This is a genomic window from Stenotrophomonas sp. NPDC077420 (assembly GCF_044543385.1).
GTDB lineage: Bacteria > Pseudomonadota > Gammaproteobacteria > Xanthomonadales > Xanthomonadaceae > Stenotrophomonas.
This window is the reverse complement of the sequence record NZ_JBITVZ010000018.1, coordinates 1-54,941: the sequence shown is the minus strand read 5'-3', so window position 1 is coordinate 54,941 and position 54,941 is coordinate 1. Positions and strand designations below refer to the sequence as shown.

The window sequence follows — 54,941 nt, the reverse complement described above, 5'->3', positions numbered from 1 at the left end:
CGGTACGGACCGACCGTTGGTCGATCCCCCTCCCACCAATCGCCCCACCGCACGGTACGCACCGACCGTTGGCCGGTACGCCTCCCCCCGACCGCCCACCGCACGGTAGGTACCGACCGTTGGTCGGTACGCTCTCCGCCGACCACCGCACCCCCGGTACGTACCCACCGTCGGTCGGTACGCCCTCCGCCGACCACCGCACCCCCGGTACGTACCCACCGTCGGTCGGTACGCTCTCCACCGACCACCGCACCCCCGGTTGGTACCGACCGTTGGTCGGTACGCTCTCCACCGACCAACGCCCCCCGGTACGTACCCACCGTCGGTCGGTACGCCCTCCGCCGACCACCGCACCCACGGTAGGTACCGACCGTTGGTCGGTACGCTCTCCGCCGACCACCGCACCCCCGGTAGGTACCGACCGTTGGTCGGTACGCTCTCCGCCGACCACCGCACCCCCGGTAGGTACCGACCGTTGGTCGGTACGCTGTTTCACCAGTTCGGATCTTCCGCCGGCGCTGCGGGCTTCGGTGCTGCCGCTCGCGCCGGCTTCGGCTTCGCGCTGCCCGCGTTCGAGGCGCTGGCCTGCGCCACGGCCGGCTTCGCCGCACCCGCCTGCGCGCGCAGCTCGATCGAACCCGGCTTGAAGTTCGCGCCCCCTACATCCGCGCCCCCTTCGATGGTGCCGTAGGACGTCTGCGCGGCCACCCGGTCCACCCGGATCGTGCAGCACGGGGTTTCGTTGCGGCCCAGCGAACGGCCGGTCTGCGGGTCCTTCAACTCCTCACCCAGCATCACCGCCTGCCAGCGCTGGCCCACCTTGAGCGACTCGCCGCCCTGGCTCAGCACCACCTGGTCGCCGGTCATCGCCACCACCGACACCGGGAAGATCTCGGTGATGATCGCCGTGCCGATCTGTCCCGACAGCGACTCCATCATCGCCGCGGCCATGCCCTTGCCATCCACCACGCGCGGCAGGGTGCTCGGGCCGGTCGAGGCCAGCTGGTGATCGAAGCTGTCGGACATCACCACCTCGCCGGTGGTCGCGTTGATCAGGCGCAGGGTGATGCGCCCGCCGCCCGAGTACGAGCTCACCTGGCGGTTGGACATGCGCAGGTTGCGCACGCTGCGCGGGTACTCGAAACGCTCGATGGTCGGAATCAGGATCAGGTCGGTGGCCAGCTGCTGGCCCAACCGCGCCGTATCCTGCAGCCGCACGTTGCCGCTGTTGATGTGGTCGATCTCGGCCTGCATCTCCTCGCCGAACTCACGGTCCAGCACGATGAAGCGCTTGGTCTGGGTCAGCGTGTCGTTCAGGCGCGCGCGGATCGCCGCGGCCACTTCCTCGCTGGCTACGCGACCATCGCCCACCGCGTAGCTGCCGCTGCGCACGTGCGGTTCGGCCACCACGATCTTCGGCCGGCCCTGCTCGTCCGGTGCACGGTACTGGGCGATATCGGCGCGCACGCGCACCTTCCAGTAGCTGCGCATGGTGCGGCGGCTGACATCGGATTCGAACGACTGCGCGCCGCGCTCGGCCTCCACGCTGGCCTGTTCGGTGTAGCGTTCCTTGATGCTGGCCGAGGCGGAACTCCCGCCACCGGCCGCCTCTGCCTGCGCCTGCGCCGAGCCACTGGCCGAGGCAGACGCCGAATACCAGTAGCCGGCGTCGCTGGCGCGCACGCGGGCAATCACTTCTTCATCCAGCTGGCTGACCTCTTCCTGCGAGAGGATCTCGTAGCCCAGCACCGCCCCTTGGGAAGCGGCCATCACCTGCTGGGAAAACGCGTCGGCGCGGATATCGCCGACGTGTTCCCCGTCCACGTCCACATGCAGGCCCGCACGCAGGCCCTGCATCTGGCTGGCCACGCGCACGCCATTGACCTGTGCCACCGCCGACTGCAGCGCGGCCAGCACCGCCAGCTCCGGCGTACTGCCGATGCCTTCGGCCTCGCGCGCCACCTTGGTGGTGCCGCCGAAATCCGGCGTACCGCGCAACGGCTTCCCGGCCGGCGCCTCCACCTTCGATCCGGCCTTCGCCGCAGGTGCCTCCACCGCTGCCTCCTGCTTGCCGCAGGCGGCAAGCAGGGCAGCGGTGAGGGCCAGGCTCAACAGTCGGTATGGGGTCTGCATGCGTGGCGCTCCTTTCTCTTACAGGCTGTCGAGCATCGACTCGGCGTTGCCCGGCACCTTGATCTTGGCGGCGCGGGCGAAGGTCAGCGCGGCCTTCGACGAGGAGTACAGGCCCTTCAGGTAGCCCGGCGATTCCTTGGCCACCCACGCACCGGCGGCCAGCTTGCGGCCCACGGTGACCAGCTGGGTGCCGCTGAGGTTCTTCATGCCGTTGGCGAAGTTGCTGGCTTCACCGCTCAGCTTCTGGCCTTCCGCCGCGGAGGCGACCAGGGCCACCAGGCCGGTGGTGTAGTGCTGCTTGGACTCGGCGCTCAGCTCCGGCTGCGCGGCCACGCGCTCATCGATCGCAGCCTGGGCCGCTTCGCTGACCGACACCGACTTCTTCATCTGGTCCACGTTGACCGAACCGGACGACAGCGCCATGCGCTCGGCTTCCAGCAGCTTGACCTGCTCGGCCAGGCCGAAGGCCTTGGCAAAGGAGGTCTGAGCGTCGATCGAGTGCGACTGCGAGGCCACGAAACGACGCACCAGCGCTTCCTGCGCGGCTTCGTCCGGGGCACCGGCCGACGCGGCGGCGGTGCTGTTGCCACCGCCAGCCAGGTCCTTCAGCTTGCCGAACTGTGCATGCGCCGGGGCGGCGAAGGTGGTGGCGATGGCCAGGGCGATGAGGGTCTTGCGGATCATGGTGTGTTCCTTGTTAAAAAAAATGCAGTTCGGTACGTACCGGCCGTGGGTCGGTACGCCTTAACGAACCGCCTTGACGTTGAGTTCGTTGATCATCTGCTGCGCACCCTTTTCAGAGGCGATCTGCAGCGCATTGGTGCGGGCCACGGTCTCGTTCGGGCCGGTACCGGAGAACTGCACCGGGCCCACCGACGACACCGTCTTCGGGAAGCGGCCGCTCACGTCCAGCACCTTGCCGGTGACGGTGACGAACACGCGGGTGTTGCCGCTGACCGGATCGCGGTCACGCATGCCCACGTCCAGGGTGCCCACCGCCAGGTACGGAATGTTGGCGGCCTTGATGCCGTTGGCGGTGTCGCGCAGGGTAGCCGGCGACAGGTCGTTGCCGGTGCTGAAGTCCTTGCGGATGCGTTCGATGCTCAGCAGGCCACGGCTTTCGCCTTCCACGTACTCCGCTTCCACCACTTCGTAGCCGGCCGCGCTGAACGCACCGGTCATGGCAGTGTTGATCTCGTTGGCGTTGGCCACCTTCCAGGCGATGGTGTCGCTGCGCTGGGTGGTGCTGCCACCGGAGGTGACCGACACCGACGCGTTCTGGTTGATGCTGCCGCTGGTGCTCACCGAATTGCCACGGAAGCTGTCGCCTTCGCGGGTCTTCTCGTCATAGCTCTGGCTGGCGTCGACGCGGCGGTATTCCTTGTCCTGGAACGACTGCACGGTGTCCTGCGAGCGCGCCATGAACAGGAAGGTCAGCAGCGAACGCTCGTTGCCGCGCGCACCGGCGGTGGCCGAACCGGCGTCCAGCTTGGTCTGCAGCAGGGTGGTGTTGATCTCGGCGCGCACGCTGACCGTGTAGGTCTTGGCCTTCTTGTCTTCGGTGTCCGACAGCGGCACCGCCGACAGCACATAGCGGTCGATCTCGCCGATGAACTCGGCGCGGCGGTCTTCGAACAGGCGCAGCTTGGCCGCACCGGATTCGGCGATGTACGCCTCCAGTGCATTGACCTTGGCCTTGTTCAGGGCCTGGGCGCGGGTGTCGGCACTCAGGCGCAGGCCATAGCTGGCCGAACCGGTACCACGGGAACTGGCGGTCTGCGCCGACACCGGCGCGGCAACCATCAGGGCAATGAGAATCAGCAGTACGGCACGAATCAACGGCATGAGGTGATCAACTCCTGGAGGGCTTGGGTCTGTTGCTGCAGCGGCTTGCCGCCGGGCTTCTGTTCGGCCAGCCACGCTTTCGAATCCGCGCGCCGGGCGGCGGCACCGGCAAAGGCGTCAAAGCCGGCCAGCACGGTTTCGTAGCTGGCCGACCACTGGTCCACGTGCCACTGCGTGGCCGGCACCACCTTGGTGGCGCCCTTGCGCAGCGGCTGGTCGAAGAACACCTTGCCCGAGAACGGCTCCACCACCGTGGCCTGGAAGAACGCGCCGAACAGCATCGTCTTCATCGCCGGGGTTTCGTTGATCACGCCGTTCTTCAGCGCGTCCAGGCGCAGCTTCACCACGTAGTCCGGCTCGGGAATGGTCAGCTGGTACACCTTGCCGTCGGCAAAGCGGGCCGCCATCGCCCCGCCGATCGCCTGGCCACTGGCCGGCGGCAGCAGACCGATGCCGGTGGTGGACGACAGCGTCTTGGACAGTTCATGCGCCAACGTGGCGCGCAGCATCCCGGCATCCACCGCGTCGGGCAGCTTGGCCAGTACCGCGTCGGACAGGGTCACCTCGCCTACCTGCAGGCGGCGCGTCGATGCCGCCGGCAGCCGCGCATTGGCCAGGGTGTCGGCCAGCACCTGCGGCAGGCCGGTGGCGGCCCTGCCGTACAGCAGGTCGGCCACGATCGCGTCGACGTCGTCCTCGTCCGGCAGGAACTCCATCACGTCGATGCGCTGCAGGGTGATCGGATAGGACGCCACCACCTGGCGTTCGCGGAAGTCGAAGAACAGCGCCTGCAGCGCCACTTCCACCAGCACCTTGTACTGCCCGCCGATCGGCTCGATGGAGACCAGTTCACGGTCCAGCGCGGTCGCCAGCACGGTGGCGCTGGTGGTGCCATCGAGCATCGCCAGCGGCTGGTCGATCAGTTCCAGGTGCGCCGGGCGCTGTGCCTGCAACCGCGCCCACAGCGCCTGGTTGAGCGGGGCCAGGCCACGCGCCTTGAGCACGGCGGCCGCACGCGGGGTGCTGGCGTCAACCTTGCTCTGCTCCGCGGTGTAGGCGAATCCGGCCCAGTAGGCCTGCTGCGACTTGTCGGCGGCGTGGGCGGCACCGGCGAATGCAGCAGTGCCCACGAACACGAATCCACACACCCACAGCCACGCGCTACGCGCGCGCGTACGCTTCATCCCTGAAAACATCGTCCCGCAATCCTTCTCGACTGGACCGGGCAAGGCGCCTGGTCACTTTTGTGAGGCGCCACCATAGACCCTGTTCAGAAAACGGGCAAGCGGGAAATGGGGTCAGTCCGGTGCAAGCGCGTCTGCACGCGCCTGAAGCAGGGCGCGTTCGCGCGCATTCGGGGTGAGCTGCGCCGCGCGCGCAAAGGCGTGGGCCGCTTCGGCGGTCCGGCCCAGCTGCGACAAAAGGTCGCCCTGCACCGCCGCCAGCGGCGCGTACGCCTGCAGCCGCGGATCGGCCGCCAACTGTTCCACCAATGGCCAGGCGGCCGCCGCGCCCTCGGCGCGCGACACCGCCACCGCGCGGTTGAGTTCCACCACCGGCGAAGGCTGCACCTGCGCAAGGCGGGCATACAAGGCGGCCATGCGGGTCCAGTCGGTGTCTTCCGCGCGCCGCGCGCGTGCATGGCAGTCGGCGATCGCTGCCTGCAGCACATAACCGTCGTCGGCCCCGCCCAGTGCCAGCGCCTGCTGCAGCGCGGCCTGTCCGCGCGCCACCTGCAGGTGGTCCCACCGCGTGCGGTCCTGCTCGGGCAGCAGGATCGGGTTGCCGTGCGCGTCCACCCGCGCCGCCGCGCGCGACGCCTGCAGTTCCATCAGCGCCAGCAGCCCATGCACCTGCGGCCAGGCCGGAAGGCGCTGCTGCAGCACGCGGCCCAGGCGCAGCGCTTCCTCGCACAGCGCCGGGCGCATCCAGTCATCGCCGCTGCTGGCCGCATAGCCTTCGTTGAAGATCAGGTACACCACCGCCAGCACCGAACCCAGCCGCTCCGGCAACGCCGCCTGGCGCGGCACTTCGAATGGCACCTGTCTGGCGGCCAGGGTGCGCTTGGCGCGCACGATCCGCTGGGCGATGGTCGGTTCCGGCTGCAGGAACGCGCGCGCGATCTCCTCGGTGGTCAGGCCGCCCAGCAGGCGCAGGGTCAGCGCCACCCGGGCATCGGCCGACAGCACCGGATGGCAGGCCACGAACATCAGCCGCAGCAGGTCATCGCCGATATCGTCGCCCAATGCGTCGCTGTCGTCGGGCAACGGCAACGGCTGCGGCTCCAGTTCGCTGCCCCACTGCGCATGCTGCCCGGCCACGCGCTGGTGCTGGCGCAGCACGTCGATGGCGCGATTGCGTGCGGTGGTCATCAACCACGCTCCCGGATTGTCCGGAACGCCCTGCGATGGCCAGCGCTCCAGCGCGGCCAGCCAGGTGTCCTGGGCCAGTTCTTCGGCACGCCCGATGTCGCCGCCGAGCATCCGCGCCAGGCGTGCGATCAGGACCGGCGACTCCATGCGCCAGAGGGTATCCAGTCGTTGTGTCAGGCCAGCGTCCATGCCGCGAATCAGACCATCCCCCTCCGCGCCGCACAAGGTGCGGCGCGGCAGCGGCCGTCAGCCGGGCTCGCCATCCATGTGCGCCACTTCCCACAGGTGGCCGTCCGGGTCCTCGAAGCTGCGCTGGTACATGAAACCGTAATCGCGCGCCTCCGTCGGTTCCTTGCCGCCTGCCGCCAGCACCTTTTCCAGCGTCTCGTCCACCGCGGCGCGGCTGGGCGAAGACAGCGCCAGGATCACCTGCGCCTGCTTGCGCGCATCGCTGATCGGGCGGTTGATGAAGGTGGCGAAGAACGGCTCCGGCAGCAGCATCAGCATGATGGTGTCGCTGATGTTGAAGGACGCGGCCTTCTCATCGGTGTAGGTGGCGTTGGGCGCGAAGCCCAGGGCGGTGAAGAAGGCCTTGCTCTTGTCGAGGTCGCGGACCGGAAGGTTGACGAAGATCATCTGGGGCATGTCGGACATGATGGGTTTCCTGTTCTCAGTAGGGCTTCATGCAGTTGACCATCCACGGCTTGCCGTAGCGGTCCTCGAGCATGCCCCAGCGCTTGGCCCAGAACGTTTCGCCGATCGGGAAGGTCACCTTGCCACCTTCGGACAGCGCCTTGAACACGCGCTCGGCTTCCTCCACCGTGTCCACCTCGATGTTGATGGTGGTGGTGCCCTGGCCCTCGGCGGGCGGACCGTCGGCGGCCATCAGGATCGCGCTGCCCACTTCAAGCTGGCTGTGCGCGACCAGGTTGGGGTCGGCCGGTCCGGGGGCGTCGCCGCAGCCGTCCATCTTGTCGTCCTGCGGCATGTCGCTGTACTTCATTTCCGACGTGACCTTGCCCCCCAGTACCTGGGCGTAGAACGCCATGGCGTCGTGGGTCTGGCCGTTGAAGCCGAGGAAGGGAATCAGTTTCATGGGAATCTCCAGTATGAAAGTGGGGGGTCAATCGGCTTGGCCGATACGCTCGCGCAGACGCTGTTCCTGCGCACGTAATTCCGGGGTGAAGGCTTCACCGAAATCGGCTTCGGTGTAGAACGGGCGGATCTCCACCACGTCGCCCGGCAGGAACGGGGCACGCTTGAGCCATTCGGTGGCTTCGTCCAGCGAGCGCACCTGCCACAGCCAGAACCCGGCCACCAGCTCGCGGGTTTCGGCGAACGGGCCGTCGATCACCTGCGGCGCCGTACCGGTATAGGCCAGGCGGCGGCCGTGGCGGCTGGGGCGCAGGCCATCGCCGACCAGCATGATCCCGGCCTTGACCAGCGCTTCGTTGAAGGCGCCCATCGCCGTGAACTGTTCCTCGGTGGGCAGCACCCCGGCCTCGGTGGCCTCGGTCGCCTTCACGATCACCATGACTTTCATCGCGTTGTCCTCGTTGCCGGCCCGGTTGGGCCCTTCACTGCTTACGACGCCCCAGTGAACCGGAAATCGACACGCCCGCCAAAAATTATTTCGTTTCCGCCAACAGGCGTCGCACCCAGCCCTGAACAGGCCAGTGGCGCTGCGCTGCAACAGCGGTGTCGCGCCGCCTGGGGCATCATGTCCGCTCCCCCGCCCCCTGGGCCACGACCATGCAATTCCTGCTGCTGATCTACATCGACCCCGCCCTGCTCCAGGACGTGCCGGCCGACGAGTACGACCGCATCATGCGCGGCTGCATCCAGCACGCCGACACCCTGGAAGCCAACGGCACCCTGGTACTGGCGCAGCGGCTGGAGCCGATCGAGCAGGCGCGCACGCTGCGCACCCGGGCCTCGCAGGCGCGCGTCACCGATGGCCCGTTTGCCGAAACCCGCGAACTGCTGGCCGGCTTCAACCTGATCAACGCGCGCGACCACGACGAAGCGATGCGCATCGCCGAACAGTTCCCGTGGTCGCGGTACGGCAGCATCGAAGTGCGGCCGGTGGCCGACATGGAGGCCGAGCGGGTGCGCGTAGGCGCCTGAGCAGCGTTCCGGGTCAGGGTTGCAGCGACACCTTCAGGTCGCGTACGCCTACCGCTTCGTTCCCGCTGTAATCGCGGGCGCTGGCACGAATGATGTAATCGCCCGCGGGCAACGCGTCGGGCCGCCAGCGTCCGGTTTCCACCAGGCCATCGCGCACGGTATTGATTACCAGGTAACGGAAGCGCGTGACCGCACTGCCGTGCACGGTGATGCCACTATCGGGCGCATACGCCACCACCGTGGCGCTGTTCTCGCGCGGCATGCGGTTGAACACGATGTTGAAACGCGGCTGTTCGTAGCCGGCCAGCGGCGTGCCGGCCGCATCCAGGATCTGGTACCCCACCTGGTAGGCCCCCAACCGGCGGCGCGGCAGGTTGCGGTCCACCTGGTCCCAGGCCTCCACCACGACCTGCACGCCCGGGCCTTGGCGCGGCACCGGCACGCGGCCGTCCGGACCGGCCTTGATCGGCTGGTCCAGGTCATCCAGCACTGCCACTTCGGTAATGCGCGGTGCGAACGCATCGGCGTAGTCCACGAAGCCCAGCGCCACCGCGTTGCGCTGGAAGCCGCTGGCACCCACGCTGAGGTGCACGTGGGCCATGCGATTGATGCTGCCCAGCGGCTCGCCGGCCTTGAAGCGCGTGCCCCGGCGCACCCGCACCCGTTCCAGCTTGCCGTCCAGGTCGCGCAGCTGCGGCCAGCGCGCGTCGAACGCACGGTCGCGCGCATCGCGGCCCACCTTCATGTGGATGTAGCGCAGCCGGTCCAGCGACAGGCCTTCGCCCTGCCCGCCAACCGCCCAGCTCGAGAACGGGCTGCTGACCTTGGCGTCGGCCATCGCCAGCACGGTCTGGCCTACGTCGCCGCGGATGTCGAAGCCATCGTGCAGGTGGTGCCGGCTCTCGCCGCTGAAGGTGCCACGCACCTCGCCCAGCGTGCCCACCACCTCATGCCAGCCCTGCTGTGGTGCCAGCGGCCAGCGCCCGCCGGTGTCGGGCAGTGGCGCATCCGCGGCCGGACCGATCAGCGCCGGTACCGGCGTCGCACCGGCGGCCAGCGCGCGCAACCGGTGCACGCGGTACGACGCGGCGTCCGACAGATACAACCCACCTTCCGCATCCAGTGCCAACCCCGCCGGTCGCGAGAAGCGCGGCTGCGACGGCGCGCCGCCCAACACCAGCGCATGGCCCAGCGCGGACAGCTGCACCACCTTGCCGTCGGAATCACTCGCGTACACCACGTCATCGTGGGTGATCGCCAGCGCCAGCGGCCCGTTGAGCAGGCTGTTCCCGCCCAGCAACGTCTCCACCGTGCCGTTCGGCGCCAGGCGACGGATCGCGCCGTTGAGCAGGTCGGCGATCAGCAGGTTGCCGTGCGAATCCAGTGCGATCGCCACCGGCGTGTCCAGCCGTGCACCCACGCCGGCGCCGTCCACGTTGCCCGGTGCGTCGCCGCCGGCCAGCGTCCGCACCTGGCCATCGGGTTCGATCACGCGGATCCGGTCGTTCCAGGTGTCGGCCACGAACACGCGGCCGCCGTCATCCACCGCCACGCCCATCGGCCCATCGAAGCGCGCCTGCGCGGCCGGGCCATCGGCGTATCCGGCGGTGCCATCGCCCGCGATCGTGCTCACGTTGCCATCGGTGCCGATCCGGCGGATCACATGGTTGCCGGTGTCGGCCACGAAGACGTTGCCGGCCGCATCCAGCGCGATCGACGACGGCGTATCGAACTGCGCCTGCAGCGCCGGTCCATCGCGCCAGCCCTCGCCCTGCCCGGCCAGGGTGTCGACCCGGCCATCCGGATACACCCGGCGGATGCGGTTGTTGTCACCGGCGTCAGCTACGTACAGCACGCCCTGCGCGTCCCGCGCCAGCCCATACGGGTCGGCGAAGCGCGCCTGTGCACCCGCGCCATCGCGCAGGCCGCCGACGCCGTCACCGGCCAGCAGGGTGATGTCCGGGGTCCAGCCCAGCGCGGTCGGCGCAGGGCCCGGCGGTGGCGGCGGCGGCACCGGCGCGTGCAGGAAGGTCCAGGCCAGCGCTGCGGCCACCGCCAACGCCACCAGCACCGCCAGCATCCATCGTGCACGCGTCATCGCATTCCCTGCCTGCTTCTCCGTTCGGGACACGACCTTAGCCGCTTGCCACACGCCTGCAAACCCCGCACGACTTGTCTGGATGTCGTGTTCCGGTTTCAATCGGGATCCAAGCCACGCAAGGAAGCACCGCATGACCTGCCGCACCGCCAGCGCGCTCGCCCTGTTGTTGTCACTGTGCGCCGCGCCCCTGGGCGCCAGCGCGGCAGCCAGCGTGGACGCCACCGCCGCCGTGTCCGACCACGCGTTCCAGACAGACGTCGGCAACGCCGTGCAGCAGGCCCAGGGCGGCGACAGCCTCGGCGCGGCGATCGTGTTCGAGCGCCTGCTGGCCGACCCGCGCCTGGCCACGCTGGACGCCGATGCCCGCAGCGATGTCTGGACCGCCGCGGCGATGGTGGCGGCAGAGCAGAAGGATTTTCCGCTGACCACCCGGCGCCTGCAGCAGGCGTTGTCGATCAACCCCCACAATGCGGCTGCGCACCTGCGCCTGGCGTGGTTCCAGTGGTACGACAAGCAGTCGGTCGCCGCCGCCGACAGCGTCATCGGCGGCGCTGCCGACAGCGACGGCTCGCCGGACATCAGCAACGAGATGGTCTGGCGGCTGGATGATGAACTGAAGGACCTGCCGCAGAAACGCCTGGCCCTGCTGCAGGCGCTGTTCGACAAGGGCTGGAAGAACGATGGCGTCGAACCCGTGGAGCTGTGGGTCACCCTGGCCACGCTGCAGGTCGAACAGGGTCTCGGCGACAGGGTACCGGCAACACTGGCGCGCATCGACGCCCCGATTCCACTGGTACGGCTTCGCAGCGACAAACGCTTCGACCGCTACCTGGAGCGCGGCGATGCCCGCCATGATCCGGTGGCCGCCGCGCGCCGGCAGATCGACCGGCTGCGCGTGGAGACCATGCTGCGGCCTGGGCTCAACGATACCGCGGTGGAACTGGCCACCGCGCTGATGATTGCCGGTGAGCTGGGTGATGTGGTCGGCATGACCGACCGGCTGGCGGCACTGGCCGATGCGGCCACCGAAGCACCTGGCGAAGAGGCCAGCGCCGTGGCCTGGATGCTGGACACCCGCAGCCGCGCCCTGCGCCGGCAGGGCGAGAACGACCGCGCCGTGGCCAACCAGCTGATCGCAGTGCGCATGGCCCGCGACGATGCGGTCAGCCAGCGGCTCAACCTGGCCGCGATGTACATGGCCCTGCACCGGCCGATGCAGGCACGCGAGGTGCTGCGCAGCGTCGATGGGGACATGAGCGTCCTTGGTGCCAGCACCCATGCCCTGGTTTCGCTGATGACCGCGCGGCAGCTGCACGACGACGCCGCCGCACAGCAGGCGTGGGCCGTACTGCTGGCCAACCGTGCACAGGCGCCCGGCCACTACCGCGACGCGCTGCTCGCAGACAACCGCGTCGACGAAGCGGCGCAGGTCGTCATCGCGCAGTTGGCCGACCCGATGCAGCGTGGCCAGGCCCTGCTGGAACTGCAGGACCTGCGCACCGGCCCGGTGCTGGAGGGCGAGCGCGACGTGCATGCACGCTGGAAGCAGATGGAGCAGCGCGCCGACGTGCGCGCAGCGGTGGCCCGGGTAGGCCGCATGGACAGCTACCCGCTGTTCTCGTACTGAGCCGGCGGCCGGCTCAGCGCGCCGGTGTTTCGGGCTTGAAGCCCATCGCCTCGCGGTAACGCGCGTACAACGCGCTCACCTTTTCCACGTAGGTCAGCGTCTCGGCATACGGCGGCACGCCTTTGTACCGGGTCACCGCACCGATGCCGGCGTTGTAGGCTGCCGCCGCCAGCGTACGGTCGCCTTTGTAGCGGGCCAGCAGCGCCTTCATGTAACGCGCCCCGCCGTTGATCGACTGCTCGGCCGACAACGGATCGGATACGCCCAGTTCGGTGGCGGTGTCGGGCATCAGCTGCATCACCCCCTGCGCGCCCTTGGGCGACACCGCACCGGCATCGAAGTTGCTCTCGGCGTGCGCGATCGCGCGCAGCCAGGCATCGTCCACCCCGGTGGCGCGCGCGGCGGCCTTGAACTGCTTTGCATGCCGGTTGAGCTGTGGCGTGCCGACCTTGCCCAGCCCTTCATGCGCCGGTTCGCCGGGCGGGGTGGACACGGTGAACTTCAGGAACACCCGCGAACCGGGCAGGTTGCGGGTGGAATACACCAGCGTGCCGTCCTGCTCGCGCTCGTACAGGGTGCCGCTGAACACCCCCATATTGCCCCACAGGTTGGGCGTCTGCACCGCGCTGTCGTCGATCTGCTGCGCCTTGCATCTTGACCCCGGCTCCGGCGCCGTGGCCAGGCTCACCGTGTTGTTCTGCACGCAGCGGTACACCGTGCGCGCCGCAGCGGTGACCGGCATCAACAGCGGCAGCAGGACCAGCGCGGCGGGCAGCAGGGGTTTCATGGTGGCGCGATCATCCTGCCGGCGGCGCGAACCGCAGGTGAACCCGATCGCGGGACTGTCGGCTTCACCTTGCCTCGGCAGCCCGATACCGACACTGGGGAAAAATCCGACAAGATTGTGCGGGAAGCCCTGTTCCCAACCGTCGGCTCAGATGGTCATATAGCGCTCATTCCCATTCCCCACCGGCAGAGAGGTCGGCTTGAAGCGCGTCAGCACCATCGCCGCCATCGCGCTTGCCGCCGTGCTCGGGGCGCTCCTGCCCATGGCCGCCCTGCTGTACGTCAGCTGGAGCCGTACCCAGGTGGCCGACGCCGAGCGCCTGCAGCTGACCGCCGAGCGGACCCTGCAGCGCGCCAATCGCGCCTACGAGGGCGGCCTGCTGGCCCTGCGCAGACTCAACCAGTCGGCCCTGCCGCCCTGCTCGCCCGACCACATCCGGCTGATGCGCAGCCTGGCCCTGGCCACCACCTCGGCCGAACAGGTCGGTTATTTCGCCGAAGGCCGACTGCAATGCTCGTCCTGGGGCGTGGTTGACGACCTGGTGCCCGAACCCAACCCGGACCACATCACCGCCGACGGCGCCGGCATCACCCTGGGCGTGCGTCCCGCTGCCAGCGACGGCCCCGGCACCCTGCTGTCGGTGCTGCTGGGCCGCCACGACCTGCTGATCGACCCGGAGCGCTTCGTCGACGTCATCGCCGAGCCGAACGTGCGCCTGGCGGTGGCCACCCCCGACGGCCGGCTGATCGCCCAGCAGCCCATGCCCGACCCCGAGCTGCTGCAGCGACTGCTGCGCACGCCGCACAGCGGCCATACCGCACGCACCCTGTATGCCAGCGCGCAGGACCAGGAATGGCTGGCGCTGGCCATCGCCCCCCGCACCGGGCTCGTGGCCGCGTTCCAGCAACAGTTCTGGCAGCTGCTGCCGCTGGGCGGGGTCGGCGCGCTGCTGGCCATCGCCGGTGGCATCTGGCTTTCGCGGCGGCGCCTGTCGCTGCGCAACGAACTGGCCATCGCCGTGCGTCGCCGCGAGTTCCGCATGCACTACCAGCCGATCATCGAACTGGACACCGGCATCTGCGTGGGCGCCGAGGCCCTGGTGCGCTGGACGCGCGCCGACGGAACCCAGGTGCGGCCGGACCTGTTCATTCCGGTCGCCGAAGAAACCGGCCTGATCGAAGCCCTCACCGACCACGTCATGGACCTGGTCCTCAGCGACATGCGCGACCTGCTCATCCACGATCGCAGCGCGCATATCGCCATCAACCTCTCCGCCGGCGATGTCAGCAGCGGGCGCGCACTGAAGGTGCTGTCCGGCAAGCTGGTCGGCACCGGCATCCACCCGCAGCAGATCTGGCTGGAAGCCACCGAGCGCGGCATCCTCGACATCCAGGGCGCGCGCACCTCGCTGGCGGCCGCGCGCCGCGCCGGGCACTGCGTGGCCATCGACGACTTCGGGGTCGGCTATTCCAGCCTGCAGTACCTGCAGCAGCTGCCGCTGGATGCCCTGAAGATCGACAAGTCCTTCATCGACGCCATCGGCACCCACAGTGCCACCAGCCCGGTCACCTCGCACATCATCGACATGGCCCGCACGCTGGGGCTGTTCACCGTTGCCGAAGGCATCGAAACCTCTGCCCAGCTGGCCTACCTGCAGTCGCGCCAGGTTGAATTCGGCCAGGGCTGGCTGTTCTCGCGCCCCCTGCCGGCCGGGGAGTTCATCACCTTCCACGAGCAACGCCGCAAGCAGTACGGCAAGGCCCCGGAGGACATGCAGAACCCCAACGGCATCACCGAGTGACGTGCCGCGGGCATTCATCGGCGGTCCGCTGCGGGCGCCTATAATGACCCCGCGGCATCCAGCCGCCCCCGTAATGAGGTGTGCCTGCATGCGCCAGTAATGCCGCCGTCGTCTGACGGCCAGTCTCCTTCCCGCCCTGTCCGCAGGGGGAGCCCTTGGCATTGCTGGAGGTCGCATGACCGCATTCGCTCTCACGCTCGACCGCGTGACCCACACCCTGCCTGACGGCCGGGTGCTCTTCTCCGATCTTTCCACTCAGTTCGACAGCACCCCTACCGGGCTGGTCGGTCGCAATGGCGTGGGCAAAAGCGTGCTGGGGCGCATCCTGGCCGGCCAGCTCACGCCCGGCAGCGGGCAGCTGCACCGGAACGGCAGGGTGCACCTGCTGGCCCAGCACAGCGGCGTGCCGACTGGCCGCATCGCCGACCTGGCCGGGGTTGCCCCGGTGCTGGACGCGCTGGAGCGCATTGAAGCCGGCAGCGTGGACCCGGACGATTTCGCCCGGGTGGGCGAACGCTGGACCCTGCGCGAGCAGCTGCAGGCGCAATGGCAACGGCTGGGCCTGCCCACGCTGGACCCGGCCGCACCGGCGGCCGGGCTCAGCGGCGGCCAGGCCATGCAGGTGGCACTGGCCGGCGCGCTGCTCTCCGACGCCGACGCACTGGTGCTGGACGAGCCCAGCAACCACCTCGACAGTGCCCACCGCCTGCGCCTGATCGACGCGTTGGCACAGTGGCGCGGCGGCCTGATCGTGATCAGCCACGACCGGGCCCTGCTGCGACAGATGCAGCGCATTGTCGAACTCCGTCCGAGCGGCCTGCGCAGCTATGGGGGCAACTACGATCACCATGCCGCGCAGCGGCAGGACGAACAGGCGGCGGCCGAAGCGCAACTGGCCCTGCGCAAGCGCGAGCGGCGGCACGAACAGAATGCCCTGCGTGAGCAGCGCGAACGCCAGGAACATCGCCAGGCGCGCGCGCAGCGCGACGCCCGCACCGCCAACCAGGCACCGATCCTGCTGGGCGGCATGAAGAACCGCGCGGAGGGCAGCACCGGACGCCTGCAGGCACAACACGCCGAGCGGCGTGCCGCCGCTGACAGCCGCGTGCAGGCGGCCGCACAGGGCATCGACAACGCCCCCCAGATCGCCATGCTCGGCCCGTCCCTGGCCACGCCGGGTCCGCAGCAGGTGGCGTCGTTGTCCGGGGTGGCGCTGCCCTGGGTGGATGCCCGCTGGCGGCACATCGACCTGCACCTGCAGCGCGGCGATCGCCTCGGCGTGCGCGGCAGCAACGGCAGCGGCAAGTCCACCCTCCTGCAGGTGCTGGCCGGGGCGCTGGAACCGCTGGCAGGCGAAGTCAAACGCGCGGCAAGTACCGCACTGCTCGACCAGAACCTGTCCTCGCTGCCCCCGCAGGAGTCCGCGTTGCAACTGCTGCAGCGCGCGAACCCGCTGGCCGGCGACGCCACCCTGCGCACCCAGCTGGCCCTGCTTGGCCTGGACGCCGAACGCAGCCTGCGCCCTCTGGCCACCCTGAGCGGCGGCGAGCGCATGAAAGCGGCACTCGGTGCCGTGCTGTACGCACAGGCACCGCCGCAGCTCCTGCTGCTGGACGAACCGGGCAACCACCTCGACCTGGCCTCGCTGGCCGCGCTGGAGCAGATGCTCAACCAGTATGGCGGAAGCGTAGTCATCGTCTCGCACGACCAGACCCTGCTCGACGCCGTACACCTCACCCACTCCCTGGACGCCACCGCGACCGGCTGGCAACGCGCCCCCATCGCACCCCGCCCATGACGCGTGCCCAACCCGCACGCGTAGAGCCAAGCCCTGCGTGGCTGAACAACCGACCAGAACCGCACACCAAACTCCCACGCAATTGTTACTATATAACACCAACCATCGAAGGCACCCCCAGCCGATGAAACCCACCCCCACCCTTCTGGACGCCGGTGCCATCGCCCTGTCCACCCTGTGCCTGCTGCACTGCCTGGCCCTACCCCTGCTGGCTGCCGCCCTGCCACTGATGGGCGTCTGGGCCGAAGCCGAATGGGTGCATGTGGTGTTCGTCGCCATCGCCGCCCCCATCACCGGCTTCGCCCTGTGGCGCGCCCACCGCCAGCACCCGCTGCCTGCCCTGGCCCTGCTCAGCGCCAGCGTCGGCCTGCTGTTCCTGCTGGCCGGCGCCGCCGGCTGGCCCAGCCACGATGCCGAAACGCCGATGACCGTCGCCGGCAGCCTGTTGCTGGCCAGCACCCACGTCTGGAACGCCTGGCGCCGCCACCGCCACTAAGGCGCCCTGACGCCCGCACTGACCACCCCGGCAATGGCTGCACCAACGCCCGTAGCGCCAGGCCCTGCCTGGCTGCGCCACCGCGCCGGCTACAGCCGAAACAGCATCCCCAACAGGAACACCTTCAGCGGCAACGCACTGATCACCGCACCGGCGGCCCCCAGCCAAGGCCAGCGCTCGCGCCGCACCCGCGAACCGATGGCACACAGCACTCCCAGCAGCGCACACGCCAATACGCCCACGGCCACCCCGGCATTCCCCACCAGGAACCGGCCCGATCCAGGCAATACCTGCGCGGCATAGGCCGCCGACACCACCGCCGGGGCCACCAGCCAGCTGAGCGCGCCCAACAGCGGCCACCGTACGTTGCTGGCAGCCACAGCCGGCCTTGCAGCGGTAAGGGAATCCGGAATGGCAGCGCTGTCAGGCTGCGCGTGGGGCGTGACGCTGGACCGTGGCATAGGAAAGCTCCGTCATTGCCCCCAACCCTACAGCATCGCCACGCGTGCACACGCCCTGCGCGATCGCCGGTGCAAGCTGGTTGCTACACCTGTCCCAAAGGGGGATCCGTCATGCGCTTGTTCCACGTCGTGCGTCTGTTGCCCGTGCTGTTGCTGTTGTCCGCCTGCCGCGACGACGACACCGGCCCCGGCATGTTGTCATCCGACCCGCTGCTGGGCTGCTTCGCGACCCATCCGCGCAAACCGGCCGAGTTCCGCATCGAACAGCAGCAGGGCCAATACTTCGTTTCCTTCCACCGCGACGACCAGTGGCAGCGCGACGCCACCCCGCTGCAGATGTCCTCGCGCGCCGACATCGCGCGTTTCTTCAACGAAGATGCCGACCAGATCGACAAGGCCTTGGTACGCCCTTCCGGCGGCTTCGGCATCTTCCACTTCAATCCCGGTGCCACGCTGAAGGGGAAGGACAAGGACAGCGATTACATGGCCCTGGTACTGATCGGCGCGGGCCCCGTGTTCCAGGTGAGCTGCCCCTGAGCGCCCCACCCACGGCGCGCCGCCGAGGCGAACCCCGGATGTGCAGCTGACGCCAGCGTTGCCTCGTCGAAGCGGTTCCCCTCCGCCCCCAACGCTTGCGTATCCATTGCATCCCGAAGCGCACCGTTCGGCGTGCCCCCCTTCCCCTGTACCGCGCAGCCCTGCTGACGGCCGCGCGCTCCAGCAACGACGCAGCACCCCATGCCCCCGCATGGACGCTGTCCGACCTGCTGGTACTGTTGCACCGCGCGCCGCTTGAGCGTGCGGCTCGAACGTTCAGCACGGCGCACTCCCCTTGTGGCAGCGTCGATGAATCGAGCTGTACGGCCACTCGCACGCATCGCGCACCAGACCCTGCGCCACCGGCAGGTCGTGCACGTAGGCGACATGCCGCTGCACGTCTTCGGCGTCGCGCAGCCGGTGTTCGCGGAAGTCGTCATGCCACAGCGGTCGCACGCTGCGGTCGCGGCGCACCATCGCACGCGGGGGTTGGCCGGGCAGCTGGCGGTCGAACACCGCCTGGACTCGCAGCCAACGCCGATGGCCATCCTCATCGCCGGTCGGCAGCGTCCATACCCCGTGCAGGTGGTTGGGCAGCACGACGAGGGCATTGATCCGGAAGGGATACGCCTGCTGTGCTACTCGAAATGCCAGGCCCAGCACCTGCGCATGGTCCACCAGCAACCGGCTGGAGCGATCGCGCAGATGCGCACTGAAGAAGAATGCGCCGCCTGCTTGCCAAATGTGTTCGTCAGTGCCCATGCCCTGCAGTGTGCAGATCTGCGCAGCCACCCGCGATCAGGGCAACACCTGCTTCCCCGTAAGCTGCCCACCCAACAACGGGTCGGCAGAAAAGCCCACTGACGGCCGCCGGCAGCGCGTGCATCTGACTACTGCACGCAGGCAGGCGGCGGGCATTCCAGATCACGGCGCGTTCGGCCCACTCATGGATGACGCATCGCACATTTATGAATGCTTCTTTCTGCCGGGCCACCCAGGTGCGACCGAGCGCACAGCGCTGGCCGGATCGCCTCCAGCAGACTGGCCGCCCGACCCGAAGCGCGATTGGCCATGCCCACCCTGCTGTTGATGCTGCTACTTGCCACCGATACGCCGGACCGCTTTCCAACCGGCTTCCATGACCGTCCGGGCATCGGCGACGACGGCATGCCGGTCGTGATCCGCACCGCAACGTGGGACGACTTCCGCGGAGGGACCACTGCGGTGGAGCAGGTCCTCGTGCCCAACGCGGACGGCTCGTTCACCTACCAGTACGCGCGCCAGTCCCGGCCCACCCGCATGTACCACGCCACGCTGTGCTGGCACCGGAACATGTATCCGCCCGAGGAAGACGCGATCTTCAGTGGCCCAAATACCTATGGCGGCTGGCACTGCAGCCGAGCCACCGAACGGCCGCCTCCCTCCCGCAGCCTGCCCCACGCCACCGAGCCGCCCCGCTGAACCCGTCTCCTCCCCATCTCGGTTACGATGCCCACCCCTCCCGTTCAAGCGGCTGGCTGCCCTGCAGCGTGGCCCGCCCTGCTCCCGTGCCCCATTACACCGGCCCCCTGCTCACCCGCCCCCTTGCTGACGCCCTGGTCCGCGCGCGCGACGCCGGTGCCACTGAATGGAACGGATCGCTCGACCTGGGGCGCTCGACCGGCACCGCCGCGCTCGGACGCGACAGCTGGCAGTGGAAGGACGAAACCTACGCCTACCCCGGCAAGACCAAGGACCGCACCCTGTACTACTGGGATGGCGAGGAATTCCTGGCGGTATCCCGGTTCGGCTCGGCGCTGATCAAGCTGGTGCCCACCGAATGGGACGCGCCCACCTTCGAGATCGACGGCATCAAGATGCTGCCCAGCGCGCAGGTTTCGCCCTACGAGGATGCGCGCCGCAAGGTGGCGCTGGTGGCCCCGGCAGGCAAGACCGTGCTCGATACCTGCGGCGGGCTGGGCTACTTCGCTGCCTGCTGCCTGGAAGCCGGGGTCACCCGCATCCAGTCGTTCGAGAAGAACCCCGATGTGCTGTGGCTGCGCACGCTCAACCCGTGGTCGCCCGACCCGGAAGCGGCCAGCAGTGGTGGCCGCCTATCGCTGACCCACGCCGATGTCGCGCAGGCGATTGAAGCGCTGGAAAGCAGCTCGGTGGACGCGATCCTGCACGACCCGCCGCGCTTCGGCATCGCCGGCGAGCTGTACTCGCAGGTGTTCTACGACCAGCTGGCCCGCGTAATCCGCAAGGGCGGGCGCATGTTCCATTACACCGGCGCGCCCAACAAGCTCACCAGCGGCCGCGATGTGCCGCGCGAGGTCGCCAAGCGGCTGGAAAAGGCCGGCTTCAAGGCCGAACTGGCGCTTGACGGGGTGTTGGCGCTCAAGCGCTGAGAGGTACCGGAACCGCACGTAGGGGTGAACGCGCAGACGCGCCCTACCCGGGCCTGACCCCCGCCCTGCGCAGCGGGCGCATGCTGAGCCAGGCCCGTCCAAGGCATCTGCATGATGCAAACCACCACCGGCATCAACGAAACCGAGCGCCTGCGCCCGCTCGACGCCCTGCACCATCGTACGCCACCCGCCCGAGGCGGCTTACGACGACATCGTCCATCCCAATGGGGTGCCCACAGGCGGTCTACGGACTCTTGGGCGTGTACTTCGCCGATTCTTCTTCCCATTTTTTGCAGACTGCCCGAAGTTCCACCTGCTTCTTTGCTATAGCCTCCGTGGTGGCAACGCGGCGTAACCGCACTACCGAAGCGATGGGCCATTTGACTGTGTCGTGGGTGTACCCCCGGTACAGGAATCGCAATTCCCCATCGTTGATATGGACACTTACTGCATAGGGATCGGTTGAACCTTCCCTTTGCAGGAACATCCGCCCTCTGAACTGACCATCTGGCTCGGCGTTTTCGAACGCGCCGTTAAGGGTTCCTTGAACGATGGGTGAGTATGTATCCTGGTTTGACGCCACGAACGTGCCGCAGAACGATGTGTGGGTCGCGGCCTCCGAATGCGCGATGACCAGGCTGAGCCGTTGCCCTTCACACCTGCTCTCTTCCTGCCCGAAAGGCGTGCAACTTTTCAACTCCCAAGCACCCTCGTACGGGAGCGGCGGCGGCGGTGGCGGCGACGGCGTCGCCGCCACCGCATTGAAGCTGCCAAGGGCAATCAACGCGGCCAGCAGGGGTGCCGGCTTGATAAAGACGATGGAGAGGTTCACAGCGACTCCTTTTCCCGCGAGGGATTGAGAAGGGCAGTCCACCGTGCCGCCCCCAGCCCACAGCCGGTCGGCCAGTCACAGTGGCACCCGTTGCGCCTGTTCCCCGTCCGGCACACCCCGCCGGCCGCCCCACGGCGTGAGGCCTGATCAAATCCTATGAGGGCAAAGAGAAGCGGTGTGTGAATATGCGCGGCGTTACGGTCTTCCTCATCATCCCTCTCCTCGTAGCGGCACGCCACGCGTGTCCCACTCACCGCATGTCGGCACCATTACCTCAACGCACCAGAAATTCCACCAACACCGCATTGAACTGCTCAGGGTGGCTGGCGTTGCACCCATGCGGCACATCCTTCAACAGCACCACCTCGACCAGCTGGCGCGGATGATCCGCAAGGGCGGGCGCATGTTCCATTACACCGGTGCGCCGAACAAGCTCACCAGCGGGCGCGACGTGCCGCGCGAGGTGGCCACACGCCTTGAAAAGGCGGGCTTCAGGGCCGAGCTTGCGCTGGACGGCGAGCTGGCGGTCAAGCGCTGAGAGGTACCGCAACCGCACGCGCGGGTGAACGCGCAGGCGCGCCTCTACCCGGACTTAACCCACGCCTTGCGCAGCTGGCCTAGGCTGAACCATGCCCTACGCTTTTAAGGTATCCGCATGGTCCAAACCGCCACCGGCATCAACGAAACCGAACGCCAGCGCGCGCTCGACGCCCTGCACATCGTGGGCAGCCTGCCCGAGCCGGCGTACGACGACATCGTCAAGGTCGCCGCTGCCGTCTGCGGCACCCCGATGGCCCTGGTGAGCCTGGTCGACCGCGACCGGCAATGGTTCAAGGCCCGCGCCGGCCTGGAGAGCGTCCAGACCGAGCGCAACGTGGCCGTGTGCGACCACGCCATCCGGCAGCCCACCCAGCTGATGGAAGTGGGCGACCTCAGCCAGGACGCGCGCTTCGCGGACAACCCGATGTTGAAGGACCTCGGCGCCCGCTTCTACGCTGGCATGCCGCTGGTGACCGAAGGCGGTGCCGCCGTGGGCAGCGTATGCGTGATAGACGTCAACCCACGCGAGCTCAACCCTACCCAGCGGGACGCGCTGCAGGCCCTGGCCCGCCTGACCATGACCCTGATGGAAAGCCGCAGCCGCGAACGCGAGCAGCAGGTGGCGGCGATCATCGACCACGCGGTGGCCGCTGAGGCCAGTACGGCAGCCGATGGCGCGGGAGCCTACACGGTCGTGATCCTGGAACTGCAGGATCTCTCCGCGCTGGCACAACGCCTTGGCGAGCGGGCGTTGGATCGCCAGCTGCAGCAGCTGGACCAGCTGCTTGAGCGCTGCCTTCAGCCCGAACGGGGCGACAGCATCAACCGCGTCACCGGCAGCGGCGAGTTTGTTGCCATGCTGGCCCGTGGCGATGCCAGCGAGACCGTGGCGAAGTTCGAGGAGGTTGCACGTGACCTCAGCCAGAGCACCGGCGCGTCATTGCTGTTTGGCGCGGCATCCACGCACAGTGCGGAACCTGCCACCACCGTATTCCTGCGCGCAGACCAAGCCTTGAGCGCGGCAAAGGATGCAGCGGCCCGTCAGTGAGCCGCGGATTGCCCGACGCTACGTGACGCCGCGTAGAGCCCCGCCATGCGTGGCTGAACGGAGCGGACCGAAAACAGGAAACGCATGGCGTGTCCCTACGCATCAGTCGCCTCGCGGCAGCGTCTTCGCCCACATGTTGTCGACCAGATTGGGATAGGTGCGGCCGTTCTCCTCCGCCCGCTGGCGCGCCGCCTCCTTCTGCGACGGTGACAGCGGCTGCCCCTTCTTCCCCTTGGGATTGGGCTTCTTCCAAGGCGGCGTAGTGGTCTTGCGCATTCAACTCACCCTTGAAAAGAACAAGGCGGGAACGCGCAAAACGCGCCCCGCCCCCGCGTAGCGACACGCCACGCGTGTCCCACGCCATTTCAGCAACCTTGCCTACCTCACCGCGCCAGGAACGCAACCAACGCCGCGTTGAACTGCTCAGGATGGCTGGCGTTGCACCCATGCGGCGCATCCTTCAGCAGCACCACCTCGCTGCCCCGAATCGCCTCATGCGTGCGGCGCCCCGATCCTTCATACGGCACGGTGCCATCACTGTCACCATGCAGCACCAGCGTAGGCACCGTGACCTTCTTCAGGTCTTCACGGAAATCGGTGGTCCCAAACGCTTTCATGCAGCCCAGCGCCGCCGTCTGATCAGACTGCTTGCACAGCTCGATCGCTTCCTGGCGCTGCTTCTCGCTGACCTTCAACTCGCCCTTGGCACTGAAGAAGTCCTTGGTGAAGCCGTCGAAGAATTCATCGCGGTGGTTCTCCAGACCCGTCCGCATCTGCTCGGCCTTTTCTTCCGTCAGCGGGCCGTCGGGATTGTCGGCCGTCTTGAGCATGTACGGCGGCACCGCCGAGGCGAATACCACACTGCGCAGGCGCTGCTCGCCGTGGCGGGCGATGTAGCGGGCCACTTCGCCGCCGCCCATCGAGAAGCCGACCAGCGTTGCGTCGCGCAGGTCCAGCTGCTCGAGCACCCCCGCCAGGTCGTCGGCCAGCGTGTCGTACTCGTAGCCATCAGCAGGCTTCTCCGAACGGCCGAAACCACGGCGGTCATACGCCACCACGCGGTACCCGGCCGCCTTCAGCACGGGTACCTGCGCGCGCCAGGATTCGGCCGACAATGGCCAGCCGTGGATCAGCACTACCGGTCGGCCGGTACCGCCGGTGTCTTCAACGTGCAGGCGAACGAGAGATGCAGTCATGCTCAGCTCCAGAATCATCGATCGGCCGCTCATGCTAGTGGACGACTGCCGATGCGACGTGAGCGTTCCTTTGCCTCCCGGTTACACCCCGTGCACGTTTCACCGGGCACGGGGCGTCGCAGCCCATCGCCTATTTTTTTGGAAGCAGCCGCAGCAGTCCCTCGGTGAACTCATGGCTGTCGCTCACGCTCATTCCGTGTGTTGCCTCCCGCAGGCTGGCCTGGAAGGAGTCGTTAAGCGTCCGCGCCGTGATGTCCGCCGCCTTGCCGTGGGGCGCGAACGCATCTGCTGCACCGTGTAGCACCGTCGATCGCGTCTTCACCGCTTCCAGCGTAGGCCGGTGATCGGTTTTGCAGACCGACTCCCAGCACGCGATGGCAGCGCTCTGATCGGCTGTCTGGCACATCGTGACCAGGTCTGCCAGCTGCTGCTGGGTGATTTTCAGCTCGCCGCCGGCGCTGTGATAGGTCTGCATCAGATCCACGAAGAACCCCTCACGATCATTCTGCAGGGACTCCAGCATCTGCGTGTATTTGAACGAGGGCACCCATCCATAATCGTTACCTTCGGTCATGAGCATGAACGGCGTGACCGTGGATACAAGCATGATCATGTTGAGGCGTTCTCCGCCCAGCAGCACGTCGGCGCGCGCGGCTTCGGCCGCCCCCATGCCCATGCCTACGATCGTGACGTTGGTCAGGTCCATATCCAGGATCAGGCAAGCGAGGTCTGCGGCTGTGTCGTCGTAACTGTAGCCGTAGACCGGCTTCTCGGATTTTCCGAATCCGCGGCGGTCGTAGGCGATCACTCGGTATCCTGCCTCCCGCAGTGGGGGTACCTGCAGGTTCCACTGGTGCATGTTGAGCGGCCAGTCGTGCACAAGGATCACCGGGCGACCATCGCCGCCGGTGTCTTCAACATGCAGGTTCACGCGGTTGTGGTTGGCGAGTACGGTATTCATGTCCAGGCTCCAGAAGAGAGGCGTTCCGACCGCACATGACCATCGGGCATGTGTGCAGTCGTCTTCCCTACCACCCTGTTCCCCGTCCAGCGCGAGTGCACCGGCCGCCCCACGGCGTGGGGCCTGGGGTGAGGCTAGAACAGGCTCACTAAGGATTTTGTGAAACCCGGCGGATGCCTTACCAATAACGTCGTTGCCGCCCCGACGCCAGCGGGCGCCGAGCACCGGATCGACGACCACGACACCCACGCGGACGAAATGCAGGCGCTGAAGCAGCGCGTGGACGCCGCCGCCACGCCCGGGAAAGCGAAATCACCGTGCACTGGACTTAGGCCTTGGCACGCTTCGCCCTGCCAACACCTCTGGAGTTCCATCGGGATGCGCGCGGGCAGATGGACGCGCTGAGCGTGGGGCATGGGGAGGGGCGGGCGCGGTACGTAGGGAAGGCACCGTAACGACTGGCCAATCACCCCATCTGCCGCACAGCCGCCTCACGCTCCTGCGATTGCGTCTGTTCGGCCTGCGCCGCCAGCTGTTGGCTCAGTTGGCTGGCGCTAGCCAACTGCTCGCCACGTTCCAGCGAAGCTTCAAGGGGGGCCTGCGCTGCCTGGACGGTGGGCATGGAGGCGCGCAGATGCGCCGGGTCGTTGCGCTCGCCCTGCACGACAAAGATGTTTTCTGCGGCGGCCGCATGCGAGGTGCGGTCACTCAGTACAACGTGGTCGACGTGCGATAGGCCATTTTCCTTCGCCAGCACATACAGGCTTGCTGTGACGCGCTCACTTGTGGAGTCGAAGGTTCGCCATTGGCGGCGTCCAGCTCCGCCACCTTGTCGCGGACCTGGGAGAGCATGGGATCGCCCCTGACGCCTTCGTAGGAGTCGCTCTCGGAGATCAGGCGCTGCAGCAGCGACCGCTTTGGCATGGGGTTTTCGAGTTCGGTGTTGAGCTTGCTGCCGGGGATCTGCTCCGGCATGCTCTTGATGTCGCGCATGTTATTGAGCGGCTTGATCGCTCCTTCGAAGGTCTGGTCCTGCCCCGACCTGGTCTGGCGGTGGATGCCTGCATTGTTGAGCGCAGCCCACGCGCCTGCTCATGACTTACTTCCCGCGTTTGAAGTAGGCGAGCAACAACTCTGCCTTCCAGCCAAGAAAGTCGGGGTGGTCACCCATCAGCTCGACAGTCAGCCGGTAGTGACGCGGCTCGATTTTCTCTGCCGCCGCAAATTTGAAGTACGTCTCAACGTTCGCCGAGTGCAGCAGGGCTGCCTCCTCGAGCAGCGACGTATCGAGACTGGTCACAGTGACACCCGGTACCGATCCATCGGGCGGTAGCGCAGCCCACTCCCCCGGCTCCCCTGTGGGCCGGCTGAGAGGAACCGTTGCAATGGAACCTTCGTTCACTCGGAGAAGGCGTACCTTTGCTGCCAGGTCTGCTTCAAGTAGCTGGCTGGTCAACGCAATTGCCGCCGCTGAATCCGGGCTCTCAGTGCGGAACCCGAGCATCAACATGGGTGACGCATTCCGACCGGGAGGCGGCAGATCGAACTCCACGTTCACCACCTCGCCCGCCTTGTCCAAGGCAATGGGACGGGTAAGAGGCACTTCGGTCCGCATCTCAGCGCTCTTCTTGTTGGCCTCCACGGTGGGCGTGGCGGTTTCCGCTTCCCGCTCCCACCCCGCAAGACCGGCGGTCACAGACAGCGCAACAGCGCCCATCAGCATCGATCTTGTTACCCAAAGCTTCATGGTCAATTCTTTCTCTGGTACGGGCGTACTCGCCTGCATAGTCTGAGGTACGCGGACACGGGGAAGAATAGGAAATAACCTAATAACAGCTTGACAGGCATCACAGAAGCGGGCGGAAAGCCCTCAACCAGCGCCCTTCACGCCTCCTACGTACACGGTGACGGTATAGGGCGCGTCCTTGCTCACTGATTACTTCGCCTTCTTGAAGTAAGCCACCAACAACTCGGTTTCTTCGTTCTGAAGCTCCGGGTGGTCGGAGTCAAGATCAATGGTCAGACGGTAGTGGCCCGGCTGTACGTTCTCGGCGGTCGCAAACTTCATGATGTGGTAGTGGAGCCCAGGGTTCAGCAGATTCGACTCTTCCAGCATCGTCGTGTCCACGCCCGAGGTCACCAGTCCCGGCACGCTGCCGTCCGGCGCGACCTCGACCCGATCGCGCAGAGTGGGCAGGTTTCGGATAAGGGGCACCGTTGTGAGGACACCTTCCTGCACGCGGATCAATCGAACCTTGGCCGCCACTTTTGACTCAGCCAGTTTGAACGACAGCGCTGTAGCGGACTCTGCATCTGCCCTGGCTATCCGAAGCCCCAGCATCAATGCAGCATAGGCATTGGGCCCTGGCGGAGGCAGCTCAAATTCCACGTTGACCACCTCACCGGCTTTGCTCAACGACAGCGGTCGAGTAAGGGGAACTTCGCTGCGCATTTCCGAGTTCTCCTTCGCGGCTTGGACCGGCTGCGCGACGTCCGCACCTTGCCCGCAACCAGCGATGCCAACTGCAGCAAACAGGGCAACGCCTGCCAGCAGAATTGCACGAACGTCCCTAGCCATTGTCTTCCACTGCTCCTGCATCCAGCGAACCTGCTTCTTGTACAGTCTGGGCCGATCAAATCAACGAGGAAATAGGAAAATCCCTATCGCCACCTGCGCCAGGTCAAAGTTCTGCACCACCGCCTTCCCTGGCATCCTGCGCGGTTCATCTTCTTGTACGAATCCCCCCAATCCCGCATCGCCAACAGCACCGGCACCAGCGGCCGGCCCAGTTCCGACAGCCGGTACTCCACCTTCGGCGGCACCTTGGGGTACACATGCCGCACCACCACGCCGTCGGCCTCCAGCTCCCTCACCTGGCTGGTCAACGTCGATTGGGTGGCGTTCGGGATGAGGCGCGTCAGCTCCATGAATCGCCGCGCGCGTGACACCAGGTAGAACAGGATCACCGGCTTCCACTTGCCGCCGATGACTGAAAGCGTGGCTTCCACGCTGCAGCCGTTCTTGCCACATACGCGCCGCGCCATTCAATGCCCTGCTGGTGAATGCGCTGAGCATGGTGCATGGCGAAGGTCGGGCGGCATGTGCGGAAGAGGGCTTAACCGGGAGGGCATCACCCCATTCGCCGCACGGCAGCCTCACGCTCCTGCGATTGCGCCTGTTCGGCCTGCGCCGCGAGCTGTTGGTTCAGCTGGTTGGCGTTGGCCAACTGCTCGCCGCGTTCCAGCGACGCTTCAAGCGGGGTCTGCGTTGCCTGGACGGTGGGCATGGAAGCGCGTAGATGCGCCGGGTCGTTGCGCTCGCCCTGCACGACGAAGATGTTTTCTGCGGCGGCCGAGTTCGGGGTGCGCTCACTGAGCACCACATGGTCTACGCGCGATAGCCCATTCTCCTTGGCGAGCACATACAAGCTTGCGCTGACGCGCTCACTGATGGGGTCGAAGGCTCGACCATTGGCAGCGTCCAGCTCTGCCACCTTCTCCCGGGTCTGGCGCAGCATGGGGTCGCGACCGACGCCTTCGTATTCACCATTTTCAGAAATGAGCCGCTGCATCAGCATGCGTTTCGGCATCGGGTGATGAACTTCGCAGTTCAGCTCGCTATGGGGATAAGGCGCTCGAATGCTCTGGATCTCAGACTTGTTGTCCAGAGGCTTGAGCGCACCCTCGAAGTCTGCATCCTGCTGTGACTTGACCTGCTTGTGCAGGCCCGCGTGGTTGAGCGCACACCCCAGGTAAAGTCGATGCAGCTCTTGGAGAGGCCGCTGTACTCCATGTTGAACCCATGTTTGACCGGATCGTCGCCAAACGCAACTATCTTCTCGAACTGCGCCTTGCTTATCTCCATCGTCCGCGCGTAGTAGGGATTTTCATAGTTCACGACGTCGCCATACGTCACCGCGCCAGGGCCGGTGCTCGCACCGTGCCGAGCGCGCGCAAACCCAAAGCTTTGAGTCACTCCTTCATGTTGGACGGCCAGATACATGTGCCCTGCAGCCGACGTACCGCCGTTCTTCAGCGGAGTTCCTGGTGCTGCAACGTAGATGGTCACGGTATATGGCGCGTCCTTGGCCATGCGTTACTTCCCCTTACCCATATAGGCAATGAGCAGCTCGACAGGTTCCGAACCCAACTGTGGATGGCCCTGCTGCAACTCAACAGTCAGCCGGTAGTGGCCAGGCTTGGCGTCCTCTGCGCCTGAAAGCAGAAGAACGTCGTAGAACCTGGAAGCGTCAACCATCCCAACGCCCTCCAGCTGAGTGCGCTCGACATCCGAGGATGTAACTCCCGGAACCAATCCATCATCGCCAACCACTATGCGGTCCTGCAGATCCGGAGAGTTACGGAACAGCGCCACTTGGGTGATGGATGTTTCCTCCACTCGAAGCAGCCTGACACGGGCTGACAGCTGCGCACGTATGATCTCGTCGGAACGCCTGATTCCGGTAGGAGCATCTGGCGCTACCACTCGAACACCGACCAGCAGCGTAGACGACGCATTCTCCGTCGGCGGTGGCAACTCGAACTCCAGGTTCACCACCTCTCCTGCCCTGCCCAAGGAAATCGGCCGGACAAGGGGAGCTTCATTACGCATCAGTGCATCCTCCATCGAGACGGGCTGGAGAGCGTGGGGGCCCTGCTCACCTTGCCCGCATGCCGCGAGGCCGGCCACGGCAAGCGTGGCCAGCGCTCTCAGCAGATTTGATACGCACGTACGCTTCTTCATTGCTCACGCCTGATCCGGATACTGTCGATGCTATCGCCCACGTGGTGTGGGGTGTGCAATCGAGGCCGGAAATAGGGAAATTCCTACGCGTCAGAGGAACTTCGTCACAGTTCCGCTCAACGCAGTGTCAGCTCTCGCCTGTGCGGGCCCTGTTCTGCGCCTTGCACGCATCCCCCCAATCCCTCATCGCCAACAACACCGGCACCAACGTCCGGCCCAGTTCCGAAAGCCGGTACTCCACCTTCGGCGGCACCTCGGTACACATGCCGCACCACCACGCCGTCGGCGGAGCCGCTGGTAGCGCCATGCTCGATCGGTGCGAAACCATAACTGCGTGAAGAATCGCCGTGCTCAACAGACAGATACATGTGCCCTGCGGCTGATGTCACTCCTCCGGCCAACGGCGTCCCGGGTGCGGCAACGTGCACGGTAACGGTATAGGGTGCGTCCTTGCTCATCGGTCACTTTGCCTTCTTGAAATAAGCGACAAGCAGCTCAGCGGTATCTTCGCGGAACTCCGGGTGGTCGCCTGTCAGCTCAATGGTGAGGCGGTAATGTCCAGGCTGGATGTTCTCTGCATACGCAAACTGAAGAACGTCATAGTAGAGCGCAGCATCAACAAGGCCGGCACTCTCGAGCAGTGACGGTTCAACTCCCGACATGGTCAGGCCAGGTACCGTTCCGTCAATGGGGACCAATATTCGTTCGCGAAGATTCGGCGCATCCCTCGTCAGGGGCACTGTCTTGATTGCACCTTCCTCCATGCGAATCAAGCTGACTCTGGCAGCTATCCCTGCTTCGACGAGCCTGATTGAAAGCGAGGTGCCGGATTCTGCGTCCGGCCTCACCAACCGCACACCCAGCATCAACTCGGATGAGGCGTTGGGTCCGGGCGGCGGAAGCTCAAACTCCACATTCACCACCTCGCCCGCCTTGTCCAGGGCAATGGGCCGGGTAAGAGGAACCTCCGTTCGCATCGCAGCGCTCTTCTTGTTGGCTTCCACATGGGGCTTGGCGGTTTCCGCTTCCCACCCGCACGCGGCGAGGCCGGCAATGACGAACAGCGTCGGGGCGCCCATCAGCATCGATCTTGTTACCCAAAGCTTCATGGTCAATTCTTTTCTTGGCACGGCCGTACTCGCCTGCGTAGTCTTGGGTACGCGAACACGGGAAAGAATAGGAAAAAACCTACTTACAGCTTGACCGGCGTCACAGAAGCTTGCGGAAAGCCCTCAACGAGCGCCCTTCACGCCTCTTCAGCGGTCGCCTGGGTCTTCTTGTACGAGTCCCCCCAATCCCGCATCGCCAACAAAACCGGCACCAGCGTCCGGCCCAGTTCCGACAACCGGTACTCCACCTTCGGCGGCACCTCGGGGTACACATGCCGTACCACCACGCCGTCGGCCTCCAGCTCCCTCAGCTGGCTGGTCAACATCGATTGGGTGGCGTTGGGAATCAGCCGCGTCAGCTCCATGAATCGCCGCGTGCGTGACACCAGATAGAACAGGATCACTGGCTTCCACGTGCCGCCGATAACCGACAGCGTGGCTTCCACGCTGCAGCCGGTTTTGCCATATACGCGCCGCGCCATTACGGGATACTCCTGAAAACCATAGTACCTATGGGAAAGCATAGTTCTTGTGGCAACCACGGTACGACCATAGCATGCAGGTCATGTCCCCCGAGGTGATCGATGCCCATGAAATTCAATGCCCTGCTGGCCACCAAAGAAGACGGCCAGGTTTCCACCCAGCTGGTGGCCTTTGACGAAGCCGACCTGCACGAAGGCGATGTACTGGTGCAGGTGGAGTACTCCACCCTGAACTACAAAGACTCGCTGGCGATGACCAACGCCTCGCCGGTGATCCGTACGTTCCCGCTCATTCCCGGCATCGACCTGGCCGGCACCGTGCTGGAATCGGGCAATGCCGGCTTCCGCCAGGGCGACCGCGTCGTGCTCAACGGTTACGGCCTCAGCCAGACCCACCACGGCGGGCTGGCCCAGCGCGCGCGCATCCCCGGCGAATGGCTGGTGAAGCTGCCCGACAGCATCAGCAGCAAAGACGCCATGGCGATCGGCACGGCCGGCTACACCGCCATGCTGTGCGTGCTGGCGCTGGAACACGGCGGGGTGAAGCCCGAGCACGGCGACATCCTGGTGACGGGCGCCAACGGCGGCGTAGGCTCCATCGCCTTGGCCATTCTCTCCAAGCTGGGCTACCGCACGGTGGCGTCTACCGGCCGACCCGAACATGCGCAGTACCTCAAGGACTTGGGCGCTGACGAGATCATCGACCGCGCCACGCTGGCCGAGCCGCGCACCCGTCCGCTGGATGCCGAGCGCTGGGCCGGGGTGGTGGACGTGGCCGGCAGCCACACGCTGGCCAACGCACTGGCGCAGACCAAGTACCGCGGCGTGGTGGCCGCCGCCGGGCTGGCGCAGGGTACCGACCTGCCTACCTCCGTGCTGCCCTTCATCCTGCGCAACGTCACCCTGGCCGGTATCGACTCGGTACAGGCGCCGCACGCCGTGCGTGCCGAGGCGTGGAAGCGGCTGGCGACCGACCTAGACCTCGGCAAGCTGGCCAGCACGGTTGAAGTGATTGGGCTGGAAAAGGTGCTGGACGTGTTCCCGGCATTCCTTGAAGGGAAGGTGCGTGGGCGGTTGGTGGTGGATGTGAACGCCTGACGATTTCGAATTAGTATTGCTCCGGGCAGACGCACACATGGCGTCTGACGTAGAAGGAGCGCTACGTGTCGAAGGCTAAGGGATTGGTGGTGTTGGGCGGTCTTGCCGCCCTTGCAGCGGGATGGATGCTTTCCCCAGTGGTGTTCGCTGCCGCGCCCGGCGTTGTGCATGCTGATGCGCTCGCCGAAGTGGAAACGACCGACGTGCGCGAGCGCATCATCCAGCTGCTTGAAGGCGAGGCGCTTTATCGCGATCGCGTTGATTGGCCCGCTGCGCGGCAGCGCCTGCGGGCAGCGGGAAGTCCCGAAGAGGCAGACAGTATTCTGGAGCAGCTCATTGCACGCAGCACCGGAAACCACGGACGCTGGATACGTGCATCCACGATGTCCACCCCATCCGGTCGCCTGCAGCGAACAGCACAGGCCTCGCAGCTTCGCCGACCCGCTACTCAAGCCGATCCTGGTGGGCCAGCCGCGCATCGTAGCGGCACGGGCGATCCTATCGGCTGGATCTCGATACCCGCCTTCAAGGAGGATTCGGCCGCAGCGCCCGAGGTTCGCCATCAACAGCAGCTTGCCTTTGCGCAGCAGTTGCAGTCGCAGCTGAGCACTGAGGATCAGCGTGCGCTGTGCGGCTGGATCGTGGATCTGCGGGCGAATCAAGGCGGCAACATGTGGCCCATGTTGCTTGGCGTCGCGCCGCTGCTGTCGACCCGGCCTGACGGCAAGGAAATGATAGGCGCGTTCAAGGTGGGGGCAGCGCAGCATGACTGGACCCTTGACTCAGGGCGCCTGCTGTTGAACGGACGCCCGCGCATGGGGCTCGCGGCAGCGCCCTATGTACTGCGCCACCCTGCCCCCGCGGTGGCCGTACTCTTCGGCGCCCATACCGCGAGCTCGGGTGAAATGGTGGCGCTGGCGTTCAGGGGTAGACCCGCGACACGCAGCTTCGGGCAGCACACCGCCGGCCTGTCCACGGGCAATACACCGGTTCGACTCGCCGACGGCAGCATGCTTCTGCTGACCGCGTCGGTGTCGGTGGACCGCGACCTCAAAGGCGATGGCGAAAAGCTGGTGCCGGATGTCGTGGTCAGCGATGCGGCGGATGCCGAAGCGGCTGCGCGCGTATGGTTGATGGAGCAGCCGGCCTGTAAGGGCGCCGCGATGGCGCCCAAAGTGTCGCGTTGAGCGGCTTTCCGCAGCGAACGCATCAACCGCGTCCAAGACGCGCTTCGGAAGCCGTAACATGAAATTCTCACCGTAACGCAACGCGTGTTACGGTGAAAAGCCATGTTACGGCGGCGTAACTGGCCCTTTCTGCCTTACAGCGCAATCCGCGCCACAGACTCCTCACTCCCCTTCTCGTCCTTGTCCCCATTCTTGATGGTCACGTACAGGACGTTCTTCTTCGCATCCAGCGCCAGGCTGTTCGGGTGGGTCGGCACGTCGTAGCTGCCCACCTGCTTGTAGCTCTCGCTGTCATACGCGGTCACCGTCCCCGCTTCGCGGTTGGTCACGTACAGCCGCTTGCGCGGTGCATCCAGCAGCAGGCCCAGCGGGCCTGCGTCGGTGGCGATGCTGGCCAGTTCCTTGCCCGTGGTGGGGTCCAGCACCAGCACGCGCTGGCCCGGGTGCTTGGAGACAAAGCCCGGAATGCTGCTGCCCTGATACTTGCGGATCATCTCCAGGCCCTGGTCGGTCACGAACAGGCGCTTGCCACTCGGGTCCAGCGCCAGGTTCATCGGCTGCTCGGCGCTGACCTTGAAGCGCTGCTCCACCTTGCCGGTGTCGGTGCCCACGGTGACCACTTCACCCAGCAGGTTGGAGGTGAGCACGCGCTTGTTGGCCGCATCCAGGGTGAGGCCCGGCGCCTTGGCGTTACCCAGGCCCGGAATGGTGTTGATGAGCTTCAGCGACTGCGTGTCCACCACGAACAGCACGCTGCCTTCGCCGGAGTGGCCGGTGACGTACAGGCGGTTGTTCGGGGAATCCACCACCAGCTCCCGCAGGTCGTGCGTGTAGCCGGCCTTGCCGTCCTTGCCGACCTTTTTCTCCATCAGCTGCACGATGCCTACGGCCTTGTTGCTGGCGGTGTCGACCACGGTCACCGAGGTGTCCACGGTGTTGCCCACGTACAGGCGGTTGTGCGCGTCGTCCAGCACCACGCCGAAGGCTTTGCGCTCCAATGGGATCTTGGCTTCAACCGCCAACGAGTCCGGATTCAGGCGCAGCACTTGGGCCGGGCCGGCGGCATTGCCGAAGCCGCCCGAAGAGGCCACAAACAGCGCGTTCTGGGTGGGGCTGAAGGCCAGCTCGTACAGGCCCTGGGCAACGGCGGTGCGCTGGACGGAAGTGGCAGCTGCGGTGGTGCCGGCCTTTTCGGCGGCGGCAAAGGCGGACGGAGCGCCAAGGGTCAGGCTGACGGCGAGCGCCAAGGCGGCCGAACGGAACAGGGAACGAGGGTGCATGCGAGCGTCCTTGTGAGAGGCAGAGGAAGGATCCTGGCTCGCGTGGCCGCTGGGAGGAGCGGCCAACCACACGGTCTGTAGACGTGGGAAGGCTGGCTGGCCCGGACATCTTAACAGGGGTGGCCAGCGACGGGATTCTTCCGTCCCACGCCATGAGACGCCCCTGCGCGATGCTGCGATCCGCTTCGGAGGATCAACATGAACAAGATCGACCTTGATTGGCTGGAAGAGTTCGACCAGGCCATGCTGGGGCTGTATGCCATAAACCACAGCGACGCCGGCATGGACGAGCAGCTGCTGGTGAGCTACTACGACCTGGAGCCGCGTGAGGCGGCGCTGGCGTTCGGCAATGACTACGACCTGGACCGGATGAACCCGCTGTGGCCGCCGATGGGGCTGGCGCTGAACAGCTGAGCGCAGTCAGTACCCCATGCTTGCCGCCGCAACCTGCATCTCCTGCTGCACGCGCTGATCTTCTTCCTGCTGCTGCGTTGCCAGTTGCGCGGCACGCTGTTCCTGCTCGAACGCCACCGCGTCAAACTGCTCAAGAGACTCTTCGAACGGTGTCTTCACTGCCTGTGCCGTTGGCATGCCGGCCCGTTGGTGGCCCGGGTTGTCCAACTCGCCCTGAACCACGAAGACGTTCTGGCCGCCGGGTTGGCTTTCCGTTGGTTGGCTGAGCACCACGTGGTCCACGCTGCCCAGGCCGTTGCTCTTGGCCAGCACCATCAGGCTGCCGGTGAGGCGCTCGCTGGTCTGGTCGTAGCTGCGGCCGTGGGCTTTGTCCAGCTTCGCTACGCCCTCGCGGATCTGCTGGTAGAGGGCGTGGTCGGGGTGCTCGGGGTTCAGGGGTGTCCAAGGGTCCTGCTCATCAGCGGGCTGCGCCACCCGCGCCACGGCAAACTCTGGCTCTGGCTCCGGCTGTTGCTCCGGCACAGCCTGATTCGCGATGACGTCGTTCGCGGGTTCTTTCAATGGAACGGCATCCAGTGACTCGGCCACCACCACCTCTTCAACCACGTCTCTCGGCGGTGCCTCTGTAACAGGCTCGTCGAGCGAAACTTCATCCCTCAGTGGGTGCTGTGTTGACGCTGCATCCTCCATGCTCGGCCGCTCGGACGTCTCAGCCTGCACCCCGATCTCAGGCTGGCTGGCGTCCACGCGGATAACAGTCTCCGGCACCGCTTCGGGGATTACCTGCTGCTCTACCTTCGCTTCTGATGCAGCGACGGTCGCAGCGAGGTCAGGGACTTCCAGCGGTGGCCGTGCGACAGGTTCGGGCTCAGGCACCGGCTGTATCGGTGTCGCGGCGATGTCGGGTGAGGTGGGCGCCGTGTGAGCTTGTGGCTCGGCCACGGACGCTTCGCGCCGGGCCTCTTCTTCCTCGGCAGTACGAGCGAACGCCTCCTTGGCACGCTGCTCTTCGACGTGCTCACGTGCGCCCTGCTCAGCCCCCTGAGCTGTCTGGGGCTCTCGCTGTGCCGTAGACTGCTCCTCGACCGTGGTGCGCTCGACAGAAGCCGCAATCGCTGCTGCAGCCAGATGAGGGGATAGCTGCGATGGAGGTGGCTCATTGTTAGTGCTTGACTCGTTCTCAACCAGCTCCGGCACGCGCGCTTCAGCGACGTCCCTGCCATCTGCCCGCATCGCCGCCAATGCAGCCAGCTGTGCGGCCTCTTCCGTGGAAGCGCCTTGCCTGTTGGCCTCCCTTAGCGCCTGCTGACGGGCATCCCACGCGTCGGGCGAAAGCGCCTCAATGCGCAGCTCGGGCGCATTCTGGATTGGCACCTCATCCGCCACATTGCCCTGCAGCGCGGCCGTATGCTGCAGTGACGCCTGAACCCTCGCAACGTCCTCCATCGTGGTGGTCGCCGTGAGGACCATGCGGTTGCCACCCGCATCCCCGAATGCAGCAATGGCGCTGTCGGCGCTTGGCGCGTGGGTGCGCGGGTCTGGGATCAGCTCAAGTACCAGGTCACCCTGCCTTCCATTGTCCGCAAGACCCTGCTCCACCGCTGCCGCTGTAGCCGCCAACTGCGCTTCGCTGCGTTCGATACCGTGCCGTGCGTAAAGTGCTTCCACCTGCCCACGCACGCCTTCCGGTGCCAGTTGCACCGTGGCCTTGACCTGCTCGGCCATGTTGCCCAGACCGGCCACGCCAATCTGCTGGCTCTGCCACGTAACTTCCAGCTCATCGCTGAGGTTGCCGTCAGCCGTGCCACTGAAGACCAGCCCGTCGTCGCGCCACTGGCCATCGTCCTGGCGGGTGTACGTGTGGCCGTTGCTTGCCTGCAGCGTGCCTGATCTGCCCTGTGCGTCCTGGATGGCGGCGGGTACTGAAGGATTGTTTGCATCGCCAAAGTCGCTCCAGCGCCCTTCCGCGTGCGCCACCATATAGCGCGCCGCGACGGCGGCTGGCGTATTGGCAGCGTTCTGGGCGATCACGGCCCGCGACTGCGCATCCAGGGCTTGCGCCTGCTCCGCTGAAACCGGTTCGTGGCGTGTGGTTGGCGCACGCCCATCCAGCATCTGCGTGATCTGCAACTCCCATTGACGGGAGGTGGGGTCGCGCACGAATACCCTCCCCGTTTCAAACGGCGCCGGCGGGGTTCCCTGCTCAGCACGAGCATTCAGGCGATACGGATCCTGCGGCGGGGGAAGATGGGCCAAGCCCAGCTCGTACGACGCCTTGGCCGCCTGCCAGTTCAACTGCCGCTCCAGCGTGCCAGTCGCCACGTAATCGGCGCGGAAGGTGACATCTTCCCCCTGCGCGGTCTGAACTGGAGGTAGTTCAACGCCTGCGCCCAGCTCAGCGGACTGCACCTGCTGCTGGTGCGCGGCACGTAGCCACCGCCCTTCCTCGTCGGTAGGGCTGCGGGTCCAGGTGCGGCCCATGGGGTCCATCTGGACGTAGATGGCTTTCATATCCTTCTGGTTTGCCCACTCCTCGCCGAGGTGGGCGCCCAGAACACCGCCGCCTACGCCGATGACCAGCGCACCCGGTCCGGTCCACGAGCCGGTAGTAAGACCAACACTGGCGCCGGCGACAAAGCCGCCCAATGCACCCCCGAGATTGCGCCCGACGAAGTGCGCTGCCGTTGAATCAGCACCCGCTGCGTTGCCTTGGGAACTCAACTCCACCCACTTGTGGCCGGAGGTGGCGAAGTCCTGCGCCAGCAGCGCCACGCCGGCAACGCCGGCGACCTTCATGCCGGGGCTCATACCGGCGTGTACGCCGTGGGGCGCGGACTCTGCTGCCACCTCCGCGATGCCTGCCGCACCGCTAGGGGGCGGGGCACGTGCCCCACCGCGCGGGGTCGCCGCGTGCGGTGTATGTCCGGGTACCTCAGCATGGAGCCTGGGACTCGTGCCAAGGCTGGCGCGGGCTGCATGCCAATCCGCACGGGTGGCCGCCATCTCGGTGAGATTGAAGGACTTAAATTCGTGGAGCGGTCGATCAAAGAGAACCTGATCCACAGCGTCATAGCCATCGATGGGCTTGAGCTTAAGACGGACCTCTGCGACGGTAACTGGTTGACCGCTGTTGACACTAGCCGCCTCGGCCAGCGATCGCTCCAGCGCTTGATACTCAGCGGCGGACTTGCTCACAAACGCCAGTGGTTCTGGCCCAAAAGCGCTTACTGGATACCCGTTGATCCTTACGTCGGGATGTTCGAGCGCGGTGGTGAGCTCAAAGTTGCTGAAGCCCCGATTGCCGGGCGCGCCCTCGACGAAGGCAACCAGCGGCTTCCCGGTAGCAATCGCATTCTCCAGGAATGCGGGGCTGCCGGCGTTCCACATCATGTCCCGGAGGGCACCAGCGTGGTCCCCTCTCGGCTGCACGCCTTGGGCCGTCATGAATCGTTGGAGCTTGTCCCTGATGGCCACGAAATCGGGATGCTGGGACGGATTACTGTCCACATCTTCGATGTACGTACCCCACGGGGTGTCACCGATGATTCCGCCCGATCTCGCAATGTCATCGGAGTAAGTTGCTGCATTCCTGAAGTTTGAAATTCCTGCCCGATCTTGGCCTGAGAAAGCGATGTAATCCATCCCTTCAGGAAGTTTCGGTGGATGGACCTGCATGCGCCCAGCGACAAAATCGGCGTAGCTGGTGACACTGTCAGGCCCCGAACCCGGCGACTTCAGGTACTCAATCACCAAGTCAATCTGAGCATTCGAGACGGGGCTCTGGTCACCAATACTGGTAGCGGCAGAGAGGGTAGTCCGGGCAAAGTCGTCGAATACAAAACTGGGCATGGTGGCTTTCGTCAGGCGGCATGCGCAGGAACAAACAACTGGGCGAGGATGATACTGCCGTCAGGCAGCTCAAGGTGGCCGGCAGGTGCAGGCGCACCAACGCGCGCCAGGTCTTCGGCGCTAGCGACGACCAGATAGCGCCTGCTCTCGGGATTGGTAGTTTTGCCCGCGAAAACATTCACCAAGCCCTGCGCCAGGAGTCGGACAAAATCGAAGTCGTCGCTTGTGTCGCCCAGCAACCTCTTGAACTTCAACATATCCATGAGTACTTCAGCAGGGCGAAGATCGAGTGTGTAGATAAAGCCGCGCTGCCCCTCCAACTCGGCAGCGACTTCGGTTCCGAAAAACCCCATGGCACCCACCCGCTGACCCCCTCGGCGGAACGTGTACTGGTACTCGACGCTGGCAACACCATCCAGCGGCGCATCTAGGAGAATTCGAGGATGCGAGATGGTGACGCCACTACCCTCATCAAATGAGGTGTTTTCGATGGGCTTGAAGTGGATCGGCATCACTGTTCCTTAGTCTGTTTCGGTTCTGGCATCGCCTGCCCTTCCTCCGCTCCGAATCCGCGGGGCCGGCGCAGTTGGAGGAAGGGAGCTCTGCAGGAGCTCACCGACGCTTCCGACGCATCTACTATATCCATCTGCCGCTTAACTCTGCGCTTCATCTCCGCACAGAGTACGACAGACACGATTGTCACAGCTCCCCTGCTTGGGGCTATCGGGGAACTCCGAATCCCATATTGGGCAGAAGCGCGCCCCGCCTGACGTCCTCCAGGTGGAAACGCGAAACTGCTCACCGTTCCGCCCTGAGCCCCGGTGCGCGGGGACATGAACTTCGGCAAGAACGACAGTCCCTTGTGCCATGACGCGCACGCTTGCAGGCATGGGAAGGCCCAATGCCGAGAGCGCTTCAACCGAGGTAAATGCGACGTAAGACAGGTTATCGCGATTGTCATCCTGTCCTGCAAACACATTCACCAAACCTCTTGCGAGCGCTGTTAGGAACGTGATGTCGTCATCCGTGTTCCCGATGCTCTCTTTGGAGCGAAGCATTGAGCCCAGAGCCGATTCGGAGCTCAAATCGATGGTACATACCCATTCGCGCTGCCCAGACGCATCTATAACGTCCTCCGTCCCGAAAACCCCTCGGCGAGGACGATAGGGCCCTGCGGCTTCATCGCCGTTTCCACCGAAGCAGGTACACCCGCTCCAACCAGTGCACCCGGGGTTGTAGTAGCGATGTATCGCAGATTTTCTTCATTGTCAGTTTGGCCCGCGTACGCCAACACCAACCCTTGCGCGAGTCCACGCAGAAACGTGAAGTCATCATCCTGATTCTCGATGATTTCCTTGAACTCCAGCATGGACTTGATCAGCCAATCGTGGCCAAGATCGAAGATAAACACCCTCTCCGCCATCCCGTCGACTTCAACAGACATATCGGGACCATTGAAGCCCAAGCCGCCGATACGTGCATCGCCCCGATAGAACGCGTACTGATACTCCGTGACTGCGCTGCCGTCCGGGAGCTTTCCAGGAAGGATGCGAGGCTCCGGTATGGTGACACCGCTGACGGGGTCAAATGAAGAATCCGATTTAGCTTGGAAGTGGAGAGGCATGAGTCATCTCTGGATGTAGATCGGCTGCACGGCAGCCTGCTCGATCTGGAGTGAGCCTAAGCAGCTCCTTCCAGGCAGGCCCACCCATTGAATGGAGGAAGACTGCCACGCCAACGGGCTGGGTGGCCATCGGAGAATTCCTACCTGTTGCCTGGAGTGTCGTTGTCCCGCTGGCTCCTGCGGGATTGGTGTGAACAGCTGCGCGGGGGCTACCCCTCAACCAACCGAAGTATCTCCGTCACCCGGCGGTCCAGATCCCTTCGCTGCGCTTCGTTCATCATCTCCCGCTTGAGGTAGGCCTCAAAGTCCTCACCCGTACAAGCGTTCTGAATCAGGCACAGCGTTCCCATCAGTTTTCCGGTGGGCCCTCAGTCGTACCCCATGCGGCAGCCAGCCACCATCCATGCCTCGCCGGCGTGCTCCCCGGTCATCAAGCCTGCCGCCGGGCCGCCTGCGCTGGCGGGGTAGTTGCTGTGCGACGAGCTGCCCATGGCAAACACGGCCGCAGGATCATTGGAGCCCAATACTTCTTCAAGCTGCTCGGCAGCTTCAGCCGTATCCAGCCGCTTCTGCTTGAACGCGTTGTCCATCAAGCGGGCGGCCAGGTCCGTTCTCGGCGGCCTGCGCGTACCAGCCCGTGACGAGCTGGATCGGCACGATGGCACCACCGTCCACTGCCCCGCATTGTGCGAAACGTTCGGCCGCCACCTGCTCCAGCACAGAGAGCTGGGCAAGCGCCCTGATCATCTGCCTATAGAAATCGAGACTGTCCATGAAGTTCTCTCGGTCAATATTGACGAAGTAGCAGCCTTCATAGGTGTCGGCCAACAGGCGCTGGGCCACGGCATCGCCCGCCTTGGCCCGCTTTTTCAGGTCCTCGAAGGCCTTTACCCGGTCTACTTCTGCGGGGCGGCCGTGGCTGGCGCGGGCTACGGTTCCATCGGCGCGTACATCGGCAGCAGCGGGCAACTTGATCGTAGCGAGGCGATCTGGCCGCCCGCCGGATTGGTGTGGAACAGCTGAAGCAGATCAAGCCGTATGCGTGACCGGGAATCCGGTAGTGCAGTACGGGTTATTGCTCTAGAGCACCGCCCGGCCTTGGATGTATTCCATATTGACTGCTCTGGGCATGTTTGGTCTGAGGGAAATAGCAAGACCCATAACCCGTTCAAGCTTTCCAAGGGTCGCTTTCAGTTCCTCGGCGCTTGCTTCATTTCCCGCAATGTAGACCTCAAGAAGGCCGTCACCTGGGCACCCAGAGAAGCCAGTGATGTCGGGTATGGAGCTATAGAGCAGGTCCTGATGTCTCTCAACAATCGAGTAGAACTCTTCCTCAGTATGGCGGTGGCCAGTCTCGATGATGACCCGGGTGCTCCCGCTGGCAGTTGTCAGGATCCTGTTGGGGACAGGCGACGACCCTTTCAGTTCAACGAGAATGTGTTGGTCCGGGACGTGTTGGATGGAGATCGCGGTCAATCGGCCTGCGAACTCCTGCCGAAGATCCTCCATTGGCTGCAGGATTTCGGTTTGAACCGCGAGCCGGGTGATCGCATCGTCGATGGACACGCCAGGGTGCGCCGCGATGTAGCTCCTCACCAATACCTGCATCTCCTTGCCCTGATCAGAGTCCGGATCGGGCACCTGCGCCCAAGTGGCGCTGGCCAGGCAGGCGGAGAATGAACAACCGAGAAGCATCCATTTCATAGGGGTCTCCGTGTCCCAATTGGTTGATCCCAGCGTTTAGCAAAAGCTGGCCTAAGCAGGGTATCGGTCCGATCAAGCAGGCGAAGTGACCCAGATCACGAAGTTCATTTCAAGAGGGCTTACGGAACACCCATGGACCAGATCGATACAACCTGGCTTGAGCAGTTCGACCAGGCCATGCTCACCTTCTATGCCATCGACCACGTGGACGCAGGAATGGATGGGCCGACGCTGCTGAGGTATCACGACCTGGCGCCGCGCGAAGCGGCGCTGGTGTATGGCGAGGACTACGACCTCCATCTTGTTGATGCGTGGCGGCCTTGCCTGCGCCCGTAACTCACTGCCCTTCCACCAACCGAAGTATCTCGGTCACCCTGCGCTCCAACTCCCTGCGCTCGACGTCACTGGGAAGCTCTCTCTTCCAGAAGGTCTCGAAGTCCTCGCCGGTGCAGCCGTTGGTGCCCAGACACAAGGTGGCCATAAGAGCGCTGGACGGCCCGCAGTCGTATCCCATGCGACACGCCGCCACCATCCATGCGTTGCCTGCCCCCTCCCCGCTCACCAGTGCATAAGCCGGGTCGTTCGGGTCGGTCAGGTACCTGGCCCCCAACGTCGTACCCATGGCAAATACGACGGCGGGATCGTTGGAAGCCAGAACCTCTTCAAGCAGCGCGGAGGATTCTGCCGCGCCCAACGTTTTTCGCTTGTAAGCATTGTCGTTCAAACGCGCCGCCAGATCGCCATTCTCTGCGGCCTGCGCATACCAGCCACGGATGAGTTCCAGCGGAATGATGGCGCCACCGTCAACAGCCCCGCACTGCGCAAAGCGTTCCTGCGCTGTCTTCTCAAGTATTGAGAGCTGCGCGGGGGCACGGATCATTTGCCTGTTGAAGTCGAGGCCTTCAAGGAAGTTCCCGCGGTCGATATTGACGATGAAGCACGCCTCATAAGTATCTGCCAGCAGACGCTGCGCTACCGCGTCGCCGGCCTTGGCCCGCTGCTTGAGGTCTTCGAACGCTTTCACCCTGCGCGCTTCAACGGAACTGCCGTAGGCCGTGCTTGTGACCGGCGCATCAGAAGGCGGGGCGCTCGGAGTCGGTGCGTGTACAGACGGGGCCTTTGCACTGGCTGCAACCGCCTGCGCTGGCGGACCCTGCCGCCACAGGGCAAACCCCACCAGCGCCACAGCCACTCCCACTGCTAGCCACACCTTGGCTTTCCCAGCCATACGCCCTACTCCCTTAGTCATCGTGGCCGCATTCCGTTGAGTCCCATGGCAGTGTAACCGCCCTCTTGGTCGACCCATCTGACTTGTCTATCGCCGCCTGACGGCAGATAAGCCGCCAATAGCCGCCGGGACGCGCCGATTGCGACAGCCCGGGCCTCCGGGGCAGATTGCCAAGGCTGCTGGCAATCGCCTGCCGGTGGTCAAGAGTGACCCTGTTCCGGCCACGTTGACCGAACCTTGCCTATAGTCGGGTTCAACCAATGCAATGGAATGGCCCCATGAGCGTGATGTCACCCTGCCGATGCCTGGCAGTTGCACTCGCCGCCGCCTTGAGCGCCAGCGCGTGCGCCAAGGCCCCACCTACGGAGCAGGGACAAAAGGAAACTGCCATGTCTGAAAGCACCAGCCAGAGTCGTACCCTCAACGGCCATACCTACACAGATGCCCCCGTAGACGTGAAGCTGGGGCCGAACACCTTCCGCATTCCCGCCAACTACCTGGACAGCCAGATCGCCCCGTGGCCGGGCGACGGCGTGAGCCTGGTCATAGAGTGGCCGGACATGAAGCCCACCGCCCCCGGCGCACGGGCGAATCCACGCACCAATGACTTCCGTAAGGAAATCCGGGTGCTAATTAACTATGTCGATCGCGTTCCGGTCGAGGCCTTGCTTGATCGCCAAGCGTCCAACGTGGCCATCACAGAAGAAGGCTCGCTGGAGCGCAATGATCCGTCTGATCGCCTGGATCTCCGCGTTCCCCAGCCGGACCGGTTCGGGCTGATCCCCTACGCCATCGATGAAACGCGGATGGCCGAGTATGCGCGAGCGTATGAAGCCAAGTATGGCCATCCGCATCCTCGCAACCCAGCATTCGAGGACGATTGGTACATCGCCCGTAGTCCGGATAGCGCACTCGCCACGTTCATCAAGTGCGACAGCGCTAAACACTCCGGTGACGGCCTGATTGTCGAGAACGATGCGCTCGCGGACGGTCCAGGAGACACGGTTGCCGGCTGCGTGCACTACATCGTCGACCTGAAGAACAGCCTTTCAATCAGCCTCAACTACAACCGCGTGTTCCTTAAGGACTGGAAGGCCATGGAGCTGGCGATACGGGACGTCTTGGATCGCACCAAGGTCAAGTAGATTCCGCGGTGAGGGGAGTTTGAGATGAATGGATTGAATGACAATGACCTGCGTGTATTGCGGTACTACGCCAACAATGGCAACCGCGAACTGTATTGGAACTATCTCTCCCAGCTGCCGGGGGCCGACGGCTACGGCACGCTGGCGCTTGGCGTGGTGCGTAACGACAGCCTGCCGGGCCAGGTAGCCAACAGCTACGCGCAGAGCCACGCCGCCCGGCAAGGCAACGAGGGTTCCCAATTCTCCAATGCCTCCCTTTCAGAACGTCAGTGGGAGAAGTTCGGGCAGGCGCTTCTGAAGCAGGACTTGGAGCGCCGAACCCATCATCTGAGGGAAGGCAACGCAGACCTTGCGCTGAACTTGCCGGGCAGTGACGTCATGCTTGCTCATGATAGAGCATTCGTTCAGCACGAGCTGGACCCCGACTGCTGGACACCCCGCGTGCTCCTGCAGGCCGCCTTGAAGGAGAGCGGCCCCCAGAAGATGGAGCAGATCTGGACCAACATGCTGGATAACGGCTACATGGGAGCAGTTCGCGTAGGCAAAACCAGCTACGACACCTTCGCCCTGATGGGCGCGATGGAGGGAGGCAAGTACCTGGCCAAGCTCAGCGCCGCCGAGGCCACCCAGTTCGTGGAAGGCCGGTCGGCGGTTGATCCCAACGTCATTGGCGGAAACAGCCACTATGTCATGTACTTCGAGGGGGAGAAGAAATGGGTGAACGTCAGCATCGGCGGCGGTCACGTTTCCATGCGGGAAGAGACCAACCCCAGCCGGCTTGCCGAGCTCAACGATGCCCGCGAAGCGCGCCTGGAGCGCCAGCACAAGGCCACCCAGTTCCATGAGGACGATCCGTACCGCACCATCACCCCCAGCCCGCGTACTGCCTCGATCGGGGGCAGCCCAGCAGATCGGCAACTTGCCGCTCGCCTGGCCGACATCACCCCCGGCCACCCGGACTACGCCCTGGTACAGCAGGTACGCGAAGGCGTGGCCGCCATCGACGCCAGGCAGGGCCGCGCCCCGGATGAGACCAGCGAACGCCTCACCGCCAGCGTGGTGGCACTCGCCCGCCAGAACGGGCTGGAGCGCGCCGACCATGTACTGCTGAGCCACCAGACCGCCGACAGCCCCGCCGGGCGGAATGTGTTCGTGGTCCAGGGCGACCCGAGCGACCCAGCACACCGCCGCGCCGCCATGCCTACGGATGTGGCCGTACGGACGCCGGTGGAGCAATCGCTGCAGCGGCTGGAGGAGGTCGGCCAGGAGCGCCAACAGCAGGCGCTGGCACAGACCCAGCACCAGGAACACAACCACCACCAAACAATGCGCATGGGATAACACCCAGCGGCAGCGCCACCCCGGCCTCCCGGTAGCGCCGACTGTCAGTCGGCTCCCCCCGCAAGCCAGTCCCCCAAACCCCGCGCGCACGCACCACCAAATTGCCTATAGTTCACCTACCGACACCCCGGCCCAGCACAAGGAACTGCCATGGCCCTCCCCACCCAGGAAGCGTCCGTCGCCCTCCTGATTGATTGCGACAACGTGCCGCCGGAAATCGCCGAATTCGCGCTGCAGCGAGCAGCACAGGCAGGGCGGGTAACAGTTCGCCGGGGCTACGGCAACCCGAACACGATCAACAAGGGGTGGGAACAGGTACTGGTCCGGCAGTCGTTTACCAGCTGCCTGCAGTTCCCCTACGCGCCCAGGAAGAACAGCACAGACATTGCCTTGTCGCTGGACGCGATTGAGCTTCTGTTGGACAAACGTGCACAGATCTTCTGCCTGGTCACCGGTGACAGCGACTTTGCCTACCTGTGCCGCAAGCTCAGGGAACGTGGCGCAATTGTCTACATCGCGGGCGCGGCCAATAGCCCGGAAGCACTGCGAAACGCGTGCGATCAGTTCTTTGAGTGGACGCCGGTATCGAAGCCCGTACCGAAGCCTGTGGCAAAGGTGGCAGACGTGCCCAAGCCCATCGTGGCGCCCGTGGCGAAGGTAAAGAAGCAGGCAGCGAAGAAGGCTCCAGGACCTGGCCCCCGCCCCAAGCAGAGCCCATCGTTCGTCGTGAAAGCGGTGGAGACACTGGCGGCGTCGTCCCCCAATGGCCGGGTGACGTTGAATGCGCTGGTGGAGGAGATACGACGCACTCAGCCGGCCTTCAAACCGAATACCTACGGTCACTCCACGCTGGCAAAGATGGTGAAGACGTACTCCGGGCTCAAAGCTGGTAAAGGCTCCAATGGCCACTGGGAGGTGAGCGTGGCCCCGAAGACCACAAACGCATCAACCACCAAGAAGGCCTGAGCCGAGGAGCCACGTGCACGTGGCACCGATTAATCGAGCAATAAGATAGGAAGGAGAACTTGGTGCTGGGACAGGTTTTCAGGTGGGTGCTGCTTACCTTTTGCATCTTGCTTTTTGGTGGACGCGCACTCGCCCAGGCCCCACGTTCAGATGTAGATCGAGTTGCTGATGAACTAGTAGCCATGGAGTTGAGGGACCAAGAGGTAAGAAGCGCGCAAAAGGTTGACGTGAACGAAGTACTCAGAGTTGACGCACAGAACACCCAGCGGCTCGATGCAATCACGAAGTCGATGGGCTGGCCGCGCATCTCTGCGGTCGGAAGAAAGGCAGCCGATGCTGCCGCATTACTCGCCCTTCATGCTGATCGGAATCCGCAATTTCAGCGCCGAGCATTGGAGTTGATGCAGCCATTGGTTGAGATAAAGGAAGTGAACCCAGAGCAATTTGCCTATCTTTGGGACCGGACGCACGTTCCTCAGCGGTTTGGAACCCAAGGGGGTTGTCATGGCACTGCGTGGGTTCCAGACGACGTTGAAGATCCCGCTCAAGTTGAGTCGCGAAGGGCAGTCATGGGCATGAGACCTCTTTCCGACTACGTAGCGATAGCCAGTGAAATGCTATGTCAGGCCAGGCAGTAAGTGCGACAGCTGCAAGCATCGTCCAGCGAGAGATATCGACGTTGGCGGCGCCATTCCTGTCCCGTTGACACCACACTCCCTATAGTTGACCCCAACCAATGCAATGGAATGGTCCATGAGCGTGATGTCATCCGGCCGGTGCCTGGCAGTTGCACTCGCCGTCGCCCTGAGCGCCAGCGCCTGCGCCAAGGCCCCACCCACGGAAGAGGGACACAAGGAACCTGCCATGTCTGAAGACGCCAGCCAGAACCGCACGGTGGAGGGCTACACCTACACCACCGCGCCGGTAGTGGCCCAGCTCGGCCCACACCGCTACGCGTTCCCGGCCAACCTCTACGACGACCAGATCGGCCCGGCCATTGGCGGCGGCGTTGGCCTGACCCTGATGTGGCCCGAGCTCAAGGCAGCCGCCCCTGGCACGCGCGGCACCCGCTCCATGGCCGACCATCACCGCGCGATGTCCATGTCGGTGGACTACATCGACGGCGTGCCGATCACGGAGCTGCTGGGCCGCATGACCAGCACCGACGCCGCCAGCGAGGAAGGCTCGGCCTACCGCAAGGATCCGCGCCGCCGGCTCGACATGCGCACCCCCGGCGCCGAACAGTTCGGGCTGACGCCCTATGCCATTGATGAAGCGCGGATGCTCGAATTCGCCCAGGCGTACGAAAAGCAGACCGGCATGCCGGCCAAGCGCAACGCCAACGTGGAAAGCGACTGGTACATCGCCCGCACCCCGGACGGCGAGCTGTCAACCTTCATCAAGTGCGACAAGCTCCAAGAGGGGCGCGACTCACTCACGCTGAAGGGCGACCAGGTTGAGATCGACGAAAGTGTACCGGTCTCCGGCTGCACCCAAAACTTCGTGGATGCCGACAACGACCTTTCGGTGACCCTCTCCTATCCCCGGGTGTTCCTGAATGACTGGAAGGCCATCGAAGCCGCCGCGCGCGGCGTGCTGAGCGCATACAAGGTTGAGTGACCCAGGATGTTCAGGAGGAACAACTCGTAAGCGGATTGATTCGGCTCACTTTACCGACCTTCAAACAGGATACCTACGGTCACGCCAAGCTGGTGACCATGGTTAAGACGTATCTCTTGCTGAAAACCCATCAGGACTCCAAGGGCCACTGGACGGTGAGCTTGGCCTCAAAGACCAAAAACGGGTCGACCGCCCCAAAGGCACGGGGCGTGTAGCCACGCGCGCACCCCGTTCCTGTCCCGTTGACAGAGCATTCCCTATAGTTGACCCCAACCAATGCAATGGAATGGCCCATGAGTGTGATGTCATCCGGCCGGTGCCTGACAGTTGCACTCGCCGTCGCCCTGAGCGCCAGCGCCTGCGCCAAAGCCCCACCCACGGCAAAGGGACACAAGGAACCTGCCATGTCTGAAGACACCAGCCAGAGCCGCACGGTGGATGGCTACACCTACACCACCGCGCCGGTAATAGCCCAGCTCGGCCCGCACCGCTACGCTTTCCCGGCCAACTTCTACGATGACCAGATTGGCCCATCTGTGGGCGGCGGCATTGCGTTGAGCTTCATCTGGCCCGGACTGCAGGCTGCCGCTCCCGGCGACCGTCCCACGCGCAGCATGGAAGACCACTACCGAACGGTCACCGCTTCGATCGACTACCTCGATGCGGTCCCCGCATCAGAGCTGCTGCCCCGGCTGAGCAGCACCGAAGCCACTACTGAAGCAGGCTCGGTCAACCGAAACGACCCGCGCCGCCGGCTGGATCTGCGGAAGGCGGGTACGGAGCGGTTCGGCCTCATTCCGTACGCCATTGACGACGAGCGCATGGCGCAGTTCGGCAACGAATACCAGAAGCAGTTTGGGGAGCCCGTTACCCGCAACCCACGCAAGGAAGACGAGTGGTACATCGCCCGCGCCGCCAACGGGATGCTGGCCACGTTCATCAAGTGCGATCAGCCTGAGGGTGGGAACGAGGGCCTGGCGATTCAGGGCGACCGACTGGTGCCCGATGAGTCAGTCAAGGTTTCAAGCTGCACCCACTACTTCGTGGACTCCAACGACAACCTGGGCGTAACCCTGTTTTACCCACGCGTGCTGCTGAAGGACTGGAAGGCCATGGAAGAAGCTACCCGCGCGGCACTGGCCAAGTACAAGGTCCGGTAACCCAGGAGTGTTCAGGAGGAACAACACATGAGCGGCTTGAATCAGAAGGACATCGAGATCCTGCAGCAGTACGCCTCCAAGGGGAACCGGGAGCTGTACTGGAACTACCTGGCACAGAAGGAAGGCTCCGACGGCTATGGCCTGCTGGCACTGGGCGTGGTGCGAAACGACAACCTGCCCGGCCAGGTCGCCAACGCCTATGCCCAGCTCGAAGCCAGCGACCAGCACGACCGCAACCCCAGGCTGCAGAACCGCACGCTGACAGAGCGCCAGTGGGAGGACTTCGGCCAGACCCTGCTCGACCGGGACCTTGAGCGCCGCGAGTACTGGATGGGGGCACGCAGGCCAGACCTGGCGCTCAACCTGCCCGGCCGCGACGTGCAGGTTGCCCATGACAAAGCATTCGTCCAGCACGGGTTGGACCCGAACTGCTGGACCCCGCGCATCCTGCTGGAAGCCACCCGCAAGAACCTGAGCGAAGACGCTGCCGAGAACGTCTGGAAGGAGATGCTCAACAACGATTACCGGGGCACCGCGCGGGCATGGAACACCGCCGGCCATGCCTACGACGCCATGCCGTGGGGCCAGGCCACCGCCTACGTGGTCAAGCTGGGCGTGTATGAGCTGAGCATGGCCGACCAGTCGCTGCCCACCAGCGACCCCAACGTCATCGGCATACGCAGCTCGCACCACGTGTATGACCCGAAGGCCGGCAGCTGGTCGCACCACACCAAAAGCGGCCTCCCCATGCAGGAACGCAACCCACGCGTGCTGGAAGGGCTGAACGACACCCGCGATGTCCGCCGGGAGCGCGAGGAGAAAGCAACCCACTTCCACCCGGACGACCCGTACCGGCAGCGCATCGAAACCCCAAAGGTGGTGCTCAACGACCTGCCCGGCCAGGATGCGAACACCGGCCTGGCGGCACTGCGCCCCGGCGATGCGCATTACCCGCTCTACCAGCAGATACGCGAACACGTGGCCGCGCTGGACGCCAAACACGGGCGCAGCTTCGATGAAACCAGCGAACGGCTGACCGCCAGCCTCACCGCGCTGGCCGTGGAGAACAAGCTGGACCGGGCTGACCACGTGGTACTGAGCCAAGCCACCGCAGAGGGTGCTGCAGGCCGCAACGTGTTCGTGGTGAAGGGCAACCTGCATGACCCGGCACAGCAGCGCGCTGCCATGGCCACTGAAACAGCCGTGCAGACGCCGGTGGAGCAATCGCTGCAGCGGCTGGATGAAGCGGGTCAGGAACGACAGGCCTTGGCCATGCAGACCGAACAGCGCACGCAGCAGAACCAGCAGGAGCTTGACGCCCGCAGCATGCGAATGGGATGAGGCAAACATCCCTCCGGAATCCACGTGCACATGGCTTCGCGGAATTACCCATCAGGGCCGGTGGCGCAGGCCGGCCCGGCACGCCCTCAGCAGGGCCTGCCCTGCCCCTTCGGTACCTCGCTCCCCACCGGAAACGAATCCCCCCAAACGTAGAGATCAACGCCTTGGGCGCTCCGATCCAGGTTCACGCAGTCCTGGATCAACGACCGCAGCACGTACGTAGGCGAACGCTCGCTACGCCACGCCGAAAGCTGAAAGGCGCGGCGTATATCGGGGTCTACCTTCACCCTCATGTACACCTGCTTCTTCATTGGATGACGTCCTCGGGGACGAACTGCCCCGACTCGGAATTGATCTCACCGTGGTAGATCGTGCGCTCCACGAATCGGGGCACCCGTGGGTCTTCCACCGCTGGCGGGCCCAGCAGCTTGATGGTGATCACCCCAGCACAGGCCTCGATCTGCAGCTTGCGGCCAACGTTGAAGCCCATCTGCCGCAGCCAGCGGCCGCGGATCTTCAGGTAGGGCACCTTCAGCTCCTCGCGGAACTCCGGGAGCGGCGAGCTGGTGTGCTACTACGACCTGGAGCCGCGTGAGGCGGCGCTGGCGTTCGGCAATGACTACGACCTGGACCGGATGAACCCGCTGTGGCCGCCGACGGGGCTGGCGCTGAACAGCTGAGCGCAGTCAGTACCCCATGCTTGCCGCCGCAACCTGCATCTCCTGCTGCACGCGCTGATCTTCTTCCTGCTGCTGCGTTGCCAGTTGCGCGGCACGCTGTTCCTGCTCGAACGCCGCAACGTCAAACTGCTCAAGAGACTCTTCGAACGGTGTCTTCACTGCCTGCGCCGTTGGCATGCCGGCGCGTTGGTGGCCGGGGTTGTCCAGCTCGCCCTGGACCACGAAGACGTTATGGCCGCCGGGTTGGCTTTCCGTGGGTTGGCTGAGCACCACGTGGTCCACGCTGCCCAGGCCGTTGCTCTTGGCCAGCACCATCAGGCTGCCGGTGAGGCGCTCGCTGGTCCGGTCGTAGCTGCGGCCGTGGGCTTCGTCCAGCTTCGCTACGCCCTCGCGGATCTGCTGGTAGAGGGCGTGGTCGGGGTGCTTGGGGTTGAGGGGTGTCCAAGGTTCCTGCTCATCAGCGGGCTGCGCCACCCGCGCCACGGCAGGCTCTGGTTCTGGCTCCGGCTGTTGCTCCGGCACAGCCTGATTCGCGATGACGTCGTTCGCGGGTTCTTTCAATGGAACGGCATCCAGTGACTCGGCCACCACCACCTCTTCAACCACGTCTCTCGGCGGTGCCTCTGTAACAGGCTCGTCGAGCGAAACTTCATCCCTCAGTGGGTGCTGTGTTGACGCTGCGTCATCCATGGCCGGTCGCTCGGACGTCTCAGCCTGCACCGCGACCTCAGGCTGGCTGGCGTCCACGCGAATGACAGCCTCCGGCACCGCTTCAGGGACTACCTGCTGCTCTACCTTCGCTTCTGATGCGACGGTCGCAGCGAGGTCAGAGACTTCCACCGGTGGCCGTACGACAGGTTCGGCCTCAGGCACCGGCTGTATCGGTGTCGAGGCGATGTCGGGTGAAGTGGGCGCCGTGTGAGCTTGTGGCTCGGCCACGGACGCTTCGCGCCGGGCCTCTTCTTCCTCGGCAGTACGAGCGAACGCCTCCTTGGCACGCTGCTCTTCGACGTGCTCACGTGCGCCCTGCTCAGCCCCCTGAGCTGTCTGGGGCTCTCGCTGGGCCGTGGACTGCTCCTCGAACGTGGCGCGCTCGACAGAAGCCGCAATCGCTGCTGCAGGCAGATGAGGGGCTGGCTGCGAGGGAGGTGGCTGAGTGGTGTCTCGCTCATTCTCAACCAACTCCGGCACGCGGACTTCATCGAACCGAACGCTGTCCGCCCTCATTGCCGCCAACGCAGCCAACTGCTCAGCCTCATCGGTGGAGGCCCCTTGCCGGTTGGCCTCCCGCAGAGCCTGCTGATATGCGTCACGCTCGTCCGCCGATAGCGCGTCAATGCGCAACTCTGGCATGTCCTGGAGCGGAGGCTTTTCCTGCCTCTCCTGGAGATCACGGTGCGCTTGGCGGATATCCTCCGCGCTGGTTACGGCGACACGGTGCGCCACACCGTCCGGACCGGCTTGGTAGTGGGCGACAGCGCTTTCAGCACTGTACGGCGAATTCCCATCGCGCTGGAGTTCCTGGAGCGTGCGGCCCGTGAGACCATTGACCTCGCGAGTACGCTGTGTCGCAAGCTCGATGGCCGGAATCCACTCTTCGGGTACTCGCACGTTGTAATTCTGATACCGGTGGTGCAATTCGCTTCGGTCAACCTCAGCGTTCGAAGGCGCTGGACGCGCACTTGTCTCAGCAAGTCGCGCGTTGAACTGCTCAAGCGACGGCTGACGGATCTGTCTCGTGAGGTTCAACTCGAGCGCAAGGTTGCCTTGGGCCGCACTACCCCCATGCATCCACCGCCCGTCTTCGTTCAATCGGAACAGGTGACCGTCTGACGCGAACACGGAGTCGGCCTTTGCCCTTGCGTACTCCACCGCTGGCGGAATCTCTACAAAATCTCCAGATCGAAGCGCGGCATGGCCTTCAAGGTATGCAGCAGCAACAGCTTCCTTCCCATTGGCGATGTTACTCTCGACGCGCGCCATGGCTTCGCGGTCCAGCGCTTCAGCGCGCTCCGGGCTGGCAATCTGTTGGGCGTAGGTTCCACGGTCATTAACGCCGGTTACACCGGTCTTGACCTTGTCGCACCCACTGCTCGGACTGCGCATCACGCCGCCAATTCGGGTTGTCGAGTCCGTATTGATCATCGGCTCGAGCAGGAATGTTGAATGGATCCTGCGGCGCCGGCACTCTTCCCAGCTCAAGTTCCACGGCCCTGGCGCTTGCCAGCGCATTAAGCTCGCGTGCCTTCTCGTAGTTGGCACTCACGTCCTGCTTGATGGGGTTATCTATTCCATCCTGCGTACGGTCAAGCGCAACTTCCCGCACCCAACTGTACCCGTTGTACTCCCACTCCGTGCCTGCCTTGTCCTTCTGTTGATAGATGGCATGGCTGTCCCGCAAAGTGGCCGCCTTCTCGAATGCCTTGGAGAAAAGGTAGGCATCCGCAGCGACCAGCGCCACCGGTCCTGCACCGCTGGTCCCCACAACGCCAGCCGCCAACGTCCCACCAGCCCAGCCGCCGATCCCGCGTGCAGCAAAGTGGGTAAGCTCGGTTTGGGCAGCCGGCAGATTCTGCTGTTGCAGGAGGGCGCCGACACGTTGCCCGGTTTCATGGGCATCGTAGGCGCTTGCTGCCAACCCAAGCCCGACAACACCTGTGGCGGCTCCAGCACGGCGCATCGCAGGAGTTCCAGGGTCGATAGTAGCCGGCCGCGCAGCCGGTGCCCCGGGACGAACCAGTTCATCCAGCGTGGCACTCCCCTCCGCACGGACTAGCTGTGTAAACCCAGTACGTTGTTCAGCGGGATTCTTGAAATAGGCGGCGTAGGCCCATTCGCGCAGGCTGGTCTGGATGAATCGCTCGGCCTTGCCGTTGGTCCGGGGGGTGTAGGGCTTGGTTCGGATATGCCGTATCCC

At 65.0% G+C, this 54,941-nt stretch carries 56 protein-coding genes and 3 pseudogenes; 22 read left to right on the top strand and 37 right to left on the bottom strand.

Translation table 11 applies throughout. From position 1 onward, the window contains the following. Window positions 1–492: 492 nt before the first annotated feature. The 8 genes from ACIGII_RS16175 to ACIGII_RS16140 all read right to left on the bottom strand — a co-directional run bounded on the left by ACIGII_RS16175 (window position 493) and on the right by ACIGII_RS16140 (window position 7,893). Window positions 493–2,133 carry a CsgG/HfaB family protein gene (locus ACIGII_RS16175; protein ID WP_399639834.1) on the bottom strand — a complete coding sequence of 547 codons (1,641 nt, stop codon included), beginning with the start codon at window positions 2,131–2,133 and terminating at the stop codon, window positions 493–495. Window positions 2,134–2,151: 18 nt separating this feature from the next. Then, window positions 2,152–2,817, bottom strand: a complete 666-nt coding sequence (locus ACIGII_RS16170; RefSeq protein WP_392919629.1) for a hypothetical protein — start codon at window positions 2,815–2,817, stop codon at window positions 2,152–2,154. Between the two features lie 60 nt (window positions 2,818–2,877). Then, window positions 2,878–3,978, bottom strand: coding sequence for a hypothetical protein (locus ACIGII_RS16165; protein ID WP_399639832.1), 1,101 nt, complete (start codon window positions 3,976–3,978; stop codon window positions 2,878–2,880). Further along, entirely contained in the window at window positions 3,969–5,162 is a 1,194-nt protein-coding gene (locus ACIGII_RS16160) for a hypothetical protein (protein WP_399639829.1), read from the bottom strand. Before ACIGII_RS16160 ends, ACIGII_RS16165 begins: the two co-directional genes overlap by 10 nt. A 114-nt stretch (window positions 5,163–5,276) precedes the next feature. Then, a complete protein-coding gene (locus tag ACIGII_RS16155) occupies window positions 5,277–6,539 on the bottom strand; it encodes an RNA polymerase sigma factor (protein WP_399639826.1) in 1,263 nt (420 codons plus the stop codon). 57 nt (window positions 6,540–6,596) lie between these two features. Continuing rightward, window positions 6,597–7,007, bottom strand: a complete 411-nt coding sequence (locus ACIGII_RS16150; protein WP_399639925.1) for a VOC family protein — start codon at window positions 7,005–7,007, stop codon at window positions 6,597–6,599. A 13-nt stretch (window positions 7,008–7,020) separates the two neighbouring features. Beyond that, window positions 7,021–7,446 carry a VOC family protein gene (locus tag ACIGII_RS16145; RefSeq protein ID WP_399639825.1) on the bottom strand — a complete coding sequence of 142 codons (426 nt, stop codon included), beginning with the start codon at window positions 7,444–7,446 and terminating at the stop codon, window positions 7,021–7,023. A 27-nt stretch (window positions 7,447–7,473) separates the two neighbouring features. Next, window positions 7,474–7,893 carry a YciI family protein gene (locus ACIGII_RS16140; protein WP_399639823.1) on the bottom strand — a complete coding sequence of 140 codons (420 nt, stop codon included), beginning with the start codon at window positions 7,891–7,893 and terminating at the stop codon, window positions 7,474–7,476. A 209-nt stretch (window positions 7,894–8,102) separates the two neighbouring features. Between ACIGII_RS16140 and ACIGII_RS16135 the strand changes: the two genes are divergently transcribed. Then, window positions 8,103–8,477 (top strand): YciI family protein, encoded by a 375-nt coding sequence (locus tag ACIGII_RS16135; RefSeq protein WP_399639821.1) that lies wholly within the window; start codon window positions 8,103–8,105, stop codon window positions 8,475–8,477. 13 nt (window positions 8,478–8,490) lie between these two features. On the opposite strand, the gene ACIGII_RS16130 is transcribed toward ACIGII_RS16135, so the two are convergent. Further along, window positions 8,491–10,575, bottom strand: a complete 2,085-nt coding sequence (locus ACIGII_RS16130; RefSeq protein WP_399639819.1) for a gluconolaconase — start codon at window positions 10,573–10,575, stop codon at window positions 8,491–8,493. Between the two features lie 133 nt (window positions 10,576–10,708). Here ACIGII_RS16130 and ACIGII_RS16125 point away from each other — a divergent pair, with 133 nt between their 5' ends. Further along, window positions 10,709–12,205: a hypothetical protein gene (locus ACIGII_RS16125; RefSeq protein ID WP_399639817.1), complete on the top strand. Its 1,497-nt coding sequence runs from the start codon at window positions 10,709–10,711 to the stop codon at window positions 12,203–12,205. Window positions 12,206–12,218: 13 nt separating this feature from the next. Here the strand turns inward: ACIGII_RS16125 and ACIGII_RS16120 are convergent, their stop codons facing one another. Continuing rightward, window positions 12,219–12,992: a lytic transglycosylase domain-containing protein gene (locus ACIGII_RS16120; RefSeq protein WP_399639815.1), complete on the bottom strand. Its 774-nt coding sequence runs from the start codon at window positions 12,990–12,992 to the stop codon at window positions 12,219–12,221. Between the two features lie 199 nt (window positions 12,993–13,191). Here ACIGII_RS16120 and ACIGII_RS16115 point away from each other — a divergent pair, with 199 nt between their 5' ends. The 3 genes from ACIGII_RS16115 (at window position 13,192) to ACIGII_RS16105 (ending at window position 17,087) form a co-directional block, all read left to right on the top strand. After that, on the top strand, window positions 13,192–14,793 hold the full coding sequence (locus ACIGII_RS16115; RefSeq protein WP_399639813.1) for an EAL domain-containing protein: 1,602 nt from the start codon (window positions 13,192–13,194) through the stop codon (window positions 14,791–14,793). Window positions 14,794–14,968: 175 nt separating this feature from the next. After that, window positions 14,969–16,591, top strand: a complete 1,623-nt coding sequence (locus ACIGII_RS16110; RefSeq protein ID WP_399639811.1) for an ABC-F family ATP-binding cassette domain-containing protein — start codon at window positions 14,969–14,971, stop codon at window positions 16,589–16,591. Window positions 16,592–16,715: 124 nt separating this feature from the next. After that, window positions 16,716–17,087, top strand: coding sequence for a MerC domain-containing protein (locus ACIGII_RS16105; protein ID WP_399639809.1), 372 nt, complete (start codon window positions 16,716–16,718; stop codon window positions 17,085–17,087). A gap of 89 nt (window positions 17,088–17,176) precedes the next feature. Here ACIGII_RS16105 and ACIGII_RS16100 read toward each other — a convergent pair whose 3' ends face one another. Continuing rightward, a complete protein-coding gene (locus ACIGII_RS16100; RefSeq protein ID WP_399639807.1) occupies window positions 17,177–17,467 on the bottom strand; it encodes a hypothetical protein in 291 nt (96 codons plus the stop codon). 192 nt (window positions 17,468–17,659) lie between these two features. On the opposite strand from ACIGII_RS16100, the gene ACIGII_RS16095 reads away from it, so the two are divergent. Beyond that, window positions 17,660–18,085 carry a hypothetical protein gene (locus ACIGII_RS16095; RefSeq protein WP_399639805.1) on the top strand — a complete coding sequence of 142 codons (426 nt, stop codon included), beginning with the start codon at window positions 17,660–17,662 and terminating at the stop codon, window positions 18,083–18,085. 276 nt (window positions 18,086–18,361) lie between these two features. On the opposite strand, the gene ACIGII_RS16090 is transcribed toward ACIGII_RS16095, so the two are convergent. After that, the gene (locus ACIGII_RS16090) at window positions 18,362–18,877 is read right to left on the bottom strand and encodes an REP-associated tyrosine transposase (RefSeq protein WP_399657573.1); all 516 of its coding nucleotides are present in this window, start codon (window positions 18,875–18,877) and stop codon (window positions 18,362–18,364) included. A gap of 279 nt (window positions 18,878–19,156) precedes the next feature. Here ACIGII_RS16090 and ACIGII_RS16085 point away from each other — a divergent pair, with 279 nt between their 5' ends. Both ACIGII_RS16085 and ACIGII_RS16080 read left to right on the top strand, forming a co-directional pair. Beyond that, complete coding sequence (locus tag ACIGII_RS16085; protein WP_399639801.1) at window positions 19,157–19,546, top strand: hypothetical protein; 390 nt, start codon at window positions 19,157–19,159, stop codon at window positions 19,544–19,546. A gap of 86 nt (window positions 19,547–19,632) precedes the next feature. Beyond that, complete coding sequence (locus ACIGII_RS16080) at window positions 19,633–20,475, top strand: class I SAM-dependent methyltransferase (protein WP_399639922.1); 843 nt, start codon at window positions 19,633–19,635, stop codon at window positions 20,473–20,475. Window positions 20,476–20,719: 244 nt separating this feature from the next. On the opposite strand, the gene ACIGII_RS16075 is transcribed toward ACIGII_RS16080, so the two are convergent. Further along, window positions 20,720–21,307 (bottom strand): hypothetical protein, encoded by a 588-nt coding sequence (locus ACIGII_RS16075; RefSeq protein ID WP_399639799.1) that lies wholly within the window; start codon window positions 21,305–21,307, stop codon window positions 20,720–20,722. A 361-nt stretch (window positions 21,308–21,668) separates the two neighbouring features. Here ACIGII_RS16075 and ACIGII_RS16070 point away from each other — a divergent pair. Both ACIGII_RS16070 and ACIGII_RS16065 read left to right on the top strand, forming a co-directional pair. After that, window positions 21,669–21,845, top strand: a pseudogene (locus ACIGII_RS16070) (SAM-dependent methyltransferase); the annotation flags it as partial. A 117-nt stretch (window positions 21,846–21,962) separates the two neighbouring features. Next, window positions 21,963–22,895: a GAF domain-containing protein gene (locus ACIGII_RS16065; protein ID WP_399639796.1), complete on the top strand. Its 933-nt coding sequence runs from the start codon at window positions 21,963–21,965 to the stop codon at window positions 22,893–22,895. 102 nt (window positions 22,896–22,997) lie between these two features. On the opposite strand, the gene ACIGII_RS16060 is transcribed toward ACIGII_RS16065, so the two are convergent. The 14 genes and pseudogenes from ACIGII_RS16060 to ACIGII_RS15995 all read right to left on the bottom strand — a co-directional run bounded on the left by ACIGII_RS16060 (window position 22,998) and on the right by ACIGII_RS15995 (window position 31,387). Beyond that, window positions 22,998–23,171, bottom strand: coding sequence for a hypothetical protein (locus ACIGII_RS16060; protein ID WP_399639794.1), 174 nt, complete (start codon window positions 23,169–23,171; stop codon window positions 22,998–23,000). A gap of 107 nt (window positions 23,172–23,278) precedes the next feature. Continuing rightward, the gene (locus ACIGII_RS16055; protein ID WP_399639791.1) at window positions 23,279–24,091 is read right to left on the bottom strand and encodes an alpha/beta fold hydrolase; all 813 of its coding nucleotides are present in this window, start codon (window positions 24,089–24,091) and stop codon (window positions 23,279–23,281) included. 130 nt (window positions 24,092–24,221) lie between these two features. Continuing rightward, window positions 24,222–25,052: an alpha/beta fold hydrolase gene (locus tag ACIGII_RS16050; RefSeq protein ID WP_399639789.1), complete on the bottom strand. Its 831-nt coding sequence runs from the start codon at window positions 25,050–25,052 to the stop codon at window positions 24,222–24,224. A gap of 466 nt (window positions 25,053–25,518) precedes the next feature. Then, on the bottom strand, window positions 25,519–25,809 hold the full coding sequence (locus ACIGII_RS16045; RefSeq protein ID WP_399639786.1) for an XVIPCD domain-containing protein: 291 nt from the start codon (window positions 25,807–25,809) through the stop codon (window positions 25,519–25,521). After that, the gene (locus tag ACIGII_RS16040) at window positions 25,761–26,045 is read right to left on the bottom strand and encodes a hypothetical protein (RefSeq protein WP_399639783.1); all 285 of its coding nucleotides are present in this window, start codon (window positions 26,043–26,045) and stop codon (window positions 25,761–25,763) included. The genes ACIGII_RS16045 and ACIGII_RS16040 overlap by 49 nt, the downstream gene beginning before the upstream one ends. A gap of 106 nt (window positions 26,046–26,151) precedes the next feature. Next, window positions 26,152–26,799 (bottom strand): hypothetical protein, encoded by a 648-nt coding sequence (locus ACIGII_RS16035; protein ID WP_399639780.1) that lies wholly within the window; start codon window positions 26,797–26,799, stop codon window positions 26,152–26,154. Window positions 26,800–26,988: 189 nt separating this feature from the next. Then, the gene (locus ACIGII_RS16030) at window positions 26,989–27,651 is read right to left on the bottom strand and encodes a hypothetical protein (RefSeq protein ID WP_399639777.1); all 663 of its coding nucleotides are present in this window, start codon (window positions 27,649–27,651) and stop codon (window positions 26,989–26,991) included. Window positions 27,652–27,713: 62 nt separating this feature from the next. After that, the gene (locus ACIGII_RS16025) at window positions 27,714–28,097 is read right to left on the bottom strand and encodes a winged helix-turn-helix transcriptional regulator (protein WP_399639774.1); all 384 of its coding nucleotides are present in this window, start codon (window positions 28,095–28,097) and stop codon (window positions 27,714–27,716) included. Between the two features lie 86 nt (window positions 28,098–28,183). Beyond that, window positions 28,184–28,630, bottom strand: a complete 447-nt coding sequence (locus tag ACIGII_RS16020) for an XVIPCD domain-containing protein (RefSeq protein ID WP_399639772.1) — start codon at window positions 28,628–28,630, stop codon at window positions 28,184–28,186. Window positions 28,631–28,662: 32 nt separating this feature from the next. After that, window positions 28,663–29,145, bottom strand: coding sequence for a hypothetical protein (locus tag ACIGII_RS16015; protein WP_399639770.1), 483 nt, complete (start codon window positions 29,143–29,145; stop codon window positions 28,663–28,665). 3 nt (window positions 29,146–29,148) lie between these two features. Then, window positions 29,149–29,796: a hypothetical protein gene (locus ACIGII_RS16010; RefSeq protein ID WP_399639767.1), complete on the bottom strand. Its 648-nt coding sequence runs from the start codon at window positions 29,794–29,796 to the stop codon at window positions 29,149–29,151. Between the two features lie 127 nt (window positions 29,797–29,923). Continuing rightward, window positions 29,924–30,083, bottom strand: a pseudogene (locus tag ACIGII_RS16005) (winged helix-turn-helix transcriptional regulator); the annotation flags it as partial. 174 nt (window positions 30,084–30,257) lie between these two features. Beyond that, window positions 30,258–30,905, bottom strand: a complete 648-nt coding sequence (locus tag ACIGII_RS16000; protein WP_399639766.1) for a hypothetical protein — start codon at window positions 30,903–30,905, stop codon at window positions 30,258–30,260. Window positions 30,906–31,042: 137 nt separating this feature from the next. Next, on the bottom strand, window positions 31,043–31,387 hold the full coding sequence (locus ACIGII_RS15995) for a winged helix-turn-helix transcriptional regulator (RefSeq protein WP_399639763.1): 345 nt from the start codon (window positions 31,385–31,387) through the stop codon (window positions 31,043–31,045). Window positions 31,388–31,495: 108 nt separating this feature from the next. Between ACIGII_RS15995 and ACIGII_RS15990 the strand changes: the two genes are divergently transcribed. Both ACIGII_RS15990 and ACIGII_RS15985 read left to right on the top strand, forming a co-directional pair. Continuing rightward, entirely contained in the window at window positions 31,496–32,485 is a 990-nt protein-coding gene (locus tag ACIGII_RS15990; protein ID WP_399639761.1) for an MDR family oxidoreductase, read from the top strand. 65 nt (window positions 32,486–32,550) lie between these two features. Next, window positions 32,551–33,672 carry a S41 family peptidase gene (locus ACIGII_RS15985; RefSeq protein WP_399639758.1) on the top strand — a complete coding sequence of 374 codons (1,122 nt, stop codon included), beginning with the start codon at window positions 32,551–32,553 and terminating at the stop codon, window positions 33,670–33,672. A gap of 134 nt (window positions 33,673–33,806) precedes the next feature. On the opposite strand, the gene ACIGII_RS15980 is transcribed toward ACIGII_RS15985, so the two are convergent. Beyond that, window positions 33,807–34,952, bottom strand: coding sequence for a YncE family protein (locus ACIGII_RS15980; RefSeq protein WP_399639755.1), 1,146 nt, complete (start codon window positions 34,950–34,952; stop codon window positions 33,807–33,809). Between the two features lie 198 nt (window positions 34,953–35,150). On the opposite strand from ACIGII_RS15980, the gene ACIGII_RS15975 reads away from it, so the two are divergent. Then, complete coding sequence (locus ACIGII_RS15975) at window positions 35,151–35,366, top strand: hypothetical protein (RefSeq protein ID WP_083214053.1); 216 nt, start codon at window positions 35,151–35,153, stop codon at window positions 35,364–35,366. A 6-nt stretch (window positions 35,367–35,372) separates the two neighbouring features. Here the strand turns inward: ACIGII_RS15975 and ACIGII_RS15970 are convergent, their stop codons facing one another. The 4 genes from ACIGII_RS15970 to ACIGII_RS15955 all read right to left on the bottom strand — a co-directional run bounded on the left by ACIGII_RS15970 (window position 35,373) and on the right by ACIGII_RS15955 (window position 41,429). Then, window positions 35,373–39,215, bottom strand: a complete 3,843-nt coding sequence (locus ACIGII_RS15970) for an XVIPCD domain-containing protein (RefSeq protein WP_399639751.1) — start codon at window positions 39,213–39,215, stop codon at window positions 35,373–35,375. Between the two features lie 11 nt (window positions 39,216–39,226). Continuing rightward, entirely contained in the window at window positions 39,227–39,727 is a 501-nt protein-coding gene (locus ACIGII_RS15965; RefSeq protein ID WP_399639748.1) for a hypothetical protein, read from the bottom strand. Window positions 39,728–40,338: 611 nt separating this feature from the next. Then, window positions 40,339–40,839, bottom strand: a complete 501-nt coding sequence (locus tag ACIGII_RS15960; protein WP_399639745.1) for a hypothetical protein — start codon at window positions 40,837–40,839, stop codon at window positions 40,339–40,341. A 368-nt stretch (window positions 40,840–41,207) separates the two neighbouring features. Next, on the bottom strand, window positions 41,208–41,429 hold the full coding sequence (locus ACIGII_RS15955; RefSeq protein WP_399639742.1) for a hypothetical protein: 222 nt from the start codon (window positions 41,427–41,429) through the stop codon (window positions 41,208–41,210). Here ACIGII_RS15955 and ACIGII_RS15950 point away from each other — a divergent pair. Further along, complete coding sequence (locus tag ACIGII_RS15950; RefSeq protein ID WP_399639739.1) at window positions 41,413–41,862, top strand: hypothetical protein; 450 nt, start codon at window positions 41,413–41,415, stop codon at window positions 41,860–41,862. The genes ACIGII_RS15955 and ACIGII_RS15950 overlap by 17 nt on opposite strands. Window positions 41,863–41,919: 57 nt before the next feature. Here ACIGII_RS15950 and ACIGII_RS15945 read toward each other — a convergent pair whose 3' ends face one another. Then, window positions 41,920–42,543 carry a hypothetical protein gene (locus ACIGII_RS15945; RefSeq protein WP_399639737.1) on the bottom strand — a complete coding sequence of 208 codons (624 nt, stop codon included), beginning with the start codon at window positions 42,541–42,543 and terminating at the stop codon, window positions 41,920–41,922. A gap of 132 nt (window positions 42,544–42,675) precedes the next feature. Between ACIGII_RS15945 and ACIGII_RS15940 the strand changes: the two genes are divergently transcribed. Then, window positions 42,676–42,879: a hypothetical protein gene (locus ACIGII_RS15940; protein ID WP_399639735.1), complete on the top strand. Its 204-nt coding sequence runs from the start codon at window positions 42,676–42,678 to the stop codon at window positions 42,877–42,879. A gap of 1 nt (window position 42,880) precedes the next feature. Here ACIGII_RS15940 and ACIGII_RS15935 read toward each other — a convergent pair whose 3' ends face one another. Next, a complete protein-coding gene (locus ACIGII_RS15935) occupies window positions 42,881–43,567 on the bottom strand; it encodes a hypothetical protein (RefSeq protein WP_399639732.1) in 687 nt (228 codons plus the stop codon). Between the two features lie 482 nt (window positions 43,568–44,049). On the opposite strand from ACIGII_RS15935, the gene ACIGII_RS15930 reads away from it, so the two are divergent. The 7 genes from ACIGII_RS15930 (at window position 44,050) to ACIGII_RS15900 (ending at window position 51,344) form a co-directional block, all read left to right on the top strand. Then, window positions 44,050–44,916 carry a hypothetical protein gene (locus tag ACIGII_RS15930; RefSeq protein WP_399639729.1) on the top strand — a complete coding sequence of 289 codons (867 nt, stop codon included), beginning with the start codon at window positions 44,050–44,052 and terminating at the stop codon, window positions 44,914–44,916. A 24-nt stretch (window positions 44,917–44,940) separates the two neighbouring features. After that, complete coding sequence (locus tag ACIGII_RS15925) at window positions 44,941–46,257, top strand: XVIPCD domain-containing protein (RefSeq protein ID WP_399639727.1); 1,317 nt, start codon at window positions 44,941–44,943, stop codon at window positions 46,255–46,257. Between the two features lie 150 nt (window positions 46,258–46,407). Next, window positions 46,408–47,223 carry an NYN domain-containing protein gene (locus ACIGII_RS15920; protein WP_399639724.1) on the top strand — a complete coding sequence of 272 codons (816 nt, stop codon included), beginning with the start codon at window positions 46,408–46,410 and terminating at the stop codon, window positions 47,221–47,223. A gap of 227 nt (window positions 47,224–47,450) precedes the next feature. Continuing rightward, window positions 47,451–47,861, top strand: a complete 411-nt coding sequence (locus tag ACIGII_RS15915; RefSeq protein ID WP_399639722.1) for a DUF6624 domain-containing protein — start codon at window positions 47,451–47,453, stop codon at window positions 47,859–47,861. Window positions 47,862–48,087: 226 nt separating this feature from the next. After that, complete coding sequence (locus ACIGII_RS15910) at window positions 48,088–48,843, top strand: hypothetical protein (RefSeq protein ID WP_399639719.1); 756 nt, start codon at window positions 48,088–48,090, stop codon at window positions 48,841–48,843. Window positions 48,844–49,247: 404 nt separating this feature from the next. Then, on the top strand, window positions 49,248–50,003 hold the full coding sequence (locus tag ACIGII_RS15905; protein ID WP_399639717.1) for a hypothetical protein: 756 nt from the start codon (window positions 49,248–49,250) through the stop codon (window positions 50,001–50,003). Window positions 50,004–50,030: 27 nt separating this feature from the next. Beyond that, window positions 50,031–51,344, top strand: a complete 1,314-nt coding sequence (locus ACIGII_RS15900; protein ID WP_399639714.1) for an XVIPCD domain-containing protein — start codon at window positions 50,031–50,033, stop codon at window positions 51,342–51,344. 307 nt (window positions 51,345–51,651) lie between these two features. Here the strand turns inward: ACIGII_RS15900 and ACIGII_RS15895 are convergent, their stop codons facing one another. The 3 genes and pseudogenes from ACIGII_RS15895 to ACIGII_RS15885 form a co-directional block, all read right to left on the bottom strand. Next, window positions 51,652–51,873, bottom strand: a complete 222-nt coding sequence (locus ACIGII_RS15895) for a SymE family type I addiction module toxin (protein WP_399639711.1) — start codon at window positions 51,871–51,873, stop codon at window positions 51,652–51,654. A gap of 157 nt (window positions 51,874–52,030) precedes the next feature. After that, entirely contained in the window at window positions 52,031–54,169 is a 2,139-nt protein-coding gene (locus ACIGII_RS15890; RefSeq protein WP_399639708.1) for an XVIPCD domain-containing protein, read from the bottom strand. Between the two features lie 667 nt (window positions 54,170–54,836). Continuing rightward, window positions 54,837–54,941: pseudogene (locus ACIGII_RS15885) on the bottom strand (integrase core domain-containing protein); the annotation flags it as partial.

What these genes read in the sequence shown, in the direction of transcription:
- ACIGII_RS16175 (WP_399639834.1), bottom strand. Translation starts at nt 2,133, where the DNA reads ATGCAGACCCCATACCGACTGTTGAGCCTGGCCCTCACCGCTGCCCTG.
- ACIGII_RS16170 (WP_392919629.1), bottom strand. Translation starts at nt 2,817, where the DNA reads ATGATCCGCAAGACCCTCATCGCCCTGGCCATCGCCACCACCTTCGCC.
- ACIGII_RS16165 (WP_399639832.1), bottom strand. Translation starts at nt 3,978, where the DNA reads ATGCCGTTGATTCGTGCCGTACTGCTGATTCTCATTGCCCTGATGGTT.
- ACIGII_RS16160 (WP_399639829.1), bottom strand. Translation starts at nt 5,162, where the DNA reads ATGAAGCGTACGCGCGCGCGTAGCGCGTGGCTGTGGGTGTGTGGATTC.
- ACIGII_RS16155 (WP_399639826.1), bottom strand. Translation starts at nt 6,539, where the DNA reads ATGGACGCTGGCCTGACACAACGACTGGATACCCTCTGGCGCATGGAG.
- ACIGII_RS16145 (WP_399639825.1), bottom strand. Translation starts at nt 7,446, where the DNA reads ATGAAACTGATTCCCTTCCTCGGCTTCAACGGCCAGACCCACGACGCC.
- ACIGII_RS16140 (WP_399639823.1), bottom strand. Translation starts at nt 7,893, where the DNA reads ATGAAAGTCATGGTGATCGTGAAGGCGACCGAGGCCACCGAGGCCGGG.
- ACIGII_RS16135 (WP_399639821.1), top strand. Translation starts at nt 8,103, where the DNA reads ATGCAATTCCTGCTGCTGATCTACATCGACCCCGCCCTGCTCCAGGAC.
- ACIGII_RS16130 (WP_399639819.1), bottom strand. Translation starts at nt 10,575, where the DNA reads ATGACGCGTGCACGATGGATGCTGGCGGTGCTGGTGGCGTTGGCGGTG.
- ACIGII_RS16125 (WP_399639817.1), top strand. Translation starts at nt 10,709, where the DNA reads ATGACCTGCCGCACCGCCAGCGCGCTCGCCCTGTTGTTGTCACTGTGC.
- ACIGII_RS16120 (WP_399639815.1), bottom strand. Translation starts at nt 12,992, where the DNA reads ATGAAACCCCTGCTGCCCGCCGCGCTGGTCCTGCTGCCGCTGTTGATG.
- ACIGII_RS16110 (WP_399639811.1), top strand. Translation starts at nt 14,969, where the DNA reads ATGACCGCATTCGCTCTCACGCTCGACCGCGTGACCCACACCCTGCCT.
- ACIGII_RS16105 (WP_399639809.1), top strand. Translation starts at nt 16,716, where the DNA reads ATGAAACCCACCCCCACCCTTCTGGACGCCGGTGCCATCGCCCTGTCC.
- ACIGII_RS16095 (WP_399639805.1), top strand. Translation starts at nt 17,660, where the DNA reads ATGCGCTTGTTCCACGTCGTGCGTCTGTTGCCCGTGCTGTTGCTGTTG.
- ACIGII_RS16085 (WP_399639801.1), top strand. Translation starts at nt 19,157, where the DNA reads ATGCCCACCCTGCTGTTGATGCTGCTACTTGCCACCGATACGCCGGAC.
- ACIGII_RS16065 (WP_399639796.1), top strand. Translation starts at nt 21,963, where the DNA reads ATGGTCCAAACCGCCACCGGCATCAACGAAACCGAACGCCAGCGCGCG.
- ACIGII_RS16060 (WP_399639794.1), bottom strand. Translation starts at nt 23,171, where the DNA reads ATGCGCAAGACCACTACGCCGCCTTGGAAGAAGCCCAATCCCAAGGGG.
- ACIGII_RS16055 (WP_399639791.1), bottom strand. Translation starts at nt 24,091, where the DNA reads ATGACTGCATCTCTCGTTCGCCTGCACGTTGAAGACACCGGCGGTACC.
- ACIGII_RS16050 (WP_399639789.1), bottom strand. Translation starts at nt 25,052, where the DNA reads ATGAATACCGTACTCGCCAACCACAACCGCGTGAACCTGCATGTTGAA.
- ACIGII_RS16040 (WP_399639783.1), bottom strand. Translation starts at nt 26,045, where the DNA reads ATGCGCGACATCAAGAGCATGCCGGAGCAGATCCCCGGCAGCAAGCTC.
- ACIGII_RS16035 (WP_399639780.1), bottom strand. Translation starts at nt 26,799, where the DNA reads ATGAAGCTTTGGGTAACAAGATCGATGCTGATGGGCGCTGTTGCGCTG.
- ACIGII_RS16030 (WP_399639777.1), bottom strand. Translation starts at nt 27,651, where the DNA reads ATGCAGGAGCAGTGGAAGACAATGGCTAGGGACGTTCGTGCAATTCTG.
- ACIGII_RS16025 (WP_399639774.1), bottom strand. Translation starts at nt 28,097, where the DNA reads ATGGCGCGGCGCGTATGTGGCAAGAACGGCTGCAGCGTGGAAGCCACG.
- ACIGII_RS16020 (WP_399639772.1), bottom strand. Translation starts at nt 28,630, where the DNA reads ATGCTGATGCAGCGGCTCATTTCTGAAAATGGTGAATACGAAGGCGTC.
- ACIGII_RS16015 (WP_399639770.1), bottom strand. Translation starts at nt 29,145, where the DNA reads ATGGCCAAGGACGCGCCATATACCGTGACCATCTACGTTGCAGCACCA.
- ACIGII_RS16010 (WP_399639767.1), bottom strand. Translation starts at nt 29,796, where the DNA reads ATGAAGAAGCGTACGTGCGTATCAAATCTGCTGAGAGCGCTGGCCACG.
- ACIGII_RS16000 (WP_399639766.1), bottom strand. Translation starts at nt 30,905, where the DNA reads ATGAAGCTTTGGGTAACAAGATCGATGCTGATGGGCGCCCCGACGCTG.
- ACIGII_RS15995 (WP_399639763.1), bottom strand. Translation starts at nt 31,387, where the DNA reads ATGGCGCGGCGCGTATATGGCAAAACCGGCTGCAGCGTGGAAGCCACG.
- ACIGII_RS15990 (WP_399639761.1), top strand. Translation starts at nt 31,496, where the DNA reads ATGAAATTCAATGCCCTGCTGGCCACCAAAGAAGACGGCCAGGTTTCC.
- ACIGII_RS15980 (WP_399639755.1), bottom strand. Translation starts at nt 34,952, where the DNA reads ATGCACCCTCGTTCCCTGTTCCGTTCGGCCGCCTTGGCGCTCGCCGTC.
- ACIGII_RS15975 (WP_083214053.1), top strand. Translation starts at nt 35,151, where the DNA reads ATGAACAAGATCGACCTTGATTGGCTGGAAGAGTTCGACCAGGCCATG.
- ACIGII_RS15970 (WP_399639751.1), bottom strand. Translation starts at nt 39,215, where the DNA reads ATGCCCAGTTTTGTATTCGACGACTTTGCCCGGACTACCCTCTCTGCC.
- ACIGII_RS15965 (WP_399639748.1), bottom strand. Translation starts at nt 39,727, where the DNA reads ATGCCGATCCACTTCAAGCCCATCGAAAACACCTCATTTGATGAGGGT.
- ACIGII_RS15960 (WP_399639745.1), bottom strand. Translation starts at nt 40,839, where the DNA reads ATGCCTCTCCACTTCCAAGCTAAATCGGATTCTTCATTTGACCCCGTC.
- ACIGII_RS15955 (WP_399639742.1), bottom strand. Translation starts at nt 41,429, where the DNA reads ATGGACAACGCGTTCAAGCAGAAGCGGCTGGATACGGCTGAAGCTGCC.
- ACIGII_RS15945 (WP_399639737.1), bottom strand. Translation starts at nt 42,543, where the DNA reads ATGAAATGGATGCTTCTCGGTTGTTCATTCTCCGCCTGCCTGGCCAGC.
- ACIGII_RS15940 (WP_399639735.1), top strand. Translation starts at nt 42,676, where the DNA reads ATGGACCAGATCGATACAACCTGGCTTGAGCAGTTCGACCAGGCCATG.
- ACIGII_RS15930 (WP_399639729.1), top strand. Translation starts at nt 44,050, where the DNA reads ATGAGCGTGATGTCACCCTGCCGATGCCTGGCAGTTGCACTCGCCGCC.
- ACIGII_RS15925 (WP_399639727.1), top strand. Translation starts at nt 44,941, where the DNA reads ATGAATGGATTGAATGACAATGACCTGCGTGTATTGCGGTACTACGCC.
- ACIGII_RS15920 (WP_399639724.1), top strand. Translation starts at nt 46,408, where the DNA reads ATGGCCCTCCCCACCCAGGAAGCGTCCGTCGCCCTCCTGATTGATTGC.
- ACIGII_RS15910 (WP_399639719.1), top strand. Translation starts at nt 48,088, where the DNA reads ATGTCTGAAGACGCCAGCCAGAACCGCACGGTGGAGGGCTACACCTAC.
- ACIGII_RS15905 (WP_399639717.1), top strand. Translation starts at nt 49,248, where the DNA reads ATGTCTGAAGACACCAGCCAGAGCCGCACGGTGGATGGCTACACCTAC.
- ACIGII_RS15900 (WP_399639714.1), top strand. Translation starts at nt 50,031, where the DNA reads ATGAGCGGCTTGAATCAGAAGGACATCGAGATCCTGCAGCAGTACGCC.
- ACIGII_RS15890 (WP_399639708.1), bottom strand. Translation starts at nt 54,169, where the DNA reads ATGATCAATACGGACTCGACAACCCGAATTGGCGGCGTGATGCGCAGT.